General features: G+C 69.7%; 60 protein-coding genes (2 of these 60 running past the window's edge). 43 read left to right on the top strand and 17 right to left on the bottom strand.

The features are described 5' to 3' along the window. On the bottom strand, positions 1–936 hold the 5' portion of the coding sequence (locus ACFMQL_RS37245; RefSeq protein WP_364069409.1) for an FAD-dependent monooxygenase. 639 nt of this gene lie to the left of the window's left edge; only the first 936 of its 1,575 coding nucleotides appear in the window; its start codon is at positions 934–936; the stop codon falls past the left edge of the window. Between the two features lie 86 nt (positions 937–1,022). On the opposite strand from ACFMQL_RS37245, the gene ACFMQL_RS37240 reads away from it, so the two are divergent. The 8 genes from ACFMQL_RS37240 to ACFMQL_RS37205 all read left to right on the top strand — a co-directional run bounded on the left by ACFMQL_RS37240 (position 1,023) and on the right by ACFMQL_RS37205 (position 9,612). Then, complete coding sequence (locus ACFMQL_RS37240; protein ID WP_378789512.1) at positions 1,023–2,627, top strand: FAD-dependent monooxygenase; 1,605 nt, start codon at positions 1,023–1,025, stop codon at positions 2,625–2,627. Beyond that, on the top strand, positions 2,624–3,088 hold the full coding sequence (locus ACFMQL_RS37235) for a hypothetical protein (RefSeq protein WP_364069413.1): 465 nt from the start codon (positions 2,624–2,626) through the stop codon (positions 3,086–3,088). Before ACFMQL_RS37240 ends, ACFMQL_RS37235 begins: the two co-directional genes overlap by 4 nt. 67 nt (positions 3,089–3,155) lie before the next feature. After that, a complete protein-coding gene (locus tag ACFMQL_RS37230) occupies positions 3,156–4,667 on the top strand; it encodes a sialidase family protein (RefSeq protein WP_364069415.1) in 1,512 nt (503 codons plus the stop codon). 11 nt (positions 4,668–4,678) lie between these two features. Then, positions 4,679–5,422, top strand: coding sequence for a class I SAM-dependent methyltransferase (locus ACFMQL_RS37225; RefSeq protein ID WP_378789510.1), 744 nt, complete (start codon positions 4,679–4,681; stop codon positions 5,420–5,422). 5 nt (positions 5,423–5,427) lie between these two features. Beyond that, positions 5,428–6,129, top strand: a complete 702-nt coding sequence (locus ACFMQL_RS37220) for an N-acyl homoserine lactonase family protein (RefSeq protein WP_364069419.1) — start codon at positions 5,428–5,430, stop codon at positions 6,127–6,129. A 31-nt stretch (positions 6,130–6,160) separates the two neighbouring features. Further along, the gene (locus ACFMQL_RS37215) at positions 6,161–7,198 is read left to right on the top strand and encodes an NAD-dependent epimerase/dehydratase family protein (RefSeq protein WP_378789508.1); all 1,038 of its coding nucleotides are present in this window, start codon (positions 6,161–6,163) and stop codon (positions 7,196–7,198) included. Between the two features lie 42 nt (positions 7,199–7,240). Beyond that, a complete protein-coding gene (locus ACFMQL_RS37210; RefSeq protein WP_378789506.1) occupies positions 7,241–8,416 on the top strand; it encodes a nucleotide disphospho-sugar-binding domain-containing protein in 1,176 nt (391 codons plus the stop codon). A gap of 5 nt (positions 8,417–8,421) precedes the next feature. Then, positions 8,422–9,612, top strand: coding sequence for a nucleotide disphospho-sugar-binding domain-containing protein (locus ACFMQL_RS37205; protein ID WP_364069425.1), 1,191 nt, complete (start codon positions 8,422–8,424; stop codon positions 9,610–9,612). A gap of 102 nt (positions 9,613–9,714) precedes the next feature. On the opposite strand, the gene ACFMQL_RS37200 is transcribed toward ACFMQL_RS37205, so the two are convergent. Next, on the bottom strand, positions 9,715–10,518 hold the full coding sequence (locus ACFMQL_RS37200; protein WP_378789504.1) for an SDR family NAD(P)-dependent oxidoreductase: 804 nt from the start codon (positions 10,516–10,518) through the stop codon (positions 9,715–9,717). Positions 10,519–10,658: 140 nt separating this feature from the next. Here ACFMQL_RS37200 and ACFMQL_RS37195 point away from each other — a divergent pair, with 140 nt between their 5' ends. From ACFMQL_RS37195 to ACFMQL_RS37180, 4 genes are read left to right on the top strand one after another with little or no spacing between them, the layout of a single operon-like run. Further along, on the top strand, positions 10,659–11,111 hold the full coding sequence (locus tag ACFMQL_RS37195; protein WP_364069429.1) for a DUF1772 domain-containing protein: 453 nt from the start codon (positions 10,659–10,661) through the stop codon (positions 11,109–11,111). Continuing rightward, on the top strand, positions 11,108–11,449 hold the full coding sequence (locus ACFMQL_RS37190; protein ID WP_364069431.1) for an antibiotic biosynthesis monooxygenase family protein: 342 nt from the start codon (positions 11,108–11,110) through the stop codon (positions 11,447–11,449). Before ACFMQL_RS37195 ends, ACFMQL_RS37190 begins: the two co-directional genes overlap by 4 nt. Further along, a complete protein-coding gene (locus ACFMQL_RS37185) occupies positions 11,431–11,607 on the top strand; it encodes a hypothetical protein (RefSeq protein WP_378789501.1) in 177 nt (58 codons plus the stop codon). The genes ACFMQL_RS37190 and ACFMQL_RS37185 overlap by 19 nt, the downstream gene beginning before the upstream one ends. Positions 11,608–11,615: 8 nt before the next feature. Continuing rightward, positions 11,616–12,344: a hypothetical protein gene (locus ACFMQL_RS37180; protein WP_378789499.1), complete on the top strand. Its 729-nt coding sequence runs from the start codon at positions 11,616–11,618 to the stop codon at positions 12,342–12,344. A 28-nt stretch (positions 12,345–12,372) separates the two neighbouring features. Here ACFMQL_RS37180 and ACFMQL_RS37175 read toward each other — a convergent pair whose 3' ends face one another. From ACFMQL_RS37175 to ACFMQL_RS37165, 3 genes are read right to left on the bottom strand one after another with little or no spacing between them, the layout of a single operon-like run. Continuing rightward, positions 12,373–13,575 carry a nucleotide disphospho-sugar-binding domain-containing protein gene (locus ACFMQL_RS37175; protein ID WP_378789498.1) on the bottom strand — a complete coding sequence of 401 codons (1,203 nt, stop codon included), beginning with the start codon at positions 13,573–13,575 and terminating at the stop codon, positions 12,373–12,375. Next, entirely contained in the window at positions 13,563–13,814 is a 252-nt protein-coding gene (locus tag ACFMQL_RS37170; RefSeq protein WP_378790257.1) for a hypothetical protein, read from the bottom strand. Before ACFMQL_RS37170 ends, ACFMQL_RS37175 begins: the two co-directional genes overlap by 13 nt. Further along, positions 13,732–15,126: an FAD-dependent monooxygenase gene (locus ACFMQL_RS37165; protein WP_378789496.1), complete on the bottom strand. Its 1,395-nt coding sequence runs from the start codon at positions 15,124–15,126 to the stop codon at positions 13,732–13,734. The genes ACFMQL_RS37170 and ACFMQL_RS37165 overlap by 83 nt, the downstream gene beginning before the upstream one ends. Positions 15,127–15,298: 172 nt before the next feature. Here ACFMQL_RS37165 and ACFMQL_RS37160 point away from each other — a divergent pair, with 172 nt between their 5' ends. From ACFMQL_RS37160 to ACFMQL_RS37130, 7 genes are read left to right on the top strand one after another with little or no spacing between them, the layout of a single operon-like run. Next, entirely contained in the window at positions 15,299–15,802 is a 504-nt protein-coding gene (locus tag ACFMQL_RS37160) for an acetyl-CoA carboxylase biotin carboxyl carrier protein (protein ID WP_378789494.1), read from the top strand. A 21-nt stretch (positions 15,803–15,823) separates the two neighbouring features. After that, positions 15,824–17,011 carry a nucleotide disphospho-sugar-binding domain-containing protein gene (locus ACFMQL_RS37155; protein ID WP_378789493.1) on the top strand — a complete coding sequence of 396 codons (1,188 nt, stop codon included), beginning with the start codon at positions 15,824–15,826 and terminating at the stop codon, positions 17,009–17,011. Continuing rightward, positions 17,008–17,835 carry a class I SAM-dependent methyltransferase gene (locus ACFMQL_RS37150; RefSeq protein WP_378789491.1) on the top strand — a complete coding sequence of 276 codons (828 nt, stop codon included), beginning with the start codon at positions 17,008–17,010 and terminating at the stop codon, positions 17,833–17,835. The genes ACFMQL_RS37155 and ACFMQL_RS37150 overlap by 4 nt, the downstream gene beginning before the upstream one ends. Next, the gene (locus tag ACFMQL_RS37145) at positions 17,832–18,602 is read left to right on the top strand and encodes a class I SAM-dependent methyltransferase (protein WP_364069443.1); all 771 of its coding nucleotides are present in this window, start codon (positions 17,832–17,834) and stop codon (positions 18,600–18,602) included. Before ACFMQL_RS37150 ends, ACFMQL_RS37145 begins: the two co-directional genes overlap by 4 nt. A gap of 14 nt (positions 18,603–18,616) precedes the next feature. Then, positions 18,617–19,798 (top strand): nucleotide disphospho-sugar-binding domain-containing protein, encoded by a 1,182-nt coding sequence (locus ACFMQL_RS37140; protein ID WP_378789489.1) that lies wholly within the window; start codon positions 18,617–18,619, stop codon positions 19,796–19,798. 39 nt (positions 19,799–19,837) lie between these two features. After that, positions 19,838–20,911, top strand: coding sequence for a sensor histidine kinase (locus ACFMQL_RS37135; RefSeq protein WP_364069447.1), 1,074 nt, complete (start codon positions 19,838–19,840; stop codon positions 20,909–20,911). Further along, on the top strand, positions 20,908–21,516 hold the full coding sequence (locus tag ACFMQL_RS37130) for a response regulator transcription factor (RefSeq protein ID WP_364069449.1): 609 nt from the start codon (positions 20,908–20,910) through the stop codon (positions 21,514–21,516). Before ACFMQL_RS37135 ends, ACFMQL_RS37130 begins: the two co-directional genes overlap by 4 nt. Positions 21,517–21,640: 124 nt before the next feature. Here the strand turns inward: ACFMQL_RS37130 and ACFMQL_RS37125 are convergent, their stop codons facing one another. Next, on the bottom strand, positions 21,641–22,087 hold the full coding sequence (locus ACFMQL_RS37125; protein WP_364069451.1) for a hypothetical protein: 447 nt from the start codon (positions 22,085–22,087) through the stop codon (positions 21,641–21,643). 256 nt (positions 22,088–22,343) lie between these two features. Beyond that, positions 22,344–22,793, bottom strand: coding sequence for a MerR family transcriptional regulator (locus ACFMQL_RS37120; RefSeq protein WP_378789486.1), 450 nt, complete (start codon positions 22,791–22,793; stop codon positions 22,344–22,346). Positions 22,794–22,821: 28 nt separating this feature from the next. On the opposite strand from ACFMQL_RS37120, the gene ACFMQL_RS37115 reads away from it, so the two are divergent. Continuing rightward, positions 22,822–23,577, top strand: coding sequence for a methyltransferase domain-containing protein (locus tag ACFMQL_RS37115; protein WP_378789484.1), 756 nt, complete (start codon positions 22,822–22,824; stop codon positions 23,575–23,577). A gap of 48 nt (positions 23,578–23,625) precedes the next feature. Continuing rightward, entirely contained in the window at positions 23,626–24,150 is a 525-nt protein-coding gene (locus ACFMQL_RS37110; RefSeq protein ID WP_378789483.1) for a GNAT family N-acetyltransferase, read from the top strand. Here ACFMQL_RS37110 and ACFMQL_RS37105 read toward each other — a convergent pair. Next, on the bottom strand, positions 24,083–24,838 hold the full coding sequence (locus ACFMQL_RS37105; protein ID WP_378789481.1) for a helix-turn-helix transcriptional regulator: 756 nt from the start codon (positions 24,836–24,838) through the stop codon (positions 24,083–24,085). The genes ACFMQL_RS37110 and ACFMQL_RS37105 overlap by 68 nt on opposite strands. 135 nt (positions 24,839–24,973) lie before the next feature. Between ACFMQL_RS37105 and folE the strand changes: the two genes are divergently transcribed. From folE to ACFMQL_RS37090, 3 genes are read left to right on the top strand one after another with little or no spacing between them, the layout of a single operon-like run. Beyond that, the gene (gene folE, locus ACFMQL_RS37100) at positions 24,974–25,582 is read left to right on the top strand and encodes a GTP cyclohydrolase I FolE (protein WP_378790256.1); all 609 of its coding nucleotides are present in this window, start codon (positions 24,974–24,976) and stop codon (positions 25,580–25,582) included. Between the two features lie 43 nt (positions 25,583–25,625). Beyond that, positions 25,626–26,840 carry an NAD(P)/FAD-dependent oxidoreductase gene (locus ACFMQL_RS37095; protein ID WP_378789480.1) on the top strand — a complete coding sequence of 405 codons (1,215 nt, stop codon included), beginning with the start codon at positions 25,626–25,628 and terminating at the stop codon, positions 26,838–26,840. Positions 26,841–26,866: 26 nt separating this feature from the next. After that, the gene (locus tag ACFMQL_RS37090) at positions 26,867–27,199 is read left to right on the top strand and encodes a cupin domain-containing protein (protein ID WP_364069465.1); all 333 of its coding nucleotides are present in this window, start codon (positions 26,867–26,869) and stop codon (positions 27,197–27,199) included. Positions 27,200–27,209: 10 nt separating this feature from the next. Here the strand turns inward: ACFMQL_RS37090 and ACFMQL_RS37085 are convergent, their stop codons facing one another. Both ACFMQL_RS37085 and ACFMQL_RS37080 read right to left on the bottom strand, forming a co-directional pair. After that, positions 27,210–29,189, bottom strand: a complete 1,980-nt coding sequence (locus tag ACFMQL_RS37085; protein WP_378789478.1) for an aconitate hydratase — start codon at positions 29,187–29,189, stop codon at positions 27,210–27,212. 25 nt (positions 29,190–29,214) lie between these two features. Beyond that, positions 29,215–29,583, bottom strand: a complete 369-nt coding sequence (locus tag ACFMQL_RS37080; RefSeq protein WP_364069468.1) for a DUF488 family protein — start codon at positions 29,581–29,583, stop codon at positions 29,215–29,217. Between the two features lie 175 nt (positions 29,584–29,758). Here ACFMQL_RS37080 and ACFMQL_RS37075 point away from each other — a divergent pair, with 175 nt between their 5' ends. The 4 genes from ACFMQL_RS37075 to ACFMQL_RS37060 are packed head-to-tail and all read left to right on the top strand — an operon-like array spanning position 29,759 to position 32,354. Continuing rightward, positions 29,759–30,130, top strand: a complete 372-nt coding sequence (locus ACFMQL_RS37075) for an ArsR/SmtB family transcription factor (RefSeq protein ID WP_378790255.1) — start codon at positions 29,759–29,761, stop codon at positions 30,128–30,130. Next, positions 30,127–30,555: a hypothetical protein gene (locus tag ACFMQL_RS37070; RefSeq protein ID WP_364069472.1), complete on the top strand. Its 429-nt coding sequence runs from the start codon at positions 30,127–30,129 to the stop codon at positions 30,553–30,555. The genes ACFMQL_RS37075 and ACFMQL_RS37070 overlap by 4 nt, the downstream gene beginning before the upstream one ends. Beyond that, positions 30,552–31,262, top strand: a complete 711-nt coding sequence (locus ACFMQL_RS37065; RefSeq protein ID WP_378789475.1) for a helix-turn-helix transcriptional regulator — start codon at positions 30,552–30,554, stop codon at positions 31,260–31,262. The genes ACFMQL_RS37070 and ACFMQL_RS37065 overlap by 4 nt, the downstream gene beginning before the upstream one ends. 48 nt (positions 31,263–31,310) lie before the next feature. After that, positions 31,311–32,354, top strand: coding sequence for a flavin-containing monooxygenase (locus ACFMQL_RS37060; RefSeq protein ID WP_378789473.1), 1,044 nt, complete (start codon positions 31,311–31,313; stop codon positions 32,352–32,354). A 22-nt stretch (positions 32,355–32,376) separates the two neighbouring features. Here ACFMQL_RS37060 and ACFMQL_RS37055 read toward each other — a convergent pair whose 3' ends face one another. The 5 genes from ACFMQL_RS37055 to ACFMQL_RS37035 all read right to left on the bottom strand — a co-directional run bounded on the left by ACFMQL_RS37055 (position 32,377) and on the right by ACFMQL_RS37035 (position 38,952). After that, entirely contained in the window at positions 32,377–32,733 is a 357-nt protein-coding gene (locus ACFMQL_RS37055; protein WP_364069478.1) for a metalloregulator ArsR/SmtB family transcription factor, read from the bottom strand. Between the two features lie 51 nt (positions 32,734–32,784). Then, positions 32,785–33,825: a cation diffusion facilitator family transporter gene (locus ACFMQL_RS37050; protein ID WP_378789470.1), complete on the bottom strand. Its 1,041-nt coding sequence runs from the start codon at positions 33,823–33,825 to the stop codon at positions 32,785–32,787. 246 nt (positions 33,826–34,071) lie between these two features. Continuing rightward, positions 34,072–34,323: a hypothetical protein gene (locus tag ACFMQL_RS37045; RefSeq protein WP_378789469.1), complete on the bottom strand. Its 252-nt coding sequence runs from the start codon at positions 34,321–34,323 to the stop codon at positions 34,072–34,074. A gap of 724 nt (positions 34,324–35,047) precedes the next feature. Next, complete coding sequence (locus ACFMQL_RS37040) at positions 35,048–36,304, bottom strand: hypothetical protein (RefSeq protein WP_378789467.1); 1,257 nt, start codon at positions 36,302–36,304, stop codon at positions 35,048–35,050. 1,712 nt (positions 36,305–38,016) lie between these two features. After that, a complete protein-coding gene (locus ACFMQL_RS37035) occupies positions 38,017–38,952 on the bottom strand; it encodes an alpha/beta fold hydrolase (RefSeq protein ID WP_378789465.1) in 936 nt (311 codons plus the stop codon). A gap of 67 nt (positions 38,953–39,019) precedes the next feature. Here ACFMQL_RS37035 and ACFMQL_RS37030 point away from each other — a divergent pair, with 67 nt between their 5' ends. Continuing rightward, positions 39,020–39,427: a DUF6294 family protein gene (locus ACFMQL_RS37030; RefSeq protein WP_364069490.1), complete on the top strand. Its 408-nt coding sequence runs from the start codon at positions 39,020–39,022 to the stop codon at positions 39,425–39,427. A gap of 167 nt (positions 39,428–39,594) precedes the next feature. Here the strand turns inward: ACFMQL_RS37030 and ACFMQL_RS37025 are convergent, their stop codons facing one another. Next, on the bottom strand, positions 39,595–40,566 hold the full coding sequence (locus tag ACFMQL_RS37025; protein WP_378789463.1) for an ABC transporter substrate-binding protein: 972 nt from the start codon (positions 40,564–40,566) through the stop codon (positions 39,595–39,597). A 941-nt stretch (positions 40,567–41,507) separates the two neighbouring features. Here ACFMQL_RS37025 and ACFMQL_RS37020 point away from each other — a divergent pair. From ACFMQL_RS37020 to ACFMQL_RS37005, 4 genes are all read left to right on the top strand, one after another. Beyond that, positions 41,508–41,903, top strand: coding sequence for an IS3 family transposase (locus ACFMQL_RS37020; protein WP_378789461.1), 396 nt, complete (start codon positions 41,508–41,510; stop codon positions 41,901–41,903). Then, complete coding sequence (locus ACFMQL_RS37015) at positions 41,788–42,381, top strand: IS3 family transposase (RefSeq protein WP_378790254.1); 594 nt, start codon at positions 41,788–41,790, stop codon at positions 42,379–42,381. The genes ACFMQL_RS37020 and ACFMQL_RS37015 overlap by 116 nt, the downstream gene beginning before the upstream one ends. Positions 42,382–42,776: 395 nt before the next feature. Beyond that, entirely contained in the window at positions 42,777–43,466 is a 690-nt protein-coding gene (gene cas6, locus ACFMQL_RS37010; RefSeq protein ID WP_378789459.1) for a CRISPR-associated endoribonuclease Cas6, read from the top strand. 71 nt (positions 43,467–43,537) lie between these two features. Next, on the top strand, positions 43,538–44,014 hold the full coding sequence (locus ACFMQL_RS37005) for a hypothetical protein (RefSeq protein ID WP_378789457.1): 477 nt from the start codon (positions 43,538–43,540) through the stop codon (positions 44,012–44,014). Between the two features lie 453 nt (positions 44,015–44,467). Here the strand turns inward: ACFMQL_RS37005 and ACFMQL_RS37000 are convergent, their stop codons facing one another. Continuing rightward, the gene (locus tag ACFMQL_RS37000) at positions 44,468–45,163 is read right to left on the bottom strand and encodes a TetR/AcrR family transcriptional regulator (protein ID WP_364070436.1); all 696 of its coding nucleotides are present in this window, start codon (positions 45,161–45,163) and stop codon (positions 44,468–44,470) included. Between the two features lie 306 nt (positions 45,164–45,469). On the opposite strand from ACFMQL_RS37000, the gene cas10 reads away from it, so the two are divergent. The 10 genes from cas10 to cas1 all read left to right on the top strand — a co-directional run. Further along, a complete protein-coding gene (gene cas10, locus ACFMQL_RS36995; RefSeq protein WP_364070438.1) occupies positions 45,470–47,155 on the top strand; it encodes a type III-B CRISPR-associated protein Cas10/Cmr2 in 1,686 nt (561 codons plus the stop codon). Next, the gene (locus ACFMQL_RS36990; protein WP_378789455.1) at positions 47,152–48,216 is read left to right on the top strand and encodes a type III-B CRISPR module-associated Cmr3 family protein; all 1,065 of its coding nucleotides are present in this window, start codon (positions 47,152–47,154) and stop codon (positions 48,214–48,216) included. Before cas10 ends, ACFMQL_RS36990 begins: the two co-directional genes overlap by 4 nt. After that, positions 48,213–49,058: a type III-B CRISPR module RAMP protein Cmr4 gene (gene cmr4, locus ACFMQL_RS36985; protein WP_378789453.1), complete on the top strand. Its 846-nt coding sequence runs from the start codon at positions 48,213–48,215 to the stop codon at positions 49,056–49,058. The genes ACFMQL_RS36990 and cmr4 overlap by 4 nt, the downstream gene beginning before the upstream one ends. Further along, positions 49,039–49,491 (top strand): type III-B CRISPR module-associated protein Cmr5, encoded by a 453-nt coding sequence (locus ACFMQL_RS36980; RefSeq protein ID WP_378789451.1) that lies wholly within the window; start codon positions 49,039–49,041, stop codon positions 49,489–49,491. The genes cmr4 and ACFMQL_RS36980 overlap by 20 nt, the downstream gene beginning before the upstream one ends. Continuing rightward, positions 49,484–50,284 (top strand): type III-B CRISPR module RAMP protein Cmr6, encoded by an 801-nt coding sequence (gene cmr6, locus ACFMQL_RS36975; RefSeq protein ID WP_378789449.1) that lies wholly within the window; start codon positions 49,484–49,486, stop codon positions 50,282–50,284. Before ACFMQL_RS36980 ends, cmr6 begins: the two co-directional genes overlap by 8 nt. 185 nt (positions 50,285–50,469) lie before the next feature. Further along, complete coding sequence (locus ACFMQL_RS36970; protein ID WP_378789447.1) at positions 50,470–51,210, top strand: hypothetical protein; 741 nt, start codon at positions 50,470–50,472, stop codon at positions 51,208–51,210. Continuing rightward, a complete protein-coding gene (locus ACFMQL_RS36965) occupies positions 51,207–52,595 on the top strand; it encodes a hypothetical protein (RefSeq protein ID WP_378789446.1) in 1,389 nt (462 codons plus the stop codon). Before ACFMQL_RS36970 ends, ACFMQL_RS36965 begins: the two co-directional genes overlap by 4 nt. Then, the gene (locus ACFMQL_RS36960; RefSeq protein ID WP_364070456.1) at positions 52,595–53,791 is read left to right on the top strand and encodes an RAMP superfamily CRISPR-associated protein; all 1,197 of its coding nucleotides are present in this window, start codon (positions 52,595–52,597) and stop codon (positions 53,789–53,791) included. Before ACFMQL_RS36965 ends, ACFMQL_RS36960 begins: the two co-directional genes overlap by 1 nt. A 331-nt stretch (positions 53,792–54,122) precedes the next feature. Beyond that, entirely contained in the window at positions 54,123–54,860 is a 738-nt protein-coding gene (cas6, locus tag ACFMQL_RS36955) for a CRISPR system precrRNA processing endoribonuclease RAMP protein Cas6 (RefSeq protein WP_364070459.1), read from the top strand. Then, a protein-coding gene (cas1, locus tag ACFMQL_RS36950) for a CRISPR-associated endonuclease Cas1 (RefSeq protein WP_364070461.1) crosses the window boundary here: on the top strand, positions 54,853–55,730 show its 5' end (the start). Its footprint extends 982 nt past the window's final position; 878 of the gene's 1,860 nt are visible here — the first part of the coding sequence; its start codon is at positions 54,853–54,855; its stop codon lies off the right edge, out of view. The genes cas6 (ACFMQL_RS36955) and cas1 overlap by 8 nt, the downstream gene beginning before the upstream one ends.

The following is a 55,730-nucleotide window of genomic DNA, read 5'->3' as shown; positions in this document are numbered from 1 at the left end:
CGTGGGAGGCATGACGTGCGCCGCGTCGCCCACCAGGAAGACGGGTCCGGCGCCGAACCTGTCGGCGACCTGCGCGGCCGGCCGCCACGGGAGCACGGAGGTGATGCGCACGTCGAGGCCGGGCACACCGGCCGCGGTGCGCACCAGCTCGATGCAACGCTCCGGCGTGAAGGCGCTCTCGTCCTCCTGGCCGGTGGCGACGTGCAGCATCCACTTGTCCCGGTTGTTGACGGGAAGGAGCGCGCACCGGGCGGGCCCGCCCGTCACGTAGCAGAGGATGAACCGCCGCGCGCCGAGCTGCTCGCTCAGATCGGCCTCGAAGGCGATGTTCACGAAGCTCCCGAGCGTCCCCTCGCCGTGGACACCGATGCCGAGCATGGAACGGATCCCGCTGCCAGGGCCGTCGGCGGCGGCCAGATAACGAGCCTCGATCCGGTACTCCCGCCCCGAGGCGGCCTCGCGCACGGTGGCCGTGACCCCGGCGGGACCCGTCTCCAGGCCTACCAGCTCCGTGCCCAGGCGGATGTCGGCGCCCAGGGCGGTCGCGCGCTCATGCAGCATCGGCTCCAGCTCGTGCTGGTGGCACATGCACCATCCGGTGGGGCTGAGCTCGCCCAGGTCGGTGACGTGGTCCATGAAGTACTGGCGCAGCGCGCCGAGCTCCCGCCCGGCCAGGCTCTCGACCGCGATGACGCCCTTGTTGCGAGCCAGCACGCGGCCGGACTCGGACGACCGTATCCGCTCCTCCAGGCCCAGCCCGCGCAGCAGCTCCATGGTGCGCGGGTTCAGTCCGCGGGCTCGCGGATGCGGGCTGAGCGTCGTCTGGCGCTCGACCAGCGTCGTACGCACACCGTGCCACGACAGGAAGGCGGCCAGCGACAGGCCCGCCATCCCGCCGCCCACGATGAGGACGGGTGTTGAGTTCTCGGCGACCATGCGGCCGATGCTGTCCCGGCGAGCTTGAGGACCGCTCAAGGGCCGCTCCACCGTTTCTGGACGGGCTTCGCCTAGCGTCGCCCGGCATGACGAACGACAAGCCGCCGACGATCGTCGTCGGAGCCGGTCCCGTGGGCCTGACCATGGCGCTGGCCCTGACCAGGCAGGGGGCGGACTGCCGCGTGGTGGACCGGGAGCCGGAGAGGAACATCGGCACCGGATGCCACGTGCTGTGGCCGCGGACCCTCGAGTCGCTGGAGGCCGCCGGCCTGCCCGTGACCGATCTCGTGGCCAAGGGCGTGATCCTGGAACGCAAGACGTTCCACCTGGGGCGGGAGTCCTTCTCCCACGGCCTGGCCGACCCGTACAGCCTGTGGCCGCTGCCGCTGTCGGTGCCGCAGCGGATCCTTGAGCAGGCGCTGACCGAGGCCTTGGCGGCGCGGGGCGTGACCGTTGAGCGCGGCGCCGAGGTGACCGGCGCGTCACCCGGCGACCGGGAAGTGCGACTCACGGTACGCCGCGAAGACCGTCAGGAGGAGATCCCGGCCGCTTACGCCGTGTTCGCCACGGGAGGCGCGCAGGGGCCAGGCTCGCAGGCCCGCCGGCGTGCCACGCCGCTGCCACCCGCCGCCGTGGCCCACGTGGACGTACGGCTGCCCGCGAGGCCGGGCTTCGACGACGCCACCGAGCACATCTTCCTCGGCGCCGGCGCCAGCGTCGGTCTCGTACCGCTGCCCGGCGGGCGGCACCGGTTGTTCGTCTCGATCGCCGGTGCGTCCCCTGTCACGGCGCCTCCGCCGACCTGGCGGGATCTGAGCGACCGGGTACGGGACCTGGCGGGCCTGCACGACGGCGTCGAAGGCCTCGGCGCGGGCTGGTGGTTCATTCCCCGCCACTGCATCGCCGAGCGGTTCGGCTCCGGGCGCTGCTTCCTCCTGGGCGAGGCCGCCTCGGCGGTGCCCATGCCGGTCCACGGCCTGAACATCGGCATCCAGGACGCCGCCAACCTGGCCTGGAAGCTCGCGAGCGTGCTGCGCGGGGAGTCGGGGCCCTGGCTGCTCGACACCTACTCCGCCGAGCGGCGCGCCGTGGCCGAGAAGGCGGCCGAGTCCGCCGCGCGCATCCTCGCCTACGGCACGGCGGCCGATCCCGGAGCCACGCACCGTGAGCGGATACGCCGGAGCCGCCACGACGTCAAAACCGAACAACCGATCAGGTACGCGGCGGGAGCGCTGCATCGCGACGCGATCGGCGGCGAGGGCGTCACGGCCGGCGAGCACCTGGCCGAATGCCCCGTCACCACGGCTGCGGGGACCCCCACGACCCTGCTCCGCAGCATGTCCACGGGTCAAGCCTGGACGTTGCTGATCGTGACGGGCCCGCGGCCGTCCCGGACGCTCGCGGCCGGCGTCGCCGCCGCCCGCTCGATCGCTGCGGGGGAGCGCGGCGTACGCGTGCGCGTGGTCCACGGCCACGACGGCGCCGCGCCCGGCCCTGACGACCTGCTCGACCCCGACGGCACGGCTCACCGGACGCTGGGGGCCGCCGAGCCCTCCGTCTACCTCGTACGCCCCGACGGATTCATCGGCTATCGCGGCTCACTCGAGGACCTGAACGGCCTTCGCGCATACACTCAAGCCGTGATCAGTTCTCGCTCAGCCGTACCGGCCCCGGCAGGGGAGCCCTTATGAGCCCGCGTGCACGCGGACCGTGGCCGGGCGCCGCGGTCGCGTTCAAGATCTGGCCGTGGAAGGCCGCGACGGTGACCGGCCTCCTGGTAGGAGGCGCCTGGTTCGCGCTGGCGGCGTCCGGCGGTGACATCAAGGCCATCACCATCGCCAGCCCCGCCTCACTCGGCCTGGTGGCCTTCTTCCTCATCGGCGCCATGACCGCCCTGGCCGCCAAGCCCGGCATGGCGGGCAGCGTGCCGGGAACGGCCGACGAGCAGGCGTGGGCGCGGCGGCACCCCTGGGCCTTCGCGCTGTGGCCGGCGCTCGGCACCGCGGTGACGGTGTTCATCGTCCGGCGGACGCTCGCGCTGTGGAATCTCGAGGAGAGCGTGCTGAGCACCGCGTTCGACGGGCTCGGGCGCGGTGCCGCCGTGCTCGTCTGCGCGGCCCTGTTCGGCATGGCGGTGGCCCGCCGGTCCTAGCGGGTGAGGGCGGCCGTGAGGAGCGGCCTTCGAGCACACTTCAAGTAACCGCACCCAGGCTGCTGGTGTGCGTAACAACCGAACCGCCATCGCCGGCCTCCTGACGCTGAGCCTGGCGCTGGCCGTCCCCCACGTTCCCGCCCAGGCCGCCTCCGCAGACCAGCCCGCACGTCTGTCCGGAGCCGACCCCTTCGCGGATTGCACCGCCGACGACACGCCAGGAGAGACCTACACCCCCGGCACCGAGTCGGAACCGACCATCGCGGTCCATCCGAAGAACCCGCGCGTCATGGCGGTCGCCTGGCGGCAGGACCTGTGGGCCACGGGCAGCTCACGGGGCATCGTCGTCGCCTCCACCAAGAACGGCGGCGCCACCTGGTCGACGAGGGTCCTGCCCGGGGTCTCCGCGTGTTCCGGCGGCGAGGGCAGGGTCACCAATCCCTGGATCCACTTCGCCGCCGACGGCACCCTGCACGCCAGCGTGACCGTCTTCGGCGGCGACCGCACCATCATCGCCGCCGGCAGATCAGCCGACGGGGGGCTCACCTGGAGCGCCCCCATCGAGCTCGCCGGCGACCCGATGCCGCGCTTCTTCGCCGACAAGCAGACCATCACCAGCGATCCGCGCGCCCCGCGCCGGCTGTACATGGTGTGGAACCGGCGCGACCGGGAGCAGGACGTCCACGACCTGATGTTCGCCCAGAGCGGCGACGGCGGCAGGACCTGGTCGCCGGCCAGATCCATCTACCGGCCGGCGACTCAGGGAGCGGGCACCATCGGCAGCCAGCTCGCGGTGCTTCCCGACGGCGGGCTCGCCGTGGTGTTCGTGGAGAACGACCACCCGATCGGCGGCGCCCCCTGGCCGCCCGACATCCCCGAACAGGTCCGGGCCATACGCTCCGACGATCGCGGGGCGACCTGGTCGGACCCGGTGACCATCGCCGGCTACACCGCCGCCCAGCCGCTGCTCCCCGACACCCCCTGGGTTCCCCTGATCGCCCCGGGCACCGTGGCGGACATCGCCGTGGACCAGCGCAGCGGCGGCCTGTACGCGGTATGGGCCGACGCCACCCTGTCGACCAGCCTCAGCGCCATCGCCCTGTCGTACTCCGCCGACGGCGGCCGCACCTGGAGCGCCCCCAGGAAGATCAACCTCACGCCCGACTCGCCCGCCTTCGGCGCCGGGCAGGCGTTCCTCCCGCAAGTGGAGGTGGCCGGCGACGGCACCGTGGGCGTCAGCTACCACGACTTCCGCGGCAACGCCGCCGACCCTGAGGCCACGACGGACATCTGGCTGGCCACCTGCAAGGGCAAGCGGTGCTCCGCTCCGGGGGCCGCCTGGCGGGAACGCCATCTCGCCGGTCCGTTCGACATCAACCGCGCGCCCCACTGGTTCGGCGGACCGTACGTCGGCTCGTACATCCCGCTCGCCCACACGCGCTCGGGCTTCACCCTCGCGCCCGTCATGACGAGCGCCGACGCCGGCGACGCCACCGACGTCTACTTCGTGTCATCGAGTCTCGAACGGGTCACGAGCGCCGCTGCCGAGACTTCCCCTGCCGACATCACCACCCGATGAGATGAGGTGTCATGCTCGCGAAGATGCTGACCCGGTCAGGCCACCGGCTCCTCGGCGACCAGCCGCCAGACGGCAGAAAGTACTGGGCGGCCCGCTTCTGGGATCGCGACCTGGCCGAGCGGGATCCGGTACTCGGCGACCACTACCGCGCGCAGAAGGCCGACCTGGCGGCGGTCATCGAGAAATACGCCGCGCACACCAGCCGCGTGATCGAGTTCGCCTGCGGCACCGGTGAGTTCACCGGCATGGCCGCCGGACTGACCGCCGCGGAGGAGATCGTCGCGCTCGACATCTCCGAGCAGGGCCTGCAAAGGACCGCCGCCCGGGTCAAGCACCCCGGGCTGCGCCTGGTGCACGGCGACTTCTGGGGCGAGCACGACCTGGGCACGGCGGAGACGGTGATGTGCGTCGACGCCATCCACCACCTGGGCGACCCCGGACAGGTCATGACCCGGATGAAGTCGTTCGTCCGCCCCGGCGGCACCTTCATCGGCAACCTGTGGACGCTGGACAACTTCCACGAGTTCCAGCGGCAGCGCTATGGCGCGCTGCTGCACCTCGGACGCTCCGCGCTGTTCCTGGGCGGCGCGCTGGCGATCAAGGTGTCCGGCGGCCGGGTGCGCAGCGCCTCCTACCGCACGAGGCTCCTGCAGGCCCGCGAGATCCCGCCGCTGCTGGACAGCGTCTTCGACGAGGTGCTGCACCTCCATGAGGACCGCTACTTCGTCAGCTTCGCCTGCCGCGTCGCCGGATGACGGGCGTGCGCCTCTACCTTCTGCCGGTCGCCGAGGTCGCCGCCACGGGCGCGCCGGTCCCCGTCTACCTGATCAGGACGGACGACGGTGCGGACATCCTGGTCGACACCGGCCCGCCCCGCCAGTGGGCCGGCGAGGACGGCCGGCCGACCAGGGCCGAGCCCGGCCAGGACGTGGTGAGCGTCCTGCGCCTGCTGGGACTGCGGCCCCACGACATCGACTACGTCATCTGCACGCACTTCGACCCCGACCACGCGGGCAATCACGACGTGTTCGACTGCGCCGAGTTCCTGGTGCAGCGCGACCACGACGAAGCGGCCCGCGCGGGGGACGTGCCCAGGCTGCGGCTGTGCCGGCCGAGCTGGGACAGTCCGGGCCTGCGCTACCGGCTGCTCGACGGCGACACGGAGGTCGTGCCCGGCGTCACGGTCGTGGAGTCGAGCGGCCACGTCACAGGGCACCAGTCGGTGCTGGTACGGCTGCCCGGCTCCGGGCCGGTGCTGCTGGCCGCCGACGCGATCCCCGAACAGGCCGCCGGCGCCGCGGCCACCAGGCCCATCTACCCCTTCGATCTGGACGAGCGGGCGACCCGCGACTCCACGGCCAAGCTGATGAAGCTGGCCGAGGCCGAGCGGGCCCAGGTGATCTTCGGCCATGACGCCCGCCAGTGGCGCGCCCTGGAGATCTGGCCCCGCTACCTGGGCTAGCCGCCCTCCCCCGACATGAGGAAGGTCATCCATGCGCGTTCTGCTGACGGGCGGAGCCGGGTTCATCGGCACCCACGTCCTCGCGGCCCTGCACGCCGACGGGCACGACGTACGGGTGGTGGACGGGCTGCTGCCCAACGTCCACCGCGTGCCTCCGCCGAGGCCCGCCTGCGACGAGTTCATCCACGGTGATCTGCGCGACCCCGAGGTGGCGGCGGCCGCCCTGCGCGATGTGGACGTGGTCTGCCATCAGGCCGCGCTGGTCGGGCGGGGCAAGGAGATCCTCGAGGCGCCCGAGTACGCGGGGTGCAACGATCTGGCGACCGCGGTCCTGCTGGCCGCCATGGCGCGGGCGGGCGTACGCAGGCTCGTCCACGCCAGCTCCGTGGTCGTCTACGGGGAGAACCGCTACCGCTGCCCGCGTGACGGCACGGTCACGCCGGGGCCGCGCAGCGTCGCCGACCTCGACGCCGGCCGCTTCGAGCCCCCGTGTCCCCGCTGCGGCGGGACCATCGAGCTCATCCCCTCCGACGAGGACACGGCGCCCGACCCGCGCAACGTCTACGGCGCCACCAAGCTGGCCCAAGAGCATCTCGTCTCGGCCTGGGCCAGAGAGGTGGGCGGGATCGCGGTGTCCCTGCGCTACCACAACGTCTACGGCCCGGGGATGCCACTGGAGTCGGCGTACTCCGGCGTGGCCTCGACGTTCAGGTCGGCGATCGAGAAGGGACAGGCGCCGCGCGTCTTCGAGGACGGCGGACCGCGGCGCGACTTCGTGCACGTCGAGGACGTGGCGGCGGCCAACCTGGCCGCGCTCCATCACGACAGGCGGGGCATGCGGGTCTACAACGTCGCCACCGGCGAGCCGCGCCCCATCATCGACCTGGCCGCCGCGCTGAGCGCCGCCGCGGGGACTCCCGCCCCCGTCATCACGGGCGAGTACCGGCTCGGCGATGCCCGGCACATCGTGGCGACGCCCGAGCGGATCAAGCGTGAGCTCGGCTGGAGCCCGCGAACCGATTTCGAGACCGGCGTGAAAGCGTTCGCCGCCCAGCCCATGCGCGGGTGAGGAACCGATCGCCGGGAGAACCCACGATTGGTGGCAAACCCGATGCGCGTGTTGTTCGTAACCGTTCCCTGGCCCACGCACTTCCACGCCATGGTCCCCCTGGCCTGGGCCTTCCGCGCGGCCGGCCACGAGGTGCGGGTCGCCAGCGGGCCGGCGCTGGGCCCGGCCATCGCCGAGGCCGGGCTGCCCGCCGTGATCCTCGGCTCCGACTTCGCGTTCGTGCCGCTCTTCCGCGCGGAGGCGGAGACGCTGTACGAGGTGGACTGGAGCGCGATCTCGCAGGAGGAGGTCGCCGAGCGGACCATGAGGATGCTGGACATCTTCGCCCGCATCTCCGACGTGATGCTCGACGACCTGGTGGCCTTCGCCACGTCGTGGCGGCCCGACCTCATCGTCTACGAGCCGACCATGGTCGCCGCGCCCATCGCGGCGACGGTGCTCGGAGTGCCGAAGATCAGGCACCTGTGGGGGCCGGACATCACCTACAGCGCCGACGCGCTTCAAGGCAAGGTCATCGGCGGAATGCTCGCGCGGTACGGCCTGACCGACCTGAAGACGCTGGGGGATCTGACCGTCGATCCCGGCCCGCTCGGCATGCAGGTCAGCGTGTCCTACGACCGCCAGCCGATGCGATACGTCCCCTACAACGGCCCCGGTGAGATGCCCCGCTGGCTGACCGAGCCGCCGCGCACCCGGCGCGTGCTCGTGACCTGGGGCACCTCGATGGTCTATCTCGGCGGCGCGAAGGTCTTCCTGCTGCCGCACGCCGTGGCCGCCGTGGCCGAGCTGGGCGTGGAGGTGATCGCTGCGATCACGCACGACCAGCGCGAACTGCTCGGCGAGCTCCCCGAAGGGGTACGGGTGGCCGAGCAGGTCCCGCTGCACATGCTCCTGCCCGGCTGCGACGCCGTCGTGCAGCATGGCGGCAGCGGCACCACCCTGACCGCGACGGCGTGCGGCGTGCCCCAGCTCATCGTCGGCCAATCGCCCGACCAGGTGATCCTGGCCTCCCAGGTGGCGCAGGCCGGATCGGGGCTGATGCTGATCCCGCGCGGCGCGGGACCTCGGGAACTGAAGGGCGAGATCCGGGACATGACCAGGAGGCTGCTGGAAGAGGAGTCCTTCGCCGCCACCGCGGACACGTTGCGCCGGGACCTCGAGTCACAGCCCACACCCGGCCAGGTCGTCTCGATCCTCGAAACTCTCGCGAAGGGATGATGGGCATGCGCGTTCTGTTCGCCACCTGGGCGTGGTCCACGCACTTCTACCCCATGGTGCCGCTGGCCTGGGCCTGCCGGGCCGAAGGTCACGACGTGCGGGTGGCCAGCCAGCCGGAGCTCGCCGCGACCATCCGCGCGACCGGGCTGCCCGCGGTGAGCGTCGGCCGCGACGTCGACGCGGCCGGCCTGTACCGGACCAAGGTCCACCCGATGATGGACTACGGCGCCGACGACGGGCTGACCGCCGGGGAACGCGCCGCCCGCGACAGGGAGCGGCACCTCACCGCGCTGGCGCTGTACGTCGAGATCATGGAGGCGATGGCCGCCGACCTGCTGGAGTTCGCGCGGGCATGGCGGCCCGATGCCGTGGTCTACGACCCGATGACCTGGGCGGCGCCGCTGGCCGCGCAGGAGCTGGGCGTGCCCGCCGTACGCAACCTGTTCGGCCCGGACATCGGCTACTGGTTCCGCCCCGAGGGCGAGGGGGTGCTCGACCCTCTCATGGCGGCGCTCGGCACCCGCGAGCCGAACACGGTCGGCGACCTCACCGTGGATCCGTGCCCGCCCGCCCTGCAGAACGACGCGCCGTTGAACCGCTGCCGCTTCAGGTACGTGCCCTTCAGCGGGCTGAGCGAGGTACCGCCGCGCATGCACGAACAGCCGTCGCGCCCGCGCATCTGCCTCACCTGGGGAACCTCCACCGACCGGCTCACCGGCCGGGAATCGTTCCTGCCCGGGGACGTGACGGGGGCGGTCGCCTCGGTCGGCGCGGAGGCGGACGCGGAGGTCGTCCTCGCGATCACGGCGCGGCAGCGCAGCCTGCTGCCCGAGCTGCCGGACACGGTGCGGGTGATCGAATCCGTGCCCCTCGACGCGCTGCTGCCGACCTGCGACCTCGTCGTGCACCAAGGCGGGGGAGGGACGACGCTCACCGCGGCGAAGTACGGGGTGGCCCAGCTCCACCTGCCCCAGCTTCCGGACCAGATGATCAACTCCCGCCACCTCGCGGCCACGGGAGCCGGCATGCTCCTCCGCTCGGACGAGGCGTCGCCCGACGCGGTGCGCGACTGCGTCCGCCGGCTCTTCGACAAGGGCTCGTCCTATCGCGACGCCGCCGCCGCGCTCGCCGCGGACGTGGCCGCGCAGCCACCGCTGTCCACCGTGGTCGACGAGATCGTCCGCTTGGCCGCCTGACCGCCTGCCCGCTGTGCACGCCCGCGTCCCCGGGCGGCCGCCGCGTCGCCCGCTCGCGACGCGCCGGGGACGACCCAGCGGCGGCCGCCTGGTGAACCCGGCTCAGGACTTCCGCGCGGCGGGCTGCTCCGCCGCCAGCGCGGCCGCGGCCCGCCGTCCCCAGCTCCGGTAGCGCATGCGCCGCGCCCACCCGGGCGCCATGCGCGCGACCGAAGCCCGGATCCGGTAGTCCAGGCCCGGCACGCACAGCGCCTTGCCCTGCGCCACGGCCCTGAGGCCGGCGCGCACCACCTGGGCGGGTTCCATGACCCGCCCGAACCGGCGCGAGCCCTTCCCCATCCCCGAGCCCACGGCACCGGGACACAGCGCGGTCACGGCGACGCCGAGCCATTTGACCTCGCCGTGCACGCTCTGACTGAAGGAGATCAGGAACGCCTTCCCCGCGGCGTACGTCGCCCCGCCGGGCGCGGGCTCGAAGGCGCTCGCCGAGGACACGTTGAGCACGCCGCCGCGCCGCCTGCGCACCATGCCCGCCACCGCGGCCCTGGTCAGCCGCATGGTGGCGGTCACGTTCACGGCGATGACCTGCTCCTCGTCCGCCGCCCGCTGGTGGGCCAGGGGAGCGACGCCGTCGAACCTGCCCGCGTTGTTGACCAGCAGGTCGATGGGGCGCTCGGACAGCAGCTCCTCGACCGTGCGCAGGCCGTGGTCGTCCGCGAGGTCCGCCGCGACCACCTCCACGCGTACACCATGGGCGGCGCGGAGCGTGCCGGCGAGCGCGGCCAGCCGCTCCTCCCGCCTCGTGACGAGTATCAGATCGCAGCCTCGGGCGGCGAGCTCGTGGCTGAACGCCTGACCAAGATTCCCGGAAGCCCCGGTGACGAGCGCGGCACGAAATTCACGCATACCGCGGAACCTATCAATGTCCGACACCGAAGTCGACGTCACGGAAAACAATTCGCAGCGTCTTTCGAGCGGTCCTCGAGTTGTGGCTGTCAAATTAAGTCGAGTGCGTTTTCCGGAATGGCGGTGAAACCGTGTTGAGCGTGATTTTGCCCATCTCGCTGCTGGCCGGCGGTCTGGCCGCCGGCGCGCTGTGCCTCTCGGCTCTGGGCGGTGCGCCGATGCTCGTCGCGCTCCCCGTCCACCAGTACGTGAACGTCCACAAGTTCCTGGTCACGCGCTTCGACCCCTTCATGCCCATCTGCCTGCTCGTCGCGCTGCTCGCCGACGCCACCATCGCCGTGCTGGCACCCGGTGACCTCGTGCGCGCCCTGGCGGTGACCGGAGCGCTGCTGTACGCGGGGGTCATCACCGTGTCGCTGACCAAGAACGTCCCCATCAACCGGTGGATCGCCGCCCTGGACCCCGCGGACCTGCCGGCGGACTGGCACAGCGTGGACCCGCGGGCCAGATGGCGCTCCTGGAACATGGTGCGCACCTGCCTGGCCGTCACGGCGCTGGTCGCCGGCGTCTCCATGGTGGGCGTGCTGCTGTGAACGCCGCAGCGCCCGGCGTGCGCGTCCTGGTCTACCACCGCACACCCGAGAGCGGGGAGCTCGCCGAGGCCTACCGGCGGGCGGCGGAACTGCTCGCCGGCACCGACGGGCTGCTCCGCCACGAGCTGCTGCGTTCGCCCGGCGACCGCGAACTCCACGTGCTGGTCATGGACTGGGCCGACCGCGACGCCTTCACCGGCTGGGAACGGGCCCTGCGGCACGCCCATCACCCCTCGCCGCTGCGCCGCTACCAGGACCGCTCGCGCCCCGGCGGCCACTACGAGATTCACCTGCTCGTCTCGCGAGATGGGAGCACCCCATGCGAATCAAGCCCCTGAGCGCCGTGCTCGCGGCGCTCGTGCTGTTCCTCGTCCCCATCGCGGGAGGCGCACCCGCCGCCGCGCAAGGGCGGCCACTGCCGCCGGTCCTGGACGTCCACATCACCCCGGAGGGCTTCACCGTGCCCGGCCCGAACCCCCGGCCGGCGGCCCGCTGACGTTCCGGGTGACCGCGGAGGGCGCGCCAGGATACTGGTGGACGATCTACAAACTGCGCAACGGCGCCACGCTCCAGCAATTCGTCGAATGGATGGCGCAGAGCGCCTCACCGGATCCGGCCATCGCGCTTCCCGCGGTGCGCGCGCTGTATGAGAACGTCGATTACTCGGGCGGCGCGAAAATTCATCCCGGCGACACCGTGGAACTCACCCAGAATATGACGCCCGGCATTTACTATTTCGGCTCCCAAGCCGTGTGGGGAGCGCAGCGGGCGGCGGCCGCACCGGCGGCGGCCCCCTCGCCGTTCGGCTGGCTCGAGGTGACGGGCGAGGTCGCGCCCGCCCGGATGCCCAAGATCGACGGCGTGGTGTCCATGAAACGCCTCCACGACAGGAACATCATGCTCGCGCCCGTGTCCGCGCCCGCGAACGGCCGCCTGCTCGTACGCAACGACACCGACCAGCCGCAGGAGGCGGTGTTCCTCGAACTCGCGCCCGGGGCCACCGACCGGGACATCCAGGAATACTTCGACGCCGAGCTCGAAGGGCGTCCTCTGCCGCCTCGCCCGTTCTACGACTCCGTCGGCGGCATGCTCGCGCTCTCCCCGGGCAAGGAGCTCGTGCTGAAGCCCGGCCTGCCGCCCGGCAGGTACGGCATCTTCTCCTGGCTGCGCGAACCGGAGACGGGCATCGACTCCGCCGCGCTCGGCATGCACAGGGTGATCACCTTGCGCTGAGGCCGGCGCCGCCGAACCCCGCGCCGGCTCAGCGCCCGGCCGGCTCCCGCAGCGCGTCCACGACGCCACCGAACCCCGCGCCGGCCTCAGCACCCGGCCAGCTCCCGCAGCGCGTCCACAAGCGCCGCGGAGCCGGCTGTGCCTGCGCCTCCCGGCGCAGCAGCTCCGCCGCCTCCGCGTGGCGCGCGCAGCCGAGCAGCTCCGCCGTCTCCTTCCGCACGCGTTCCGCGGTGAGCGCGTCGAAGGGGATGACCCGTCCGGCGCCGGCGGCGGCCACCTGGCCGGCGCACAGCGGCTGATCGCCGATCGAGGGGATGAGGAGCTGCGGTATCCCGCTGTTGACGGCGGCCAGCGCGGTGCCGGGGCCGCCCTGGTGCACGATGGCGTCGCAGACCGGCAGCAGGAGGCTGAGCGGCATCGACCGGACGATTCGCACGTTGGCCGGCACCGCGCCGAGCAGGGAGCTCTGCTCGGCCGACACGGCCGCCACCACGGTCACCGGCAGGTCGCGCAGGCCGTCGAGCACGGTCATCAGCGGCCGCAGGTGCCCCGCGGATCTGGCGAACGTCGTGCCCCAGGTGACGCAGACCCGCGGGCGCCCGCCGGCGGGCCAGTCCGGGACGATCTCGCGTCCGTTGTAGGAGACGGGGCGGATCGTCCGCGTGCGCAACGGGCGCTCGATCTGCAGGCTCGGCGGGAACGGATCGACGGTGAGCGTCCCGTGCGGGTCGACGTCGCCCAGCCCGAAACGGGCCCACAGCGCCGACAGCGGCTCCCGTTCCCGCTCATGCCGCCAATAGGTGAAGTCGACGCCGAAGATATGCCGGACGGCCGGGATGCCGAGCAGTTCGGCGGCGATGAGGCCCGCGTACGCGCGCGGCTCGTACACGACCAGGTCGCAGCCCCAGTCCCGGGCGAAGTCCACGACCTCGCCGCTGATCTCGGCGGCCACGCCGGTGAACATCCGCAGCGCGCGCAGCGTCCTGTCCCGCTCGTGATCCTCCTGGCGGGAACGGTCCCCCGGGGCCACGGCGGCTCCCCGCCAGTAGCCGCTCACGTCGATGTCGTCGCCGGTCACGACGGGGTGCAGGCCGGCGGCGGTGACGTCGGGCACCAGCGACGGCTGGCAGGCCAGGCGCACCTCGTGCCCTGCCGCCTGCAACGCCCACGCGAGCGGCACCAGCGGCCGGAAGTGCGAGGCCGCCGCCCACGACGTCATCAAGACCCGCATGTTCCCCCCTCGCTCCGGTGGAGAAGGCGGTCCAGCACCTCGGCGAGACCGCCGTCAGGAGAGGCGGGCGCGCTTTCCGCCCGCCAGGCGACGAATCCGTCGGGACGTACGAGCACGGCGCCGTCGCCCGATACGCCGTACCGCTCGAAGAAGCACTCAAGCGGCGCCTCCATCCGGTGCACCCGCACGTCCACCCCGCTCACCTGTACGGCCCCGGCCCAGCGATCGGACGCTGTCAGCAGGACGAAGCCGTGCCCGAACAGATCGATGGCCGACAGGCGGCGTCCCCCGCTCCAGCGGCAGGTGGGGAGCGCGGGTGCCCACCTGGGCACGCAGCTCCCCCGGAGGCCAGGCACGCGGCCCGTCCGAGGGCGGGCCGTACCGATAGCCGAACACGACCGCGTCGTAGTCGACAGGGGCGCCCTCGCCGAGCCCCGGCACCGCCCGGCCGGTCCGCTGCCGCATCTGCGACATCGCCTGCTCCAGCGTGAGCCGCGCGACCGGCGCCCGCTCCGCCTCGTACGCGTCGAGCAGCGCGGGACCGGCCTGGCCGGCGAGCACGGCGGCCAGACGCCAGGCGAGGTTGTGCACGTCCTGGATGCCCACGCTGGCGCCCAGCGCCCCCGTGGGCGGGACGACGTGCGCGCTGTCCCCCGCCAGGAAGACGCGCCCCTGCCGGTAGCGGGTGGCCACCTGGGCGCCGATCTCCCAGATCAGCGTCTTGGTCCCGTCCGGCAACTGATCGATGATCTCCACCTCCAGCCGCGGATCGCCGACGCCGGCCCGCACCGCGGCGACGCATCGCTCCTCGGTGAACTCATCGCCAGGCCGGTGCGGGATGCTCATGACCCAGGAGCCCTTTCCGTCGTGCGGCAGCAGCACGGTGCCGGTTTCGGGCAGGTCGAGGTGCGCGATGCCGACGCGGCGACCGCGCAGCGCGCCGTCCAGGTCGGCCTTGAAGAGGAAGGTGACGGTCTCGCCCAGGCGGCCGGCCCCTTCCATGGGGATGCCGAGCGCGTCCCTGATCGGGCTGCGGGCGCCGTCGGCGGCGATCATGTAGCGGGCCCGCACATCGAACGCGCCGCCCGGCCCGTCGATCGTCGCGGTGACCCACCCGGCCTCCTGCCGGAATGCGCGCAGCGCGGCGCCGTAGACGATGCGTGCGCCGAGCGCCCGGGCGCGATCGGCGACGATGGCCTCCAGCCGATCCTGGTCGATCGGCGCCCATGAGCACGGGCTCACCTCGGCATATCCCCGCCGGACCATGACGGTCTCGTGCGCGGCCGGTTCCGCCAGCGTACGCGATCTGATCAGCAGCGCGCCGGGCACGTCGTCGCTCGATCGGGCCGCGCGGATCGCCGGCTCCAGCCCGAGCCCGCGATACAGCTCGACAGAACGCGGGTTGATCGCCCTGGCGCGCGGATGGGCGAGCGGACCGGCATGGCGCTCCACCAGAAGGCAGTCCACGCCGTGCGAGCCGAGAAAGGCGGCCGCCGACAGCCCGGTCAGGCCGGCGCCCACGATCAGGACCGAGGTCGTTGCCTGCTTCATGTTCTCCTCGCGGGTCGGCTGACAGCTGACGCGCCGACTGTGCGCCACGCCGATCCAGACCGGCTCGAAAGGCAGTGGGCCACACCGCGCACCAGCGGATGTCGAGCACGGCACGAGCCCGCCCTGACAGCGTCGCCACGACGATGACGGCCGGTCATCACGGAGGACGACCATGCCGGATCAGACACCGGTTCAGACGCCGGATCACCCCGCGCCGCCCCGTACGCCGGATCGCCACGATCCGGCCGGCTCGGCGGATGCGGCTCAGGCGCTGGTGCACCACATGGCCTGGCTGCTTGCCGGTATGCGCGGAGCGATCAGGCGGGTACGGCTGCAAGTCGCCGACGCCAGCCTGGAGCTGGAATGGCAGGAGCGCCTCGCGGACGCCGAAGCGGCGATCGAGACCGACGAACAGCGCTCCGACCTGTACTACCTGCGGGCGCCCATGATCGGCACCTTCTACGTGGCGCCAGAGCCTGGCGCCGAGCCCTTCGTGCAGGCCGGCGACGAGGTCCGCAAGGGGCAGCAAGTAGCGATCATCGAGGCGATGAAGATCATGAACGAGGTCCAGGCGGACCGTCCGGGACGCATCGTGGAGATCCTCGTGGCCAACGGCACCCGAGTCGAGTTCGACCAGCCCCTGTTCGCCCTGGCCGTCGCAGATTCCGATTCCTGAGTCCACAAGGGGGTTCCCGGCATGCGCGTGCTGTTCACCACATGGGCTTGGCCCTCGCACTTCTACCCGATGGTGTCCATCGCCTGGGCGCTGCGCACCGCGGGTCACGATGTGCGCATCGCCAGCCAACCGGCGCTGATGGACACCATCATGCGCGCCGGCTTGCCCGCCGTGGTCACCGGCGCGGACTTCGACATCGTCGGCTACCACCGCCGCGAGCTCGCCTCGCTGCGAGTCGAGCAGCAGAACCCGCCGGGCCCGGCCGACTGGGACGCCGCCAAGCGCCGGCGCGTGCAGAAGTCCTTCGCCCAATTCGTCGAGATCGCCAGGCTGATGGCCGGCGACCTGCTGACGTTCGCCCAGACCTGGCGCCCGGACCTGATCGTGCACGACCCCCTCACCTACGCGGGCCCGCTCGTGGCCCGGCTCCTGGGGGTGCCTTCCGCCCGGAACCTGTTCGGACCGGACTTCACCTACGACACCCGGCACCTCGAAGCGGAGGCCATGGCGCCCCTCCTGGCCGAGTACGGTGTCAGCGACCTGGACACCGTGGGGCGGCTGACGATAGACCCCTGCCCGCCCGGGTTGCAGTACCCCGCGGACATCCCCCGCCGGCTCGTCCGCTACGTCCCCTACAACGGCCTGTCCCGCATCCCTGACTGGCTCCTGGAAAAGCCGGACAAGCGCCGCATCTGCGTCATCTGGGGAACGACCACCACCAAGTTCAGCCAGGAGCACGCGATGCGCCTGCCCTTCGTGGTGGACGCCGTCGCGTCGATGGGCACCGAGGTCGTCCTGGCGGTGACCCCGGACCAGCTCGAGCTGTTCGACTCGATGCCCGACGGCGTGCGGGTGGCCGACTCCGTCCCGCTCGACGTCCTCCTGCCCACCTGTGACGCCATAGTCCATCAGGGCGGCGCGGGCACCACGCTCAACTCGGCGCTGCACGGCGTGCCGCAGCTCATGGTGGTGCAGACGCCCGACCAGGTGGTCAACGCCATCCCGGTCGAGCGCAGCGGCGCCGGCACGTACCTGGTTCCCAAGGAGACCAGCAGGGACTCGGTGCTCGCGCACGCGGCCAAGGTGCTGGACGACCCGTCCTGCCGCGAGGCCGCACACCTGCTGCGCGCCCAGATGCTGGAGCAGCCCCCGCCCTCCGGCATCGTGGCCGACCTGGAGCGGTTCGCGCGCGAGGGGACGGCATCATGATCGGCAGGAGCCCGCTGCCGCCGGAGTACGCCGAGTGGAACGCCCGCTGGGGAGCGCCCTACGGCCGGCCGGCCGCGCAGGAGTGGGAGGTGGCCGACAGGCTGCGATGCCTGGACGAGATCGACCCCGACGCCTTCGGCCCCTTCGCCTTCCAGCTCACCAGCGACACCCGGGTCTTCGAGTACCCCTGGGCCTACCACGCCCTGCGGCCCGAGCCTGGCATGCGGGTGCTCGACATCGGCGCCGGGCTCAGCGGCCTGCAGTTCGTGCTGGCCATGCAGGGCTGCTCGGTGACCAACGTCGACCCCTCGGCCAAGAACGGGGAATGGGGCGCGCTGTCGGCTGCGATGTGGGGCCTGACGCCGGAGAACCACCGGCGGATCGGCGACGCCTTCGGCGTCGAGGTGCGGCTCATCCCCGAGACGGTGCAGGACGCCGGGTTGCCTCCCGAGTCCTTCGACCGCGTGCTGTGCCTGTCGGTGCTGGAGCACCTCGACCAGGCGGAGGCCAGGGCCGTGCTCGAAAGCGCCGCCGCCCTGCTGGCACCCGGCGGGCTCGTGCTGCTCACCGTGGACCTCTTCTTCGACGTACGGCCGTTCGGCGTGCTGCCCGCCAACAGCTACGGCTCCAACCTCGACATCTACGCATGCGTCCGTGATCTGGGGCTGGAACTGGTGCAAGGTGAGCCGCGCGAGCTGCTCGGCTTCCCCCAATACGACGTCTCTCACGTGGTGAGCCTGGTGCCCGACCTGCTGATCTCACCGCGCTATCCGTGCGCGTCACAAGCGCTCGTGCTGACCAAACCCGAGGGAGGCAGCCGATGATCGGCAGGAGCCCGCTACCTCAGGAATACCTGGAGTGGAACAGAACCTGGGGCGCCCCCTACGGCCGGGGTCGCTCGGCGCTGGTCTCGCTGCGAGAGCGGCTGCGCGCGCCGGACGCCGAAGCCTACGGGCCGTTCGCCTTCCAGCCCGAGCGCGGCCTGAAGACGTTCCAGTACCCGTGGGCCTACTTCACCGCCGCCCCTCGGCCCGGCATGCGCGCCATGCTCAGCGGGGCCGGGCTGGGCGGGCTGCAGTTCGTCCTCGCCATGGAGGGCCTCGATGTGGTCAACGTCGATCCCACCGTCACCGGCCCGGCCGTCGAGGCGCACGCGCGGCTCAACGAGGCGTTCGGCACGGACGTCCGGCTGATCAACGACCTGCGCGAGACGGGCGAGCTGCCGGAGGGCTCCTTCGAGCGGGTCTTCCTGCTGTCCGCCCTCGACCACCTCGACCGCGACACGGGGCGCGCCGTGCTGTCGTACGCCGCCGGCCTGCTCGCACCGGGCGGGCTCTGCCTGCTGACCTCCGACCTCCTGCTGCACCTGCGCCCCTTCGGGGTGCTCGACGGCGGCGAGGCCGAGCGCAATATCGATCTGTACGAGCTGACCAAGGACGTCGGGCTGGAGATGTCGCACGGCGATCCCAGGGAGCTGAACGGTTTCCCCGAGTACGACCCCGCGCACGTCGTACAGGCGCTGCCCGAGCTCTACGTCGGCCCGTACTACCCCAGCGTGTCCCAGAACCTCGTGCTCCACAGGCCCGGCTGAACAGGGGGTGCGCCGTGCGCGTGATCTTCGCGGTGTGGTCGTGGAGCTCCCACTACTACCCCTTGGTCCCGCTCGCCTGGGCGATGCGGGCCGCGGGACACGAGGTGGTGATCGCCGGCCAACCGGCTCTCATGCCTGAGATCGCACGCTCGGGCCACCTCGGCGTCGCCTGCGGCGATGACGTGGACCTGGGAGCGCGCTTCCTGTCCGATGTGTCCACCCGGCTCGGACCGCCCGGCCCCGCATGGAAAACGATGGCGGAGAACGACCGCGAAGCCGTCGAACGGCGCGCCTACGGGCTCTTCGTGGACGTGGCCCGGTCGATGACCGACGATCTCCTCCGCTTCGCCGGCCGCAGGCGGCCCGACCTGATCGTCTATGACCCGCTCACCTTCGCCGGCCCGCTGGTGGCGGCCCGCCTGGGCGTCCCCGCGGTGCGGTTCCTCTTCGGCCCGGTCACCTCGCCGCCGGCCTGGGAGCGCGAAGCGCTGCGGCCGCTCAGCGAACACCTGGGACTTCCCGAGATGGGCAGCCGCGGCGACTGGACGATCGACAGCTGCCCGCCGTCGATGCAGACCCCCGAGGAGGCGGGGCATCAGCCCGTCCGTTACGTGCCGTACAACGGCCCAGGACTCGAACCCGCCTGGGTGCACCAGCCGCGGGCCCGGCCGAGAGTGCTCGTATCCTGGGGCACCTCGACCGTGCGGCTCATGGGGGAGCACGCCTTCGGGCTGCCCACCGTGGTCGCGGCGGCGGCGCGGCTGGATGTGGACGTCGTGGTGGCGGTCGCGCCGCGTGAGCGGTCCCTGCTGCCCGACCTGCCGCCGGGAGCCATCGTGGCCGAGTCGGTGCCGTTCCACCTCCTGATGACGGCCTGCGACGCGGTCCTGCACCAGGGAGGAGCGGGAACGATGCTGACGGCCGCCGGACTCGGCCTTCCCCAGATCCTGTTCCCGCTCATCACCGACCAGCTCGTGAACGCCAGAAGCCTGGCCGCCACCGGCGCCGGCTCCTTCCTGATCCGCAGAGGCGAGGGAGAAGAGGAGTTCCGCGACCTGATCGCCGACAGGCTCCGCTCCGTGCTGGAGAACGGCGAATGGCGCGCGGCGGCGGACCGGCTTCGTGCGGAGATCGCCCGCCAGCCCGACCCCGGTACGGTGGTGAGCCTCCTGGAGAGGCGCCTTTGTGACATTTGACAGGTGTCCTCGCGCGCGGACCCGGGAGACAATGCGGACATGTCTGGCCGACTATGGACCGGCGTCTTCGCGCTGATCGTTCTGTGGCCTCTGCCCGGCTGGCTGGCGGGCGACCCGGAACCTTGGCTGGTCGCCCTCATAGCCCTCGGACTCGCCACTTTCGTGGGGCTCTACCTCAAGGTCATGTGGACGGCGCTCGACCGGCCGCACGAGAACCGTGAGCCGGTCGCGCTCGTCCTGCTGTGGCTGGTCGCCGCCGCCCTCACCCCGCCGCTGGGCCCGTTCTGGCTCTTCGCCTCCATGTTCCTCGTGATCACCGCGCTGGTCTCCAGCCTGTCGACCCGAGCGGTGTTCATCTGGGTCGGCCTGACGATCGCCGGCATCGTCCTGGGCATCGCCACCCAGGCGTCGCTGTCAGAGTTCTGGTGGATCCCCGCCCTGGCACTGCTGTTCGCGCTGGCCATGCACAACCACCTGCAGCTGCGCCGCGCCAATCAGATCCTGGCCAGGGCACGCGCCAGGGCCGAACGCCTGGCCATCGACAACGAGCGCCTGCGCTTCGCCAGGGACCTGCACGACATCCTCGGTCACAGCCTCTCGGTGATGACGCTGAAGAGCCAGCTCGCCGGCCGGCTCGTCGACACCGACCCCGACCGGGCCAGAGCCGAGATGACCGACGTGGAGGAGCTGTCGAGAAAGGCCCTGTCCGAGGTTCGGCTCGCGGTGTCCGAATACCGCGGCTTATGCCTGTCGGAAGAGGTCGACAACGCCCGCCGCGCACTGCACGCCGCCGGCATGCGCTTCGAGGTGACCGGACGGACCGTCCCGCAGGAAGCGTCGTCCGTCTTCGCCTGGGTGGTACGCGAAGGCACCACCAACATCGTCCGGCACAGCCGCGCCGCCCACTGCCGCCTCCACTACGGGGTCGACAGGGACCAGGCGTTCCTGGAACTGAGCGACGACGGCTGCGGGCCCGGCAAGAGCACCGAAGGCCGAGGGCTGCGCGGCCTGGCGGAGCGACTCCAGGCGGCGGGCGGCACCTTGTACCACTCGCCTGCACCGGACGGAGGATTCGTCCTGCGGGCCGTCCTGCCAGTGGAGGGATCTGCGTGATACGTGTGCTGCTGGCGGACGACCAGCACCTCGTCAGGGAGGCGATGGCCGCGCTGCTGAACTTCGAAAGCGACATCGAAGTGGTCGGCCAGGCCGACCGCGGCGACGCCGTACTCGCCGAGGTGGCCCGGTGCGCCCCGGACGTCATCCTGCTCGACATCGAGATGCCCGGGGAGGACGGGCTGATGGTGGCCAGGAAACTCCAGGAGACGGCGGGCTCGAAGGTACGCGTCATCATCCTCACCACCTTCGGGCGGCCCGGGTACCTCGCCCGCGCGCTGGAGGCGGGGGTGTCCGGCTTCGTCGTGAAGGACATCCGGGCCAAGGAACTCGCCGCCGCCATCCGGCGCGTGCACGCCGGCCACCGTGTCATCGACCGGCAACTCGCGCTGGCCAGCGCCTCCAAAGGCGCCAACCCGCTCACCAGCCGCGAGGCCGATGTGCTCCGCAGCGCGGCGGGTGGCGCCACGGCCGTCGAGATCGCGGAGATGCTCAACCTGTCGGAGGGGACGGTACGCAACTACATCTCCTCGGCCCTCAGCAAGACGGGAGCGCGCAACCGCGCCGAGGCAGTCAAGATCGCCGACACCAACGGCTGGCTTTAGGACCTTTCTCCAGGGGGATGTTCCGGAGGATGACCGGCTGTGCAGCTCGCCACCGTACGAGCGGCCCACGAGGTTCAGCCGATCAGGGCGCCTTCCAGCCATGGAGATCGAACAGCCGGAACGTTCACCAGCCCACGTACGCGGACACGCTGACGAGCGCTTCAGGCTTGACGCCCTGCCGTTCGACGGTCTGTTTCACCTCGGGTCGCCCGTATTCCGGGGTGTCGCGGAGCGAGGACACGGCCAGGTTGGCGCCTTTCCACTTGGGCGACTGCAGCCACACATTGTCCGGCGAGTCGTCCAACGAGGTGACCCAGCCCCGGCCGTGCAGGAACGCGACCGCCTTCTTGAGCGATGCCTCCTGGGTCTCGCCCCCGGCATCGACCAGGAAAATGTCGGTCACGATTGTCTCGGTCCCGGACAATCCCGTGTAGCGGTCTTTCCAGACGATTGTGCCGATTTTCCCGACTTCTTCAAGAACTCCGGGATCGACCACCTCAGGCGCCCGCGCACAACCCCCAGCGAGAAGAGACAGGGCAAGAGCGATCGCCGTCACCCGCTGCTTCCGCATGTAACTCCGCCTTTCTCCTCTCTCAACCGGCATGGGCCGATCGCTATATTGGCAGCATGTGATGCGGAGCGTTCATGAGTTCATCGTCCAGCTGAATGCCGCTTTCCAGCTCCACGACGGCCAGGCGGGCTGCGGTGATGTCCACTTCTGTCTCCGCCGTCTCGAGGTTGTCGCCGGACGCAGGAGTTCCTCGTACTTGGTGACCGTATAAGGAAAGAAGTCCAAATCGTTGATCTCGCTGTAGCGGGCGACGATGTCAGCGGACAGCGGCCGGTTCGCCTTTCGATGTATGCGGTCCGGTGGCGATGGCCTGTCCGACCCGTTCGGTGAGCATCGCCTGGAAGTGCCGGCAGGTGGCGAGGTCCTCGTGCTCGCAGGTCAGCGCGCAATCGAGGAGGGCGAGCGAGGCTTGGGCGGCGGCGATGCGACGTATGAGGTCCTCGCGGTGGCGGTGGAGGATCTCCCGGCGGGCGGCCGGATCGGTGGTGGTGAGCATCCGGCGGATGTCCGCCAGTCCGATGCCGGCCTCCTTGGCGCGGAGGATCAGCGCGATCCGGTAGAGGTCGTCGCGGCCGTAGCGGCGGCGGTCACCCTCGACGCGCGCGGGGGAGAGCAGCCCCATCGCCTCCCAGTGGCGCAGGACGTGCGGTGCGAGCCCGAAGCGGGCGGCGACCTCGCCGATGGCCATCATCGGAGTTGACTTCATGCCGACATTAAGTCGCATGGTGGCGTGCATGTCGAACGAGACCGACCTCATCAGGCTGCTCGATATCGCCGACGCCATGCCGGGTGCCGCCGCGCTGCGCGCCCGCTCGTACGAACTGCTCAGACTCCGCCCCGGAGACCCCGCCGTCGATGTGGGCTGCGGTGCGGGCCGGGCGGTGGCCGAGCTGAACGACCAGAAGATCACGGCGATCGGCGTGGACGTCAATGAAGAGATGATCGGTGTTGCCCGGCGACGCCGGCCCGAGGCCGACTTCCGCGTCGGCGACGCCTACCGCCTGCCTCTGGGCGATCACGAAGTGGCCGGATATCGGGCGGACAAGGTGTTCCACGAGCTCGCCGACCCGGCCACGGCGCTGGCCGAAGCCCGTCGCGTGCTGGCCCCCGGCGGCCGGATCGTGCTCGTCGGACAGGACTGGGACGCGTTCGTCATCGACTCCGACCAGCCCGGCCTCACCCGGACCATCGTGCACGCCCGCGCCGACCTCATCACCAACCCGCGCGCCGCCCGCGCCTACCGCAACCTGCTGCTGGACGCCGGGTTCGGCGACGTGGAGGTGGAGGTGCACACCGAGGTCTTCACCGGCACGACGATGCTGCGCATGCTGACCGGCCTCGCACAGGCCGCACACGCGGCCGGGGCCATCACCCGGGAGCAGTGCGACGCCTGGACCGCCGAGCAGACCCGGCGTGCCGAACAGGATCGGCTGTTCCTCGCGCTGCCGCTCTTCCTCGCCTCCGCGACCCGAGGCTCGTCAATACGGTAGGGGGGTATAGTATGAACATTCGGTGAGTGATCGTGAAGGAGCGAGAGCGTGCGGTTACGTCCCGCGAGAGATGAAGACGCGCAGCAGATCGCGCGGATCTGGCACGAAGGCTGGGGCGACGGGCATCGCGGCAACGTTCCCGACGCTCTCGCGGCGGCCCGCACTCCGGAGTCGTTCCGCGAACGCGCCGCGCAGCGCATCGCGGACACGGTCGTCGCCGTCGTTGAAGGCGCCGTGGCCGGGTTCGTCATGGTGGTCGGGGACGAGGTGGAGCAGGTCTACGTCGCCAGGGAGCACCGCGGCACCCCCGTGGCCACCGCCCTGCTCGCCGAAGCCGAACGCCTCGTCGCGGCCGGCGGTCACGGGCGGGCCTGGCTGGCGGTCGTCGCGGGCAACACCCGCGCCCGCCGCTTCTACGAGCGCAACGGCTGGGCCGATGAAGGGCCGTTCCACTACCGGGCGGCCGGCGAGAACGGCCCGATCGCCGTCCCGGCCCGCCGCTACGTCAAAGCACTGGCGGCAGGTCGAGGCGGACGCAGCACTGACCGGGGGCGGGGGCGAGGCGGGCCGTGACGTCCGTGGCGTTCAGACCTTCGAGCAGGCCCGTGAGCAGGCTCAGGTTCATGCCGCAGACCAGCGCGGCGTGCCGCTCGGCGAGGCTCTGGAACGGGCAGTTGCCGAGCGCGATCGTGCCGTCGGACGGGCGCGGCTCGAAACCGAGCACTTCCAAGGTCTGGACGATGCCGGTGTGCGAGGTGCGGGCTTCCCGGCCGGGCTCCTCCAGGGGTGGCGCGACGTCGGGATGGGCGGCGCGGGTGTCCGCGCCCGGCTCGTGGCGGCCGAGTTCCCGGCCCAGCTCGCGGGCGCGCCGGTCCAGCACCGTACGCGGCGGCTCACCTGACTCCTCGGCCTCCTGGAGGGCGTCCGCGAGCAGGAGCGCGGCGGTCTCGTAGCGCCGATCCGGCAGCGACACCGCGATCTGAGCGCGCGCCCGCCGATACAGCTTCGCCGGACGGCCGGCCCCGGGACCGGACCTGCCGGTGCGGCGCTCGTACACGGCCTCCAGCAGCCCCTCGGTCACCAGCTTCTCCAGGTGGAAGGAGACGGTGGTGCGCGGGGCCTGGATCGCGTCGGCCGCCTCGTCGCGGCTCACCGGCGAGGACTGGCGTACCACGTACTCGTACAGACGACGCCGGGTCGGCTCGTCCAGCGCCGCGATGGCGGAGATGTACGCCGGCCGCACACCGATGGCATCGCCCATGCTTCTAAAACCCACCCTTGTTGACGGAATTACCGCACCCCTTCTAATGTTAACCAATCTTGTCATTAGAAGAAGGGTGATCATGATGATGAACGCATGCGATGACCGCGGACGGCCGGCATGAGCGAGTCCGTGATGCAGCCCGCCGATGATGTGGAGCAGCGGCACCTGCGGGTGGTCCGCGGCGGCGGCGTCGACCTGGAGGCCGCGCGGCGGGCGGTGACCGACCTGCTGACCGCGCTCGGCCGCGACGCGCACTCGCCGCACCTGGCCGACACCCCCAAGCGGGTCGCCCACGCGTACGCCGAGATGCTGACCCCGCGCGAGTTCGACCTGACGACCTTCCCCAACGAGGAGGGCTACGACGAGCTCGTGCTGGCCCGCGACATCCCCGTGCAGTCGCTGTGCGAGCACCATCTGCTGCCCTTCCATGGCGTGGCGCACGTGGGCTACCTGCCCGGTGATCGTATTCTTGGCCTGTCGAAGCTCGCCCGGGTCGTCGAGCTGTTCGCCCGCGATCTGCAGGTGCAGGAACGCCTCACCAAGCAGGTGGCCGACTGGCTCCAGCAGCACCTGGCGCCTAAGGGGGTCGGCGTGGTGATCGAGGCCGAGCACATGTGCATGTCGATGCGCGGCGTCCGGGTGCCCGGGTCCCGCACGGTGACCTCGGCCCTGCAGGGGGTGCTGCGCGAGGACGCGCGTTCCCGGCAGGAGTTCTTCGCGCTCTCCGGAGTGCACGCCTAGCAGCCCGTACGAAGAGTCCGCACGCGCAGACAGGAGACCCACGATGACGGAACCGGCCACGTTCGTGATCGTCGGAGGCGGCCTCGCCGCGGCCAAGGGGGCCGAGGCCCTGCGCCAGGAGGGGTTCGACGGCACGATCGTCCTCATCGGCCGCGAACCCCACCTGCCCTACGAGCGCCCGCCGCTGTCGAAGGGCTACCTGCAGGGCGACGACGAACGCGACACGATCTTCGTGCACGACGCGGACTGGTACCGCGACCACGCGATCGACGTGCGCACCGGTGCCGAGGCCACCGCACTCGACCCCGCCGCGCACGAGGTGACCCTCTCCAGCGGCGAACGTCTGCGCTACGACAAGCTCCTGCTCGCCACCGGCGCCGTCCCGCGCCGCCTGAACGTGCCCGGCGGCGAGCGCGTGCTCTACCTGCGCACCGTCGACGACTCCGACCGGCTGCGCGCCACGCTGTCCTCCGCCCGCAAGGTCGCCGTCATCGGCGCCGGCTGGATCGGCCTGGAGGCCGCCGCCGCGGCCCGCAACGCCGGAGCCGACGTCACCGTCATCGAACAGGAGCACCAGCCGCTGCTCGGCGCCCTCGGACCCGAGCTCGGCGCCGTCTTCGCCGACCTGCACCGCGACAACGGCGTGGACCTGCGCCTGGGCGCCCGACTCGCCGAGGTGACCGATACCGGTGTGCGGCTGGCGGATGGCACCCACGCCGACGCCGACGCCGTGATCGCCGGCGTCGGCGCCGTCCCCGACACCGCGCTCGCCGCCGCCGCGGGCCTGGAGATCGACAACGGCGTCAAGGTCACCGCCGACCTGCGTACCAGCGACCCCGACATCTACGCCGCCGGCGACGTCGCCAACGCCTACCACCCCCGCCACCGCCACCACATCCGCGTCGAACACTGGGCCAACGCGCTCAACCAGCCCGCCGTGGCCGCCCGCGCCATGCTCGGCCGCGACGCCTCCTACGAGGAACCGCCGTACTTCTACACCGACCAGTACGACCTCGGCATGGAGTACCTCGGCCACGTCCCGCCCGGCACCACGTACGAGGTCGCCATCAGGGGAGATGTGGGCCGGCGCGAGTTCATCGCCTTCTGGCTGGGGGAGGACGACAGGGTGCTCGCCGCGATGAACGTCAACATCTGGGACCAGGGCGACCACCTCAAGGCCCTCGTTCTCTCCGGCGCCCCGGTGGACCGCAAAGCCCTCACCGACCCGGACGTCCCGCTCGGGCACCTGGTGCGCTGAGGACTCGCAACCGGAAGGAAGACGGCATGCAGAAGATCTCGCTCACGGCTCTGGCCCGGCAACAGGCCGACCGGGCGGCCACGGCCGGTGGCGGTCACGCCGCCGGCACCGTGTACGGCGGCCACGAGAAGGTGCTCCGCCAGACGGTCATCGCCCTGCGTCAAGGCGCGCACCTCGCCGAGCACGAGAACCCCGGCGAGGCCACGCTGCAGGTGCTGCACGGCCGGGTCCGCATGATCGCCGGCACGCAGCAGTGGGAGGCCCGCACCGGGGACCTGCTCATCGTGCCCGACGCCCGCCACAGCCTCGAAGCGCTGGAGGACTCCCAGATCCTGCTGACCGTCGCCAAGCTGCCCTGATCCGGCGGCCTCACCCGGCCTCGCGGGAGGCGGACGGCTGCTGCCGCTCGCGCAGCCAGGGGATCAGCCCACCGGCCAGCACCATCGCGATCTGCCGCTCGGACAGCCGGTGCCGGGCGGTGTAGTGCTGGTCCCGGGTGGCGTTGCGTACCGTGATCTCGCCGCCGTCCGCGCCGATCGCCCGCCTCAGGTCGTCCAGCACGAGCGTGTCGCCCTGCTGGATGCGGTCGTAGTCGTGCGGGTCGGCGAACTCCAGCGCGAGCACGCCGAAGTTGGCGAGGTTCTGCCAGTGGATGCGCGCGAACGACACCGCCAGGACCACGCGCAGGCCGAGATGGCGGGGCGCGATGACGGCGTGTTCGCGCGAGGAGCCCTGACCGTAGTTGGCGCCGCCGACGACGATGTGCCCGCTGTCGCGGGAGGCGTGCGCGCGGCCGGCGTAGGTCTCATCGATCTGCGCGAAGGTGAACTCCGCCAGCTTGGGGATGTTGCTCCGGTACGGCAGCACCCGCGCCCCGGCGGGCAGGATCTCGTCGGTGGAGACGTCATCGCCGACCTTGAGCACGACCGGCGCCTCCACCCTGCCGGGCAGCGGCGGCAAGTCGGGGAGCGAGGAGATGTTCGCCCCCTTGACCAGCTCCGCTCGGGCGGCCTGCGCCGGAGGCGGCGGTTCGAGCATGGCGGTGTTCACGCTGGACTCGGCCGGCAACTCCAGATCCGGGTAGCCGATGCCGAGCAGCCGTGGCAGGTCGCGCGGGTCGGTGATCCGGCCGGTCAGCGCGGCCGCGGCGGCGGTCTCGGGGGAGCAGAGGAACACCGCGTCCTCACGCGTCCCGGACCGGCCGGGGAAGTTACGCGGGAACGTGCGCAGGCTGTTGTGCCCGGCGGCCGGGGCCTGGCCCATGCCGATGCAGCCCATGCAGCCGGACTGGTGCAGCCGCGCCCCCGCCGAGATCAGCGTGAACGTGGCGCCCATCTTCGTAAGATCCTGAAGGATCTGCCGCGAGCTCGGATTGACGTCGAACGACACCCCCGGATGCGCCTGCCGCCCCGACACGATGGCCGCGACGACGGCGAAATCGCGCAACCCCGGGTTGGCCGAAGAGCCGACCACCACCTGATCCACCGGCCGACCGGCCGCCTCCCGCACCGGGACCACGTTCCCCGGCGAGCTGGGCAGCGCGATCAGCGGCTCCAGGCCCGACAAGTCGATCTCGTCGGTGACGTCGTAGGCGGCGTCGGTGTCGGCGAGCAGCTCGGCGAAGTCCTGCTCGCGCCGCTCGGCCCGCAGGAACGCCCTGACCTGATCGTCGGCGGGGAACACCGTGGTGGTCGCGCCGAGCTCGGCACCCATGTTCGCGATCACATGCCGGTCCATCGCCGTCAGATGCGCCAGCCCGGGCCCGTGGTACTCGATGATCCGGTTCGCGCCGCCCTTGACGCCGTGCCGGCGCAGCATCTCGAGGATGACGTCCTTGGCGCTCACCCAGGCCGGCAGCTCGCCGGTCAGCCGCACCCCCCAGATCTCGGGCATGCGCAGATACACCGGTTCACCGGCGATCGCCATCGCCACCTCGATACCGCCCAGACCGATCGCCAGCATGCCCAGCGAACCCGCCGCCGGCGTGTGACTGTCCGAGCCGGCCAGCGTCTTGCCGGGAACGCCGAACCGCTGCATGTGCGTCGGGTGGGAGACGCCGTTGCCCGGCTTGGAGTACCACAGGCCGAAACGGTGACAGGCCGAACGCAGGAAGGCGTGGTCCTCGGCGTTCTTGCCGTCGGCCTGCAACAGGTTGTGATCGACGTACTGCACCGACACCTCGGCACGGGCCCGGTCGAGGTCCATCGCCTCCAGCTCCAGCATCACCAGGGTGCCGGTCGCGTCCTGCGTGAGCGTCTGGTCGATGCGTAGCGCGATCTCCCGCCCGGCGGTCATGTCGCCGGACACGAGGTGCGATGCGATCAGTTTCTGCGCGACGTTGTACCCCATGCCGGACCTCCTCGCCGCATGATGATCATTCCTGGAGCACCTCGGCGAGCACGGCCGCCTCGCTGATCTCCGCCTGCCTGGTCGCGGTGAGCAGCGTCAGCACGCCACCTCGGGCGAGCTCACGCAAATGCGCGACCGCCTCCGCCCGCTCGGGCTCCTCCAGCTCGCCGCGGTAGCGGCGGGCGAACTCGGCGAACAGCTCCGGGTCGTGGCGGTACCAGGTGCGCAGCTCCGCCGAGGGGGCGACCTGCTTGCACCACTCGTCGAGGGCGGCCTTGTCCTTGGTCAGCCCGCGCGGCCAGAGCCGGTCCACCAGCACCCTGGTGCCGTCGTCGTCCCGCGGCTCGTCATAGACCCGGCGCACCTGAACCTTGACCTGGGTCTTGCCTGCCATGGTTCCTCCTCACCGCCGGCGACCCCTCATGACACCGACGCTACGCCGGTGGACATCAAGGCGAGTTCAGCAGAGTGTCATGTTCGCCGTGCGGCGGATGCTCCCTACCGCGGCACGGGCCCCGGAGCCGCCTTGCCTTCTCATAGCGTTCGCCGCATATCATCGCCACATGGCGATGGATGATGGCGGTGGACGGTGCGTGAGCGCCGGCATCGCAGCCGGGGTGTCTTCCGCGGCGGCGCTGTTCCGTTCCCTGGCGGACGAGACGCGGCTGCGCATCGTGCAGCGCCTGACCAGGGGCGAGGCCCGCGTGGTCGACCTGACCGCCGAGCTCGGCCTCGCCCAGTCCACCGTCTCCAAGCACCTGGCCTGCCTGCGCGACTGCGGCCTGGTCACCTACCGGGCCGAAGGACGCCAGTCGTTCTACTCCCTGACCCGGCCGGAGCTCATGGACCTGCTCGCGTCGGCGCAGCAGCTCCTCGCCGCCACCGGCCACACCGTCGCGCTGTGCCCGGGAGGGATCGCGGGTGGGGAGGCGGTGACGTGAGCGCGCTGGACCTGCCCGGCATCGGGCCCGCCCCGGCCCGGCGGGCGGCTCTGCGGCGGCGTATCCGGCTGCTGGTGGCCGCGACCATCACGTACAACGTGATCGAGGCCATGGTCTCCATCACCGCGGGCGCCGTCGCCTCCTCCGCCGCGCTCATCGGCTTCGGCCTCGACTCGATCGGGGAGGTCGCCTCGGCCGCCGCGGTGGCCTGGCAGTTCTCCGCCGCCGACCACGAACGCCGCGAACGCACCGCGCTCCGCGTGATCGCCGTCGGCTTCTTCGCCCTCGCCGCGTACGTCACCGCCGACGCCGCAGGCGCGGTCAAGGAGGGTCGCGCGGCCTGGCGCGGCGATGCCTGCTGCGCCGTACCCGCCGCCTCCGAGGGCGCCTGCTCCGACGGCTGCTGCGGCCCCGCCGACCGGTGAACGGATGGCGAGGACGGGCGGCGATCACCCCCGGCCGCTTCTACTACGGCGGGCACATCGGCGCCGCCGCCATGCACGCCCACTACGCCGTGCAACTCCTCATCGGCGACGGCCTGATCCTGCGCGGCGGCGACGGGACCGCGCACGAGCTGACGGCCGCGCTGATCCCGGCCAACACCCGGCATGCGATCGTCCGCGGAACCGACGCCGGCCTGCTCGCCCTCATCGACCCGGCCCAGGCCGGCGACCTCGCCCACCCGCCCGGCACCGGCTCGGCCGCCGCCGGGGCCATCGACCTCTCACCGCCGCCCCGCCACGACCTGCCCACCCTGATCGCCCTGGCCGACGAGATCACGGGAACGGTCCCGGCGGCGCATCTCCACCCGGGGCTGGCGCAGGCGATGCGGCTCATCGACGAGACCCTGCCGGGGCAGGTGCGGCTCTCCGCGCTCGCCGACGCCGTGCACCTGTCGGAGAGCCGGCTGGCCCACCTGTTCCGGGAGCAGGCCGGGCTGCCGTTCCGGCCGTACGTGCTGTGGATGCGGCTCCGGCTCGCCCTGTACGCGCTTGCCGACGGCGGCACCCTCACCGACGCCGCGCACACCGCCGGGTTCTCCGACTCCGCACACCTGTCCAGGACGATCCGCCGCATGATGGGCGACGCGCCCTCGGTCCTGTCCGCCGGGGTGCGATGGCTGCGGGGATAGCAGGTTCGTTCAAGCCTCCACGGCGGGCGGCGGGCCAGGCTGGGACGCATGATTCTCGTGATCGGCGCCGGCCAGGCGGGACTCGCCGCAGGCCGCGAACTCCGTCTGGCCGGACATGACGTACTGCTCCTCGAAGCCCACACGCGCGTGGGGGAGTCGTGGCGGCGGCGCTGGGACTCGCTCCGCCTGTTCACCTCCGCCCGCCACAGCTCCCTGCCCGGCCTGCCGCTGCCCGGCGACGGCCGCCGATACCCCGGCAAGGACGAGGTGGCCGACTACCTGGAGACGTACGCGGCGCACTTCGACCTGCCCATCCGCCTCGGCACCCCCGTACGCCGCCTGCACCGCTGGGAAGACGGAACCTTCGAAGCGGTCACCGACCACGACACCTTCACCGCCGACGGCGTCGTGGTCGCGACCGGCCCCTTCCAGCGCCCGCACATCCCCGACCTGCCCCTTGCACCGGACATCGTCGCCCTGCACAGCGCCCACTACCGCAACCCCCGCCACCTGCCCGACGGCCCCGCACTCGTGGTCGGCGGCGGCAACTCCGGCATCCAGATCGCCGCCGAGCTGGCTCAGGACCGGCACGTCACCCTCGCCCTCGGCACCCGCAAACCCGTGATGCCCCAGCGCGTACTCGGCCGCGACCTCTTCGCCTGGCTCGATGGGGCCGGGATCGTCCGAGCCCCGATCACCAGCCGCCTCGGCCGCCTCGTACACAAGCGCGACCCGCTGATCGGCGCCGGCCCGAGGCGGCTGCGCCGTCTGGGCGTCCGCGTCGTCGATCGCATCGTCTCCGCCGAGGGAGTCCGCTTCCGAACGGCCGACGGACGGACCGTGACACCGTCCACCGTCATCTGGGCGACCGGCTACCGCCCCGACTACAGCTGGATGCGCATCCTCGGCGCCCTGGACGCCGGCATGCCCCGCCACGCCGGCGGCATCAGCCCCGTCCCCGGCCTCACCTACGTCGGCCTGCCGTACCAGACCAGCCGCGGCTCCGCCCTCCTCGGCTGGGTGGGGGAGGACGCCGCCCGCGTGGCACAGACCTACACGTCGAGACGCCGCACCGGCACCGCCCGCCGATGAACCGTCGAAAAGCGGAGGCCGGTCAGTCGTGGCGGGGGATGCCCGACACCTCGTGATCAGCGTGGAACAGCATCTCCTGGATCAGCGAGCGGACATGAGCGTCCCTGGCCCGGTACACCACGCGCCGCCCCTCCCGCCGCGTCTGCACCAACCCGCCCAGCCGGAGCTTCGCCAGGTGCTGGGAGACCGAGGGGCGTGCCACGCCGAGGGTCGCGGCGAGGCTGCCGACGTCGTACTCACCGTGGGACAGCAACCACATCAACCGCAGCCGCGTACCGTCGCTCAGCAGCCGGAACGCGTCCACCGCCGCACTGACCTGTTCGTCGGTGGGCTGCTCGGGGGCGCCGCCGGCGGGGGAGTGGTCGTCAGGTGCGTACATGACAACGTATGCTCTCCCGCCGCCCAGTCCTGGGCAAGGACGACGCGCCCGCTACCGGTGGGTGAGCAGGGGCGCGTGGTGGTCGATCCCGTCCGGGCCGTCGGGGTCGGCGTGCACGGTGGCCGCCTTCAGCCGGGGCAGCTCGTGGATCAGCCGGTGCTCGGCCTCCACCGCCACCGCGTGCGCCTCCACCAGCGACAACTCGTGATCCACCTGGATCTCGACCTCGGCGCGCAGCGCATGGCCGATCCAGCGCAGCCGTACCGCCCCCACATGCCGGACACCGGGCACGGCGGCGAGGATCCGCTCGGCCTGCTCGACCAGCGCCGGGTCCACCGCGTCCATGAGCCGGTGGTAGATCTCGCGCGCCGCGTCCCGCAGCACGAACAGAATCGCGACGGTGATCAGCAGCCCCACGATCGGGTCGGCGACGGGGAATCCGAGCGCGGTCCCGCCCGCACCGAGCAGCACGGCCAGCGAGGTGAAGCCATCGGTACGGGCATGCAGCCCATCGGCCACCAGGGCCGCCGAGCCGATCTCCCGCCCGACCTTGATCCGGTACCGGGCGACGAGCTCGTTGCCCAGGAACCCGACGAACCCCGCGCCGGCCACCCAGCCGAGCGCTTCGACGTCCTGAGGATGGACGAGACGGGTGGCCGCCTCGTACCCGGCGAGCCCGGCCGAGGCGGCGATGAGCAGCACGATGACGACACCCGCCAGGTCCTCGGCCCGGCCGTACCCGTAGGTGAAGCGGCGAGTGGCCGCCCGCCGCCCGATCCAGAACGCGATCCCCAGCGGAACGGCGGTCAGCGCGTCGGCGAAATTGTGCAGAGTGTCACCCAGCAATGCCACCGAGCCGGAGAACGCGACGATGACCGCCTGAGCCACGGCAGTGACCATGAGGGCGCCGAACGAGATGGCCAGGACCCGCATCCCGCGCGCACTGGACTCCAGGGCGGCGTCCGTCCTGTCCGCGCTGTCGTGACCGTGCGGAGTGAGCAGATGCTTGATCCCGCTGAGGACCCGCCGGATCCCACCCGCATGCCGATGTCCGTGACCATGCCCATGCCCGTGTCCGTGCTGGCCCGACATCTCCGCCCTCCCCACCGAACCGGACAGTGAGTGTGAGCGGAGTATATGTAGTCATGTACGCACGCGACAACGAATCAGGTGCCACTCCTGCGCAACAGCACATGCGACGAATATGCAGGTCAGGTAACTTCTCATCGCCACCCGCAGCTCACGGCCGCACAGCCTCGCGCACGCGCCCTACCGTGCAACCGGTGAAAACGCCGGAATTCCCACCGAACGCCTCCACGACAGGACAGGTTCGCCGCCTCACGCCCACGATCGACAGTGTTCGGGTGGGCCGCCTCGGGCGAACGCAAAGCCGCTCCGATCTGGTGGAAAGCCGCCCATGACCACCATCCTGCGGCGCAGCGTCATCCCCCCGCCGAGCGCCCTGGCCGTCGGCGCGGTATTCGGCGCCGCCACATCGCCGGCCAATGCCGCAGCCACCCTGACCGTGGATCTAGAAAGCGTCGAGGCCACCATCCGAGGGTGGTCGATCATGGAGATCGTCAGCATCATGCTGGACGCCGGCTGGGCGCGGGCAGGACTGGGGGTGCTGGCGGGATGGTGGGCCACCCGTGGCCAAGGGGGCGCCCTCACGGGCCGTCGCCTGGCACGGGGCGCCGTCGCCGGCGTGATGGCCTTGCCCGCCGCCTACTGCGTCGCCGACACGATCGTCCACGACGTCCCATCCGGCTCCTACCTCTACGACACGGTCTACTGGGGGGGTGGCGAGCGCCATGGCCGGTCCGGTACTCGGTGCCATCGGTGCCTGCGCCGGGCACCCGGGAGCGATCGGTGTCCTCGCCCGGCTGACCGTGCCGGTCGGCGCGGCCGTCCAGATGGTGGTGCTGCCGCCAGGGAGGAACGATGCGGTCAGGAGCATCGGGCAGCGGGTCGTGGGGACGGCGGCCACTGTGGCTGTCAGCCTCGTGATCGCCCGTTTCCTACGCCTACGGCGGCGGGCCTCACGAGCCGAGACGGCGGGAGACCATCTCGGGTGAGGCTCGGAGCACTCGTCAGTTGGCCGCCCGTAGCGGTCTGGCCCATGGGTACTCGTGAACACTCCCTGGCACGCGTTTCCGCCCCAGCGTTACGTGCCTGCGGCCGGCCTGCTGATCACGGCGATCCGGGTGCGACGCGTACGCCTCCATCAGCGCTGTGACCCGATCGGACGGCTCTCTGCCCGGCGGGCGAACACGTGTCCTCCTCCACAGGGAAGCCGTCAACCGCTCCCGTGAGGTCACGTGCGGTGGGGATAGGCGACCATGGTCTTCGTGGAGTCGTCCCAGAACAGGCCGTATCCGGAGTAATCGGCGAACGGCCGCACCCTGTAGTCGGCGGGCTCGACCTGGCCCGTGGCGAGGTCGACGATGACGCGCGGGTCCTCCACCTCGTCGGTCGGCGGGGCGACGCCGAAGGCGACGCCGTCATCGGTCACCCCGTTGAGGTGGATCGGCTTGTCCTGGTCGGTTTCCTCGAAGCAGTGGCCGGTGCCCTTCTCCAGGTCGAAGGCCGTCTGGCTGTAGACGAGGTAGCGGCCGCCGGCGGACACGGCCGCCCCGTCGGAATCGTCGTCGCGACGATCGGGTACGCAGGTGACCTCGGCGCGGACCTTTCCCGTGGCTCCGTCCAGGACGGCCCAGGTCTCGCGCTTGCCGGCGTCGTCGTACCACTTCGCGATGAAGTGGTCCTTGACCCACGTGATGAAGACCCGGCTGTCTGAGATGTCCTTCGCCGACCAGGAACCCGGAATCCAGTAATGCTCGAACGGCCGGGGGCTCATGGCGAGCAACGGCCCGCGCGGCGTGACCGCCAGGACCTCGTTCACGCCGATGCAGATCTTGCACTCCCTGGCCGGCGGGCGCTGCCGCCTGAGGTCGTACTTCTTCGTCTCGCCCGTGGCCGGATCCACGGTCATGAAGATGTCGTCCTCGAACGTCACCAGCAGCCCGCCGCCGCCGTTGGTGACCGAGCCGTCGCCGTCCAGCTCAAGGTGGTGCGCCGGCTTGACGGTGTTCCCCGTGGGACGGGCATGGAAGATGTCGATGGTCGTGACCTCCCGGCCCTTGCGGACCACATCGCCGCCCACGGTGCCGGACGAGGAGGCGACCAGGTAGTCCTTGCCCTGCACGGTGATCGCGAACGCCGACACCGAGCCGGGCCCCGTCACGGTGCTCTTCCCCAGGACCTGACCGTTGGTCACATCGAGCACGGTCAGCTCGCCGCCCTGGACGACGGCGACCGCCCCGGAATGCGGCAGCGGGAACTGGTCCCCCGGCAGATTCGACTCCCAGCCCCGGGAGGTGTCGTACAGGCTGGGCACCGGTAGCTGCGTCTTCGGCGCGACCGGCAGAGGCGAGGCGGAAGCGGACGGCGTCGGCGTGCCGGACGGCAGCGGGCGCGGGCTTGCCGCGCCGGTGCTCCCCGCGTCTTGTCCGCAGGAGCTGAGCAGACCGGCGGCCAGGACCGCCACGAGGATGCGCCTGGGCCGATACACCGTGGATCCTCCAGGGAAGAGAGCGTCTTGATCGGTTGGACTGCTGAGATCGCGCAGAGGTTCTGACCTTTTCCGAGCTTGCGCCGGGCGGTGTTGAGGAGGTGTTGAGGATCCGTTGAGCCCCTGGTGCCGCGGACGCCTGGAAAGACGGGCGGCGGCTTCTGAGACGGGATGCTGGGTCGGGGTGTGGCGCCGGCCCTCTCGCTGTTCGCCCCGACAAGGAGGAGTACGTCACCATGCTGGGCGAGCAGAAGAAGATCTATCCCTGAGTCACCGTGGAGCCGGTGGGCGAGGCTCACGATGGTCGGCGGGCATAGAGGACGGACGCGCTGCTTGTCCAAGGCGTTCGGACGAAGGCTGGCTCTACCAGCCCGGAAATCGAGCACTCGAAGAGCGGCGAGACGGAGCGGCGCAGCGCCGCCTCCAAGTGGGGGCAGGGACGGCCGCCGAACTGTCGTCGGCCAGCGAAAAGACTAGAGTGCTCTTCATGGCGGGGATGACGACCGCGCAGAACACCCTTTCCGACCTGCGCATCTGCACTACCGGCGGACTGCTGCAAAATCCGCGCCGCAAGCCTGTCGGACCACCTGCCTGACCTGCAGCTTTACCCTGGGGGTCGGCTCATCACCCTGGAGGGATCGCAACTCGTGCAGGTAGTGGGCCTCCTTGAGGCTGCCACCGGTCGGCTCATCACCCTGGAGGGATTACAACCGGCGTCCATGACAAGGTCTTCAAGATCAAGGAAATCGGACAGCTACACCTGAGCGGTATAAGAGAACGTCGTGATCTAAGAGTCTTGACCCATCGCGCCGCGACGCGTGTCCGCCGTTCTTACGCTTCTATGCTTCGCACGACCAGGTACAACCGACGCTTCCGCGCGTCGCCTGGCCGCAGGGGGCCCTTTCAACCCCACGCCGCCGGGTCGCTTGCACATGGTCTCCTGCCTGATTGATCGCATCACCTCGTATGCGCTGCGTGGCACGGCACCTTCACGAGGCTGCTCAAGCGAGTGTCTGATCCACTTGACGCTTGACGCTCCTGTTAGGCGGATCGCGAGTCCGCGCCGGGGCCTCTCGGCCATGGCAGGCGGCCTTCCTGGCCGGTGCGGGGCTCCTGCAGGAGATCGGGGCTCTCCCTTCACTTATCCAGAACGCCCTACCGATCCCAGCAGCCCACGCTAGTATCAGCGCAGTGCGTAACCAGCATTGTGCGTTGCGTATCGGGAGGATCAAGGAAAGGGGCGAGTTCGGGCGGCGGCGGCGCACCGACGCATCGCTTCGCACTCGCCCCTTTTCATCGACGGTGATGAGGCGTGAACCTGCCCGCGACAGGCACCTGAACAAGATCGTCGATCGGCCGCATATGTCTCATCCCGCGCTGTGATCCGACTAGAGCTCGGCCGAACAGCGGCCACGGCTGCCGAGTCGTGGACATGCAGACGAGAGCATGCGGCGCCACTTCGACCCTGCGGACGCCCGCGCCCGCATGCCCGGACCAAGAAGGAATCCGGCATCGCGTCCATCACCTACGCCGAGGCCCTTGAGGTGGCACTGTGCTTCGGCTGGATCGACGGGCAGAAGAGCAAACTCGACGACGAGTACTGGTTGCAGCGCTTCACACTACGCAGGGCCAAGAGCAAGTGCGAAAAAGCCTGAGACGCGGGCAGCGCGGATCGATAAGTACGTCACCATGCTGCGAGAGCAGTAGAAGATCTACCCTTGACCCCGAAGGGCGGAAAGCGAAGTCAAACGGTGGCCTGCCAGCCGCAAGGTCGCATGTGGGAAGGGGTACCGCTCGTTCGGGGAGCTCGAAAGCGCCGCGCCGAGCACCCCTTCTGACCTGCGCATCTGCACTACAGGCGGACTGCTGCAGAATCCGTACCGTGAGCTTGTCGAATTCCTTGTCGGACCTGCAGCTTTACCCTGGGGGTCGCTCATCACCCTGGAGGGATTGCAACCCGGGCAGGCAGCCTTGTTAGCACCCCGCACGTGCAGCCGTCCGTCCCGCTGACGGCGGCAGGGGCGGCTGTCGAAGGGGATGCCGTCGAAGGTGCCGGACACGGATTGGTGGGTGGAGAACGCCGCCCACGTCAGCGTCACCTCGTGGGTGCGTCCGCCGGTCTTGGCGTGGAGTGCGGCGGTGGCGTGGCCGTCCGCTGACAGCTTGATGTGTCCGCTGACCTGCAGGTCGCGTACGAACCGCACCTCGTGAAGCAGGACGTCCTCGCCGAAGGTGACCTGGCCGCCCCGCAGCCCTGGCTCGTTCGGTACCCGCGCATAGACCGTGCTGTCGGGGTTGCGGCGGGCGGTGGCGTCCGCGGCGGTGGGGAAGGTGGCCGCGAGCACCCGCCGCTGGGTGGTGCTGAGCCCGCGGGTGGGGTACGGCGGCACGTCCTCTACGGTCTGGGGGAAGGCGCCGAGGGCACGGTAGGTCTCGCCGGTGCACTTCTGGTCGGTCACCTGCTTGGTGGCCAGGAAGGTGCGCAGCATGCCGCGTACGCAATCACCCATCGGGGAGGCGGGGGACGTCAGTGCGTGCGGCCCGAACGGGACGCGCACGACGGTCACGTTCGGAAAGGCTCGCAGAGAGCGGGCCACTTCGGTGGGGCTGTTCATGTCCAGCTCGCCCGCCATCACCAGGACGGGCACGGCGGGCAGCGGCGTCCGGGCGGACGCGGCGGGCTATGGCGTGGCCTCTGCCAGTCGATGCAAAGCTGTGCTCGGCACCGCCGTCCTGGCCGCAGGGCTGATCGTGAGCCCGGCCGCCGCGGCGCCGGCCGCCGCCGACACCGACCCCAGCGTGTTCACCCGGAAGCGCGCCATGACGGCGGGCGACTGCCGCATCAGCCCGGGCGCCACCTGGACGCTGGATCCGGACGGCACCGCGCGGCTCGACGCCAAGGTGTCCAGCACCTCGGGTGATGACGCATGGCTGATGTGGACGTACCTCCTGGACGAGGACGGCGCGGTCCTCGGCCAGATCCGGGTGGCGGGCGGCAGCAGCACCAAGTTCGTCAAGAACCTGCCCAACGCCTACTGGACCTACCGGTGGCGCGCCAAGGGACAGTTCGACCGCGACCTGTTCGACCTGGTCGGCTGGATCAGGCTGAGCCGGCACTGCTGACCCCGGCCTCGTCGACTCCTGAATACAGGTGATGCGCATGACCCGATCGAGCCGCCGGCTCGCTCTGGCCGTGGCGGGGGCGGCGATCGCGGCCAGCGCGGCGACCACCGTCGCGTCGTACGCCTCGGGCGCGTACGTGAAGTTCACCGGCGTCGAGTCGACGGACCTCAGCCGCTGCTCGAACGGCGCGGACACCTCCGCCCCGCCTGCGCCGCCTTGGCCCCGTCGAGGATGCCGGGCGGAAGCGAGGCCGCGGTGTCCCCGCCGTTGGCGAGGTATCCGTCGCCGAAGTACCACCGGTGGTCGCCGCTGCCCAGGCCCTGCCGTACCAGCTCGCGGGCGAGATCGGCGGTCTCGGTGAAGCCGGCGATGACGATCGCGTCCGGCTCCCACGCCTTGATCTTCTTCACGTCCTCGGCGTACGTCTTGGCGGCGGCGTCGTACGTCTCCACCCGCGCCGGAACCTGTAGCGCGTCGCGGACGTGCCCGCTCAGCGCGGCGCCGTAGGCGTCGCCGCGGGCGAGGATGCCGACCCGGCGGGCGCCGTCGGCCTCGATGAGGTGGGCCAGGAGCCTGCCCTGGTTGGCGTCGGGGCCGGCCATGCGGAAGATCAGGCCGTCGTCGTCGAGGCCGGTGAGCCGGTCGGAGGCGGCGGTGGGGGAGATCTGCACGACGCCGGCGTGCTTGACGTGATCCGCTATGGCCAGGGACATCGAGGACGTGACGGGACCGACGACCACGTTCGCCCGCTGCGCGAGAAGCCGCGTCAGCGCCGGGATGACGTGGCGGTCCGAGTCGCCCGAGTCGGTCTCGATCGCCGCGACCGGCCGGCCGTACACGCCGCCCGCCGCGTTGATGTCGGCGACGGCGAGACGCACGCCCGCGGCCATGGGACGGTTGAAGAACTGCAGCCCGCCGGTCTTGGGCACCAGCGCCCCCACCCGGAACACCCCGTCGCCGCCCACCTGCGCGCTCGACGTCGGGCCGGCCGACAGCGTCCCGACGGCGGCCACCAGCGCGAGGGCGCTGAGGACCTTGACGTAGGTCCGCTTCGAGGGCCTCCGGCGAGGCGTACGGTCCTCCTCCACCGCCTGACGCCGTCGGCCTGCCTCGCCGGGGGCCCGATACCCGCGGCTCATCTGAGCCGCTGTCCAGCGCCTGAAGCCGCTTGACCGCCTCCGCCGCCTGCCGGTCGGCGCTGCGCGCACCGGCCATGCCCAGCAGCAGCTCCCGGTACGCCGCCCGCCACGCCTCGCGATCGCCCAGCGCGGCGGGCAGCGGGCGGCCCGCCTGCTGCGCCACGTACAGACACGTGTCGACGAACAGCTCGAGGTGCTCCTGCTGCGGGCACACCGGCCGGGTCTCGCTGATCATCCCGGCGATCGTGCCGCGCTTCAACCGCTCCGGATACGCGCCACGACGCCGCCGCGGCGCCGCAGCCCGGCCCATCCGAGACCTCCGCCAATCCGCCTGGGCGGCACCCCTCCGCACCGACCCGGTAGCCCTCGATCTGCTCATCTTCGCCGTCTTCCGCGCACGGCGAGGCACACCGGAACGTGACATCCCCGCCGCCTCACACCAGCCGATGCGCGGCACGTGTTCCTGACCTTGACCCCACTTGTCGTCGCCGCAGGTCTGGACTGGTGCGAGGCGGAGCCGACCCTCGCCTCGGCGGTGTCCCGAGGCTAGAGTGCCATCCATGGCAGTGCGGATCGCCGGGCGGGCACCCCTCCTGACCTGCGTATCTGCACTACCGCCGGACTGCTGCAAAATCCGCGCTTCAAGCCCGTCGACCCACCCCTGTGACCTGCGGCTTTACCCTGGGGTCCGCTCATCACCCTGGAGGGATCGCAACGCCGGCTTGCCGAACGGCTTGAACCCCGCCGCCCTCGTCCGCTCATTACCCTGGAGGGATCGCAGCGCCACCAACTCGGCGACACCTACCAGACACTGATCCGCTCATCACGGTGACCAGCAGCGAGTGGGAGGAACTGGCGGCGTTGCGGCGCGAGAACCGGCGCCTGCACGAGGACGTCGACATCCTCAAGCGAGCGACGGCTTTCTTCGCCAAACAGACCCGGTGAGCGTGCACCCGTTCATCGAGGCGGAAGAGCAAGGCGGCCACAGCGTCAAACGCGCCTGTGAGCTGCTGGGAGTCTCCCGTGCCGCCTTCTACGCCCGCCGCAATGCCACCCCCGGCCCGCGCGCAACCCGCGACGCCGAGCTGGCCGAGCAGATCGCCCGGGTGCACGCCCGCTCCCGGGGCAGCTACGGCGCGCCCCGCGTGCACGCGCAGCTGAGGCAGGACGGTCAGCGGTGCGGGCGCAGACGGGTGGCCCGGCTGATAGCGCGCGCTCGGCCTGGCCGGCCGCTACAGGCCCCGCCGGCAGACCACCACCATCCCCGACTTACACGCCGGCGCGCGACCGGATTTGATCGAGCGCGACTTCACCCCCGACCCGGCCGGGCTCGATGAGCGCTGGTGCGGCGACATCACCTACATCCCCACCGGGGAAGGCTGGCTGTATCTGGCCACCGTCATCGACATCGCCTCCCGCCGCGTGGTCGGCTGGGCGACCGCCGATCACCTGCGCACCGGCCTGGTCGCCGAGGCCCTGCAGCAGGCCTGCGCCCGCCGCCGCCCGGCCGGACCGGTGATCTTCCACTCCGACCGCGGCTGCCAATACACCAGCGCCGACTACGCCCGCCTGGCCGCACAACTCGGCGTGCGGCTGTCGGTCGGGCGCACCGGCCAATGCTGGGACAACGCGCTGGCCGAATCGTTCTTCGCCACCCTCAAAGGCGAACTGCTCGACCTTTGCTCCTGGCCCACCCGCGCCGCTGCCCACCACGCGATCTTCGAGTACATCGAAGGCTGGTACAACCTCCACCGCCTCCACAGCAGCCTGGGCTACCGCAGCCCCGCCGACTACGAGACCACCGCCACTGCTTGACCACCCCAACGACGGTGTCCGCCACAACGGAGAAAGCTCAGCGGGAGCGCGCCGGCAGAGTCACAGAGCCATTCAGCGGTCCGTGAAGAGGGCACATGATCGGCAGGCCGCTGCCGTCGAACCCCATCACGCTGCTGCTCCTCCGTCAGTGACGACTCGTCCATCTGTACCTGGCGAGGGGGAGAGGGACCGCGCCGCTCCCCTCGAGGAAGGACGGTGATGTCGCTGCGGCGTTGGCCAGTCGTCAGAGCAGTGTGGTCTGCCAGACCAACCAGCGATGCGGCGATCTTGGCCGTCTTCGGCATATAGGCGGCAGTTTGAGGATTCTCCAGAAATATTCGGGGCTCGCAGGTAATACTGGGCCACGTTCGGCATGGACACCTAGGAGGGGTTGAATGCGGTTTCGGGTGGATATTGCGACCGATGCGACCGTTATTCCATGGAAAGACGTTCATGGCCCGGCTCGAGCGGTCATCTATGATTTGATCCGGAGCCAGGATCCCGAGATCGCTGAGGAGCTGCACAATGTCGGCTGGAAGGGCGGCTCCTTGCGGCCGGTGGGCATTTCTCCGCCGCTGTTCCCTGATGCGCGACCAGGTCGAGGCATCTATGCGACCGCCCCGAAGGGCGCGATCTCGATGGGCTCTCCAGTACCTCGCATCGCGGCATGCCTGCTGGCAGCGGTGGCGGGGCGACGCGAGATCCGCTGGGGCTCAGTCGTCCTGTCGGTGGTCGGCGTCCAGCTGGAAAGCAGCGCGAACCATTCGGACGGAGTTGCGGTCTTCGATGCGGTTTCGCCGGTTTTGGTGAAACATGATGGCATGTACATTCTCCCGGACGACGAGAATTTTCAGAAAGGGCTGGCGCACAACATCCGGCACAAGGCGGATCTCCTCGGTCTCCCGTCCGACGTAGAAGTTGAAGTCCTGGAATCCGGCCCGCGCCGTCGTTTTGATGTCGCGAAAGGGTTTCGCATTGGCGCCACGGCGCGCATTCGTGTGACCGCGGCACCCCAGTTGCTGGATGCGATATACGAGTGGGGGCTCGGCCTGTCCACCGTGGAAGGATTCGGGTGGATCAGGTAAGCGTCGTCCGGTCCCCGGCATCGCCGTTACGCCTCACCGGGCACCCCCTGCAGCGCTGCGGAGCATGGGCGGTGGCGACGCTCGCCGGTCGCGAACGGGTCGAGGACGTCACGGACGAACAACTCGAAGGCGTCATCAAGCGGATCGTGGACGACGCGGTCGAGTCAGCGACCGCGAGCCCGGACATCGGCGCGTACGACTGGTGGAAGATCCTGTTCGCGCTCTACCCGAATTCCAAGCTCACCCACAACAAGCGCTCAAAGGACCGCGCGGTCTTGAGCCGCGAGGCCAACCAGCTGTTCCTTCCCGACGACGCCGAAGGACCCGGCCGGGCCTGCACGTTCTGCGGGCAGTGGTGCACCACGTTGTGGTCGAAGATGACCCTGCCGTTGTTCGACTCGAACCGGTCGCTGAACACATTGCCAACCGGGACGGCAGGCTGGGCCCGTGTGCCGGGGCTGCCGCGTGGCGCTCTGGGCGCTCCCGTACGGCGCGTGGGTCACGGCGGGCTCGGCGACGGTGCTCATGTGCGACAACCCGCAGGTTGAGCGCCACTTCACCAGCCAGAACGTACGGTGCGCAGCCCGCATCCGTCAGACCGGGTTCAAGGGGTTGCCGACTGAGGCGGGGTTGGAGAGATCTGCGACGGGCTATGGAGCGTCGGAGGACGGCGGTCGACGGGGCGGCGGCTGTCGGCCGGGTGATCTTCCGCGAGCGGGAGCAGCCGGATCGTCTGCTGAGGGCGCTACGAGCGCAGGTCAGGGGCCGGGAGAAGGTCTCACGGCACAGGTTGGCGAGGTGGCAGGCCCCTCGCCATGGTGGTCGCGTCTGTGAACGCGATTCGAGTGATCTGATCCCGGTAACGACCCTATGTCCGGATAAAACGAAGCCGGCGCCGGTTACGGCTGGTGAGCTGAGCGGTGAAGGAGTAGGCGGACCGGAGCGTGGCCAGGGGCTGCGCGGCTGCGGCCGGATGCGCAGCGTCGGCAGCCTTCGTTTGTTCACCGCAGGTTGGCGCTCGGTTTGACGCCGAGGTGGGCGAGGAGGTCGACGATCATCGCCTCGTACAGAGGCTCGGGATCGTCGAAGGCGAAGGCGAGGTGCCTATGGGTGGCCATGCAGAGGATGCCGTAGATCTGCCGCCAGCAGTAGATCATCATGTAGGCGACTCCGAGCGGCAGGCCGGGTTTGACCGACTCCCGATAGATCTTCAACTGGGGGATGAGGGCTGGAGGGATCTCGTCGTCAGCGGGGTATCTCAGCTGACCGCTCTGAGCGAAGCGGACGAAGAACTCGCCGAACAGATCGCCCAGGGACTGCAAGATCACCGTGGGCATGCCTGCCTCGGCTTCGGCTATGGCGGGGTAGTGGGCACCCATAAGGAGGCTGAAGCCGGCGGCGTTGGCGAGGGTCCAGGTCAGTACGGCCCGGGTGGCCGCGTGCATCTGCGCGGCGACGTCATCGCGATCCTGGCGCTGCACGGCTGCTTCGATCGTGTCGGCCAGGTCGGCGGTGAGGTCGTCGTAGACGGCACGTATGAGCCCCTGCCTGCCGTCGAAGTATCTGTACAGCGCTGGAGGGCTGACACCGAGGCGTCGCGCTACACCGGTAAGGGTGAGACCGTCGACCCCATGGGTGGCGATGTGCTCCCGAGCCACCGCTTTGGCATCCCTTATGAGTTGTTCACGTAGTTTCACGCGTCTTGGCATGGTTGCGGATGTCGTGTCGTTATAACGGTCTTCCACTTATCCCTCTTACGGGCTTCTGTGTTGCCGCATGGATGAAGGAGGGCTGTCCGATTCCGTCGTTCCGCTTGCGCTAACGGTAATTCATGGAGTTAATGGTCTTCACTCGATTGCGGCGGCTGGCTCTCTCGGCGTGGCCATGATGGTTCATATTGGGCTGCAATCGGCAGTCTTCGTGGTGTTTTGTCCAGTTCTGCGAGTCTGCGTTTTGTGGGAGATGCGTCTGTGGCGTGCACAGGTGAAGAGGGACAGGACCTGGTGATCGTCACGATTCCAGGTGTCCAGCGGTTCGTGGCCGAATCGCGGCGAACTGCAGACCTGTTCGCGTCCAGCGAGATCATGTCGACGTTGGCGGCGACGATGGTGAACTCGGCGCGCGAGGCCGGCGAGGTGGTGCTGCCAGGTGTTACGGGCGAAGCCGCCGGCACCCCGAACCGAGTGGTCGTCCTCACGCCCGCCGGCAGCGGCAGGACGGTCGCGCAGAAAATGGCAGATGCCGCTCATGAGCGCTGGGAACGTCTCCGAAAGAGGGCTCAAGCCGCGCCTGTCGTGGGCTTTCCCGATGTGCAGTGGGTCGTGGTGCCACCGATGGAGGAGGGTTACGACGCGCAGTGGCGTTGTGCGCAGGACCTCCTTGGACGGCGTAAGCGCATCAGGAACTTCACCTTCGCCCCCGTAACGGCCGAGCGGATCTGCTCACTCAGCGGACGCTGGCCGGCCGACCGCATCCACGCCGACGGTCATGCGAAGCCGGGGGAGTACCTCTCGAGCATCGGCTTGATCAAACGCTTCAGCGGCGGCCAGGAGAAGTTCCCGTCCACATGGTCGATCGCATCTGCGCCGTACCGGCATGCGCTGAGTGAGCTCGCCGAGACCGACGCTGAGTGTTCGAAGGAGATCGCGGAACTGCGTGAGGTGCTGGGACACCTGGACGAAGTGGTACGCCAGGCCCAGCAGGGAAGCCGAGGCCACAAGGGCTTGCCGGGTATTGCCCGGCTCGCCGGTGAGAACAACGCGGAGTGGCTGCGGTCGGTGGAAGGCGCCTGGTGTGCGCCCGAGACGTGGAACCCTGGCAGGTTAAGACGCGACTACGACTTGGCGGTGCGCCCTGACGAGACCTGGTGTGAGCTCGGACAAGACGCTGCGAATGCCCTGAAAAGGCGAGCGGAAACGCACAAGCTGCCGCCTCTCAGCCCCTATCTCGCCGTGCTGGCGCAAGACGCCGACGAAATGGGCAAGACCCTCGGCGACCGCGACCGCGCGATCGGCTCCTTCCGTGACTGGCACCAGAAGGTGTCGGCTGCCTTGGGCGAAGCGGGCAAGCAGCAGCGAACGGCGATCGAAGACTGCCGCGGAAGCGTCGTCTACGCCGGAGGCGACGACCTGCTCGCACTGGTGCCCATGGCCACAGCACTCAAGGCGGCCCAGCGTTCAGCGGAGGTGTTCGGGACCACGCTGCAGGGTGTGGTGACCGGACAGACGCCGACCGTGAGTACGGCGCTGGTGTTCTTCCACGTCTCCTTCCCCTTGCAGTCGGCGGTTGCTGCAGCCCATCAGTTGCTGGAGGAGGCCAAGGATCGTGCCCGTCCCGGGCTTGCGGTGGCGGTTCAGCGTCGCAGCGGTGAGCGGGTGCGGTGGGTAGCGCCGTGGCGGCTGAAAGACGATACGGCGCTCGCCCACGTGGACGCCCTCGTCCAGGCGATGGGCAGCGCCGGGACGCTGTCGCCTGGCCTGGCGATCGGGATGGAGCGGGATGCCGCCGAACTGGCCACGTTGACGCCTGACTGGCTGGAGCGGGAGCTGCGACGTCGTGCAATACGGCAGGGCATGCCGGAGGAGGTCGGCCCGGCGTTGCACGCCCTGTGTGTGCGACGCGGGGACCGCGTCGAGCTCCCGGTCGACGCGCTGCTGGTGGCACACTTCCTGCGCGGGGGAAACCGGTGAGCGGCGAACGCTGGCTGGTCATCGAACCGCTGGACACCATCATCATCCGCGACGGCCGCGCCTTCGACGCGGGAGTGAACACCCAGGCACGAGCCGTCCTGCCCAGCCCGACCACCATCGCGGGGGCGGTCGGCGCAGCCTACGGGGCTCCTCCCGGAGCCGGCCGTGATCCCAAGGCGCGAGGAAGCGTGCTGCCCGATCGGGTGCAGGGGCCGTTCGTCGTGTCCCCGGCCGGCGACAGTTGCTGGGAGACGCACTGGCCGCTTCCGCTGGACGTCGTCAAAGTGAGAAATCGGCTCCAGCGCCTGAAACCCCGCCACTCGCAAGCCTGCACCGATCTGGACGACGAGATCAGTGCGTACCTGGCCGACGAAGAGGACAGCGAGCCCGGGCAGGGCTGGTGGGACCGCGAGTCGCTCACGTCCTACCTGCGCCACGGCGAGGTGGACTGGCAGCCCAGCATCTTCTGGACGGACAGCGAGCGCCACACGCCGTGGAGGGTGGAACGCCGGGTCGGCCTGGCACGTACCAAGGAGAGAACGGCCGCAGAGGGGATGCTGTACACCGCTGAGCATCTGCGCCTGGCCGACGGGCACGGGCTGGCGGCGCGCTGCATCGGCGGACCGCAGGACCGGCACATCGTGGACGTGGTCAACTTCGGCGGGCGCGGACATCGCGCCCAGGTTCACGAACCGAAGCAGGTGCTCATGCCCGAATCCGCCGACACGTTCCCCGACGGACGCATGGTGTTGTACCTGGCCGCACCCGCGATCTTCCCGGGCGGTGATTGGAAACCGGTGCTTCCGGGCGCGGAACTGGTGACGGCGGCGGTCGGACCGGCGCAGGTGATCACCACGGTCACCGCCTCGGGCGGGAAAATGCACGGCGGGCGGCTGATGTGGGCGGTCCCGGCCGGCAGCGTCTATTACCTGCAGTTCGCTGACGAAAACGCCGCGAAACGGGCGGCAGAGCAGCTTTATGACGAACCCCTGGAACAGGCGGAGGACTGGTTGAGGACAGCGGGATTCGGTTTCGCGTTCGCCGGGCGGTGGTCGTGGTGAGGGCACTGCTGTTCCTCTACGCGGAAACGCCGGTGCACGCGGGAGCCGACACAGGATCGGGCGTGGTGGACCTGCCGATCCAGCGCGAGGTGGCTACCGGACTGCCGATCATCAAGGGGGAAAGCCTCAAAGGCGCATTGCGCGAACGTTTCCGCGACGACGAGTTGTGCACGGAGATGTTCGGGTCCGACGTGACGCAGCCCCGTGAACAGACACGGCCTGGTGCGGTACGGGTGCACGAGGCGCAGCTGGTCGCCTTCCCGGCGCCGACGATCAAGGGCACGTTCGCCTGGATGACATCACCCGTGGCGCAGGCCAGGCTCAACCGCAAAGCGGTCCTGGCGGGACTGTCGCTGCCGGAGGCACCCCAGGTACCCGGCCCGAGGTGCCTGGTGACCCAGAAGAGCACGGCCAAGCTGGTGGTGGGCCCATACGTGGTCGACAGCCAGCACAGCGAAGAACTCGGAACGTGGGCGGAGCAGATCGCCGAACGGGCGCTGCCTGACCATGACTTCTTCCGGAAGAAGTTCGCCGGCGACATGATCAACGGCGGTGACGAACTGCTAGCCGCAGTCAGCCGGGAATGCGCGCCCGTGGTGGCCAGGGTCCAGCTGAACGGCGCAGCCGAAGAACCGACGAAGACCGTACGCCATGGACCCTTCTACAGCGAGTACCTGCCAGGCGAGAGCCTGCTGGCGGCGCTGGTGGAAGGCAGGTCCGAGCACATGGAAGTGCTGGCCAGGCTGGACGGCCAGGTGCTGCGGGTCGGCGGGGACGAGAGCATCGGCAAAGGACTGATGTGGTGCCGGCTGTGGAGGGCTGATGGCGCTGCAGCGAGTTGACCACGATCTTGCCGCTGACGCGATGCGGGCATTGAACAAGATCAGAAAGGACGCGAACGGCAACGTCTCGCCAGAGGTGCTGACGAGATTGGCGAGCCTGCCCGCAATGCTCCGTACCAGCGGAGTGCTCCCGTCACTCGCCTACTACACGGCCAAGCGAGGGACCGAGAATCCGCTCGAGAAGGCGTACGACGTCGTGGGCACGGAGCTGCGCGCTCGAATCTGTGCCGTACTCGGCTGGGACGAGGCCGGGCGTCCGTCCCTCGACCTTGACTTTCTCGATCGGCTCACGCAGCACCTGAGAGGGCACCCAGCGGACACAGCCCTGCTGTCAGCGCGGTTGGAGCAGTTCGCCGTCTGGCTGAGCCGCCTGGCCGAGGCTCTCGAACGAGAGCAGGAGGCGGCCGCAGCGCAGGAGCCGCAAGATGCTTGAGCTTTTCGGCCCGTTGCGGGAGTTCTTCCCCGTTGACGCGCCCGGCAGGCTGCCCGCACTGTCGTCGGCGAACGGGCGGCTGATCCTGCACCGATCAGCGGTGATCAAGACTGGTGATGCTCCCGAACTGGTCGATGACCCGCTGTACAAGGTCGCTGCGGCCTACAACCTCGGCCAGGGAGAAGAAGCGGGTATCAAGGCATGCGAGCTCGTCGCCGCCGTGGCCCGCCGCCGGGCCGACGCCGTGGCTTCGGCCTCACAAGGCCGGTACGTGTCGATCGAACTACGCGTGCAGGGCGCTTCGGTGACAGGTACGGGCTCAGGCGGCGTCCATGACGTGGGAATCGAGCTGGACAGCACCTATGGCTGGCCCATCCTGCCCGGAAGCTCCCTCAAAGGCGTGACCCGGGAGTACGCCCGCCGGCACGGGAAACCCATGACGGACATCTTCGGTACCGACCCGGACGCCGACAAGCCTCAGCCAGGCCGGGTGACGTTCTTCGACGCGCTTCCCGGCCCTGCGGGGGTAGAGGTGGTCGAACACGTCCTCACCCCGCACACGCGGGGGTATCGCAGTAACGCTCCCGCGGACGGGCCCGTTGCTCCTGGGGAACACATCAACCCCGTCCCCGTCCCCTTTCTTGCCGTCGAACGAGGCTCTTTCATCGCCTACCTGGCCGGTCCGGAGCCACACCTGTCGGATGCGGCCTGCCTGCTCCGAGAAGCGGTCAACGACCTGGGCGTCGGGGCGAAGACCGCGTCAGGATACGGCTATCTGGAGGTCGTCACGTGACGGTATACGTTGTGCCCTGCGGGATATCCGTTCTCGGGGCATGGGACAGGAGAGACAGCCCTGCCCCTCCTGTCGGTGCGAAACTCCGGAAAATCACCGATGCGCTGGAACGGTGGGCCACCGAGACTCCGCTCACGAGCCATGAGAGGGACCGGATCCCGGACGCGGACGTCATCAGCTCCGCCATGGCCATGTGCGACCGTGCGGCCAGGGACGCGAAACTCCACGACTGGCCCGCGGAGATCTGCGCGGAGACCAGTACGCTGAGCCAGCGAGGACTGGTCCGCCTGACCAGTCGTGACCAGCGCGTCATACTGCTCGCCTCCGACACCCGCAAGGGGATCTCGGCCGCGTTCTGCGTGGCCTACATGATCGCAGCAGGCGACGGCAAACGGATCCGATACCTCTCCGGGCCCACGTCCGAGATCGAAGCCAGCGAGTTCCGAGGCGTGATCCATCCAGGAACGGTCACGATCGTCCGACTGCCGGGGCTTCCGCATGACCTCGATCAGGCGGTGGGAGCCATCGGCCATGTCCTGCGAGCAGCGCACCTGCTCAATGAGCCCTTGGAAGTGCACCTGACCGGCGGGTTCAAAGTAACGCTGCTGCACACCCTGGCCATGACCGAGATCGTGCACTCGATGGCCCCGAAAACAACGTCCGCCTGGTACACCTTCGAAGACCACAACGGCGGTGCGACCAGGATCAACCTGCGTCACTTCCCCGAGCCCTTCCCGAAGCTCATGCGAGCCGAACTGCTGCGGGTCAAGAAAGGCCACCCCCCGAGCAACGACCTGAATCCCTTCCATACCGGCGTCGCCTGGGAACAGGACAGCTCCGGCTGGAGGCTCAACGACTTCGGACGTGGTTACCTGGCCGTCCTCGGCGAAGAGGGAGTGTCCGGTAACAACGACGGTGCGCGATGAGCGCGCTCGCCGACCTGATTCGCCTGCCGGGCGAGACCTGGGACGATCACGAGCCCGTACCGGAACTCGCCAGCGGCACGGATCTCAGTGACGCCTTGCTGGGCCCTTCGTCCGATCAGCGGATCGAGGCCTGGCGGAAGGTGTTCGCCGGCCAGACAGGCGGCGCTCTGTGGAGGTTCTTCGCCTTTCACCCCGGTCACGCGGCACGTGCGTTCCGTGTCCGCGACGAACCGTGGCAGATCATGGTCGAGGAGGAACCTCATCTGCTCCGCTGGCGTACGTACGTCGAAATATACGAGGCCTGGTACGCGCTCGCGATCAACAAGGAAGTACCCGTTCTCGTCGAGCGGGACGCGAAACTCGGCGCGGCCTTCCTTATACGGACCCGATGGCTTCTCCTCTCAGCTCCATTCCGTCAGAAGCTGATGGGCGAGCAACTGCTCGACTCGGGCATCGAACGAGCTCGGCAGGCGCGCGAAGAATGGCTGACGGTGCTGGAGAACATCCACGAGCACCCCAGCCTTGAGAGCCGCCTCAACGTCGAGGACGAGGCCATCGATCTCACCGCTGTGGAGATCAGTCAAGCCGCACTCGGCACTGGCCGCTCACCCGAAGACCCTCCGCGCGCCGGCATCGCCGGCACGGTCGTCACCCGCATCCTCCTGCCCCGATTCGCCTGGCACGCCGCACTGCGCGTCCTGTACCGGCTGCACGGAAAACGTCTTGCCCTCGGCATGTGCGCCGCGGCATTCATCCTCCTGCTCGCCACCGGGGCCGTACTGACCGCTGGCTTCGGTGTCTGGATGGACGGGTACACCGCCGGCGCCCTGCTGGGCCTGTGTGCATACGGCCTCATTGCCGTCTGGTCGGCGTTCGAACCTGCCTTCAGCTGGCTATGGCTGCTCCGGCAACCGGCCAGCTCCGCCGTGGGCCTGCTCGGACTGTCCGCACTCCATCCCGACTGGTGGTCCAAGTCCTCCAACGCGACGATCATCACTGCGAGCATCCTCCTGGCGATCGGCTTCGGATACCTCCTCATCGAGGCCGGAAATCATGGTGTTCCGCGCCGTTCCCTCGCCAGCCGGGTCGGAGCCGTCAGCGCCTTCGGGTTCGGTCACGCCGCGCTGGTGAGCATCATCGGCCTCCGCTTCGTGGTACCGGCCTTCAACGAGCACGCGGAAGGGGCCGGCGGCACGACGGTGAGCATCGCATGCTGGTGGACACCGGAAAAGTGCGCCCCCCTGCTCGACCCCGTGAATCCATGGGTGATGGTGCTGACCGCCACAGCATGGAGCTTCGTCTCAGGCGTCTTCCTGCAGATCCTCTGGGACGACCGGCCCATCACCGCGCCCCTTGCCCATGTCTCCTGGCGAAAGGCCGTCTGATGACCTGGCACTCCTTGCCGTTGTCCACGGTGACCAGGGCCTTCCTGGGCCGCTATCCCCGCGTCGGCATGCGATCAGGGCAGATGATGTTCCCGATCCCCAGCTTGCGCGGCACCCTCGCGTACTGGCTGCGCGCCCTGGCCGGCCCCTACGTCGGAGACGACATCACCGAGCTCTTGCGCGCCGAGGCCGAACTCTTCGGAGCGGCCTCGGACGGTTCGTCGCGTCCCTCGCGAATCCTGCTCCGCGGCAACAGGATCAACGTCGGCGCGCCGGAAGCCAAAGGAGATCTCGCCTACCTGATGGGCCCTGGCCTCACCACCGACCCCAAACCCCGCCAACTGCCCCCATGCAGCCTGCCACTCAAGGTCAAAAACGATGGCTCCGCCCTGCACACCGACCTGTTCCTGAGCGCACTGTGGGCGCTGCGCACGTTCGGCGGCATAGGCGCCCGCGCTCGGCGCGGATTCGGAACCCTGGCGTTCAATCAGTCGACCAGACTCGAGCTGCAGGCGTCCGCTTTCGATCGACAGTGGCTGATCCGGAACAGCCATACCGACCTTCCGCACGTGCTCGCGTGCGTCGCCGAGGCACTGAAGGAGCTGGGAATACGCAAAGGAACCTTCTCCGGCCAGCCGCATTATCCGTGCTTCGCCGAAGGGTGGTATCGCGTCGAAGACCATCCGATGAACATCCGCGGGCAGGACACGGACGCCCTTGCGTCCCTCGGAGAGCTGCTCAAAGCCTTCCGCCATCAAACAGACCCTCGCGGCAACGGAAAGCTCCCGAATACCGCCGGATACCGAGAGGTAGCCAGGCCGTATGCGAATGGGACTGCTCCAACAGGGGTGTTCAACGCCGGCGCGCTCGGTCTGCCTGTCGTCTACACCGTCCACGGCCACTCCGAGTCGGTCACCGTCGAACCCGTCACCGCCGATGGAACCCCGGCACGCCGTGCCTCACCCCTCTGGCTCCGAGTCACCAACGGCCGCGGTGGCTGGCTGCTGCGCTCCCTCGCCTTCCACGCCGAATGGCTTCCGGAGGACATGAAGCTTCGGGTCAAAAAGGGGAGCGGAGGCGTCGGCCGTCGACCTGCTCACGTTGAGAGACCAGATGAGGACGCTGTCAAAGCCGAACTTGATGACTGGTTCGCCTTCACCGCAGAGCACCTACAGAAGTCTGACAAGGTTCAGTGAGCCGCATGCAACGACCTTCGTACAGAAGCTATCGCCAACCGCCGAAAAGGGCTCGGATGGCGCATCGCATACCCGCAGGTCACAGGCTACATGTAACGCAGGGTCGCCATCCGCCACCCCTTCCGATCATTCCGATGGCTCGGCCCGCGCGATGATCTACAAACTGGCAGGTCGCCGACCTTAGAATCTGGCTGCCATCGCAAACCCCCGCCCGACTCCGAGGGCATGGCAGTGTGATCGCGCAGCGGTGTGCATACACGTAAGTTATGAGTGTCGCAGTTTCCGCCCGCTTTCAGGGGCGACACGATGGGCCTCATGTACAGTTTGAGGGGTGGAATATCAAGTGAAGGTGTTGGTGTTCCGGCTAAGAAGTGAAGAAGGTTGTGCGATAGATGCTCGCAAATTGCATGGCCTTGCATGTAACCTCTTCGAGGGAAATGGTGGTCATCGGTCTCAGGTGAAGCCTTTTGCCGTTTGGCCGTTGAGCCGGGAGGCGAAGGACCGTGATGAGACGATGACCCTTCGATGCACTTGGCTGCGTGACAGTGCGCTTCCGTTCGACCCCGCGGCACTGTCGACGGTTCGCTTGGGAGCGCGGATGTGCTCTGTGGTCGGATACGAATGCCACGAGGAGTCATTCGACTCGTTGGCCAAGAGGCCGGCGGTGGCTGACGCAGTCTTGACGTTCCTGTCGCCGGTGTTCTTTGCCGCGAACGGTCGGCGGAGTATCCTTCCGGATCCGCGACTCATCCTCGGGGGATACCGGCGGCGCTGGAATGAGGCGCTTCCCCCGGATTCGCCGTACTGGATCGAGGATGAGCTGTGGATGGCCACTCACCGGGCGACGGAGTTGCACTCGTACGATTTGCGGACAGTCAAGTGTGATGGCGGGCATGGCCACGAAGTGTCAGGTTTTGTGGGGATGGTTCGTCTTCGTGTGTTGTCGGACGAGGTCAAGGAGACCTTCGGCAGGCTTGTGCGTTTCGCGTCCTACTGCGGAACAGGGGCCCGCACCACGTACGGCTTCGGCGCCACGACGGTGACGTTCCTCGGGGGTCGGGATGGGTGAAATTACCGCCAGGGCGTTTACCGAGCAGAATCTTTTGAATGCGTGGCATGAAGTGCGGGAGTCGGCTCTTCAGGACGGGGAGGCTGGAGCGGAGGTCGAAAGGTTCGAGGCATCCGCAGCCAGAAAGATCAGTGGCCTCGCCGAACAACTCGCTGCAGGGACGTTCGAACCGAGTCCCGTCGTGAGGATTGAGATCGCCAAACCGGGGGGTGGGGTGAGAGCCCTCGGTGTGCCAAACCTGATCGACAGGATCGTAGAACGTGCGCTCCTCCCTGAGTTGAGTGCGCTCATCGATCCACTTCTGCTGCCGTGGAGTTTTGCTTATCGGCGCGGCATGGGAGTAAAAGATGCTCTCGCATGCCTGATCGAAGCGCGGGACGCCGGTGCCACATGGGTTGCTCGGGCCGATGTCAAGGACTGCTTCGATAGGATCCCGCGATGGGAGGTGCTACGTCACCTGCGAGAAATTGTGACTGATCCGGAAGCTGTTCATCTTGTCGGCAAGATGATGGATCGCCCGGTTATCGGTGAACGGAACAGGCGGAGCAACCGGGGTCTGGGTCTGCATCAAGGCAGTGTGCTCTCCCCGTTGCTCTGCAACGTTTATCTGAATAGATTCGACCAGGCGATGCTCTCCGCGGGCTTTCGAGTGATTCGGTATGCTGATGATTTCGCGATACCGGCAAAAAATCGGGTAGAGGCGGAGCGGGCGCTGACGGCGGCAAGTGATAACCTTGCGGATCTTCGCCTGGAGTTGAATCCGGAAAAGAGTCAGGTGGTTTCTTTTGACACAGGAGTTTCTTTTCTAGGCTCGACTGTCACCTCAACGACCAGTCCTGGAGTGGACGCACTGTCGCATCCCCTCGAAAC

Origin of the sequence: Nonomuraea fastidiosa, from assembly GCF_042751225.1 — a bacterium.
GTDB lineage: Bacteria > Actinomycetota > Actinomycetes > Streptosporangiales > Streptosporangiaceae > Nonomuraea > Nonomuraea fastidiosa.
The sequence above is the reverse complement of the archived record's forward strand: the minus strand, read 5'-3'. Positions and strand labels throughout refer to the sequence as shown.

Coding starts and splice junctions, on each gene's coding strand:
- ACFMQL_RS37240 (WP_378789512.1), top strand. CDS start 1,023: ATGACGAACGACAAGCCGCCGACGATCGTCGTCGGAGCCGGTCCCGTG.
- ACFMQL_RS37235 (WP_364069413.1), top strand. CDS start 2,624: ATGAGCCCGCGTGCACGCGGACCGTGGCCGGGCGCCGCGGTCGCGTTC.
- ACFMQL_RS37225 (WP_378789510.1), top strand. CDS start 4,679: ATGCTCGCGAAGATGCTGACCCGGTCAGGCCACCGGCTCCTCGGCGAC.
- ACFMQL_RS37215 (WP_378789508.1), top strand. CDS start 6,161: ATGCGCGTTCTGCTGACGGGCGGAGCCGGGTTCATCGGCACCCACGTC.
- ACFMQL_RS37210 (WP_378789506.1), top strand. CDS start 7,241: ATGCGCGTGTTGTTCGTAACCGTTCCCTGGCCCACGCACTTCCACGCC.
- ACFMQL_RS37205 (WP_364069425.1), top strand. CDS start 8,422: ATGCGCGTTCTGTTCGCCACCTGGGCGTGGTCCACGCACTTCTACCCC.
- ACFMQL_RS37200 (WP_378789504.1), bottom strand. CDS start 10,518: ATGCGTGAATTTCGTGCCGCGCTCGTCACCGGGGCTTCCGGGAATCTT.
- ACFMQL_RS37185 (WP_378789501.1), top strand. CDS start 11,431: ATGCGAATCAAGCCCCTGAGCGCCGTGCTCGCGGCGCTCGTGCTGTTC.
- ACFMQL_RS37175 (WP_378789498.1), bottom strand. CDS start 13,575: ATGCGGGTCTTGATGACGTCGTGGGCGGCGGCCTCGCACTTCCGGCCG.
- ACFMQL_RS37165 (WP_378789496.1), bottom strand. CDS start 15,126: ATGAAGCAGGCAACGACCTCGGTCCTGATCGTGGGCGCCGGCCTGACC.
- ACFMQL_RS37160 (WP_378789494.1), top strand. CDS start 15,299: ATGCCGGATCAGACACCGGTTCAGACGCCGGATCACCCCGCGCCGCCC.
- ACFMQL_RS37155 (WP_378789493.1), top strand. CDS start 15,824: ATGCGCGTGCTGTTCACCACATGGGCTTGGCCCTCGCACTTCTACCCG.
- ACFMQL_RS37150 (WP_378789491.1), top strand. CDS start 17,008: ATGATCGGCAGGAGCCCGCTGCCGCCGGAGTACGCCGAGTGGAACGCC.
- ACFMQL_RS37145 (WP_364069443.1), top strand. CDS start 17,832: ATGATCGGCAGGAGCCCGCTACCTCAGGAATACCTGGAGTGGAACAGA.
- ACFMQL_RS37135 (WP_364069447.1), top strand. CDS start 19,838: ATGTCTGGCCGACTATGGACCGGCGTCTTCGCGCTGATCGTTCTGTGG.
- ACFMQL_RS37125 (WP_364069451.1), bottom strand. CDS start 22,087: ATGCGGAAGCAGCGGGTGACGGCGATCGCTCTTGCCCTGTCTCTTCTC.
- ACFMQL_RS37120 (WP_378789486.1), bottom strand. CDS start 22,793: ATGAAGTCAACTCCGATGATGGCCATCGGCGAGGTCGCCGCCCGCTTC.
- ACFMQL_RS37115 (WP_378789484.1), top strand. CDS start 22,822: ATGTCGAACGAGACCGACCTCATCAGGCTGCTCGATATCGCCGACGCC.
- ACFMQL_RS37105 (WP_378789481.1), bottom strand. CDS start 24,838: ATGGGCGATGCCATCGGTGTGCGGCCGGCGTACATCTCCGCCATCGCG.
- folE (WP_378790256.1), top strand. CDS start 24,974: ATGCAGCCCGCCGATGATGTGGAGCAGCGGCACCTGCGGGTGGTCCGC.
- ACFMQL_RS37095 (WP_378789480.1), top strand. CDS start 25,626: ATGACGGAACCGGCCACGTTCGTGATCGTCGGAGGCGGCCTCGCCGCG.
- ACFMQL_RS37090 (WP_364069465.1), top strand. CDS start 26,867: ATGCAGAAGATCTCGCTCACGGCTCTGGCCCGGCAACAGGCCGACCGG.
- ACFMQL_RS37085 (WP_378789478.1), bottom strand. CDS start 29,189: ATGGGGTACAACGTCGCGCAGAAACTGATCGCATCGCACCTCGTGTCC.
- ACFMQL_RS37080 (WP_364069468.1), bottom strand. CDS start 29,583: ATGGCAGGCAAGACCCAGGTCAAGGTTCAGGTGCGCCGGGTCTATGAC.
- ACFMQL_RS37075 (WP_378790255.1), top strand. CDS start 29,759: ATGGATGATGGCGGTGGACGGTGCGTGAGCGCCGGCATCGCAGCCGGG.
- ACFMQL_RS37060 (WP_378789473.1), top strand. CDS start 31,311: ATGATTCTCGTGATCGGCGCCGGCCAGGCGGGACTCGCCGCAGGCCGC.
- ACFMQL_RS37055 (WP_364069478.1), bottom strand. CDS start 32,733: ATGTACGCACCTGACGACCACTCCCCCGCCGGCGGCGCCCCCGAGCAG.
- ACFMQL_RS37050 (WP_378789470.1), bottom strand. CDS start 33,825: ATGTCGGGCCAGCACGGACACGGGCATGGGCATGGTCACGGACATCGG.
- ACFMQL_RS37045 (WP_378789469.1), bottom strand. CDS start 34,323: ATGATGCTGACGATCTCCATGATCGACCACCCTCGGATGGTGGCCTCG.
- ACFMQL_RS37025 (WP_378789463.1), bottom strand. CDS start 40,566: ATGAGCCGCGGGTATCGGGCCCCCGGCGAGGCAGGCCGACGGCGTCAG.
- cas6 (WP_378789459.1), top strand. CDS start 42,777: ATGCGGTTTCGGGTGGATATTGCGACCGATGCGACCGTTATTCCATGG.
- ACFMQL_RS36980 (WP_378789451.1), top strand. CDS start 49,039: ATGGCGCTGCAGCGAGTTGACCACGATCTTGCCGCTGACGCGATGCGG.
- cmr6 (WP_378789449.1), top strand. CDS start 49,484: ATGCTTGAGCTTTTCGGCCCGTTGCGGGAGTTCTTCCCCGTTGACGCG.
- ACFMQL_RS36970 (WP_378789447.1), top strand. CDS start 50,470: ATGGCCATGTGCGACCGTGCGGCCAGGGACGCGAAACTCCACGACTGG.
- ACFMQL_RS36965 (WP_378789446.1), top strand. CDS start 51,207: ATGAGCGCGCTCGCCGACCTGATTCGCCTGCCGGGCGAGACCTGGGAC.
- ACFMQL_RS36960 (WP_364070456.1), top strand. CDS start 52,595: ATGACCTGGCACTCCTTGCCGTTGTCCACGGTGACCAGGGCCTTCCTG.